This is a genomic window from Streptomyces longisporus (assembly GCF_039532765.1).
Classification (GTDB): domain Bacteria; phylum Actinomycetota; class Actinomycetes; order Streptomycetales; family Streptomycetaceae; genus Streptomyces; species Streptomyces longisporus.
On the sequence record NZ_BAAASG010000007.1, the window covers coordinates 955939 to 1013609 of the forward strand.

Genomic DNA, 57671 nt, shown 5'->3' on the forward strand with positions numbered 1-57671 from the left:
AGGGCCAGCCGTACGGCGGTGGGGTAGACGTCGTTGGTGCTCTGGCCGAGGTTGACGTGGTCGAGCGGATGGATCATCTCGTAGAACCCGCGGGGGTGGCCGAGGTGCTCCAGGGCCCGGTTGGCGATGACCTCGTTGGCGTTCATGTTCGTGGAGGTGCCGGCCCCTCCCTGGATCGGGTCGACGACGAACTGCTCGTGCAGGTGCCCGGCGCGGATCTCCTCGCAGGTGTCGATGATTGCTTCGGCGATGTCCGGCGGCAGCAGCCCCAGGTCGCGGTTGGCTCGGGCGGCCGCCTGCTTGACCGCGGCCAGTGCGGTGATCAGGTCCGGGAACTGGGCGATGGTCGCTCCGGTGATCGCGAAGTTTTCCACGGCCCGCACGGTGTGCACGCCGTAGTAGGCGTCGGCAGGAATCTCCTTGTCTCCGACCAGGTCGTGCTCGATGCGTACGGCCATCTGCTGCTCCTCGTGGTGCGGGCCCCTTGACAGGCCACCGTGTCCGGCCTCAGTGTTGCCGACCAACACGCAGAACGCAATATATTGCATATGGCAGGAGCGGCTCATGGACACAACACACCGTCGTCCCCCTCACGCGGACACGGCACCAGCCCGGCCCTCGGGCTTCCTGCGGCGATGTCTGAACGTGCCGATCGGCATCCAGTCGATCATCGCCGTCGGTCTCGGCGCCCTGCTCGGGTCCCTCGCCCCAGCCGCGGGCGGGCAGATGAAAATTCTCGGAGACGTGTTCCTGAACCTGGTGCAGGTCGTCGTCCTGCCCCTGGTCTTCCCGCTCATCGTGCTGGGCATCGCCCGCATGGAGTCGGTCAAGAAGGTCGGCAGGATCGCCGGAAAGGCCATCCTGTACTTCGAGCTCGTCACCACCGTGATCCTGCTGATCGCGGTGGGTCTGGCCAAGGTCACGGGCATCGGCAAGGGCGCCCCGGTCCACGGCGCCGACGCCAGGGACCTGGACGGTCTGAGCCAGGGCATCGACTTCCACGAACTGGTCCTGCACGCCGTTCCGAAGAACATCTTCGCCGCGTTCGGCGAGGGCAATCTGCTCGGCGCGATCGTCTTCGCTCTCCTCGTCGGCATCGCCATGGCCGCGATCGGGGAGAAGTCCGAGCCCTTCGCCGCCGTCCTGGAGTCGGTCGCCGCAGTGATGTTCAAGGTCGTCGGCTATGTCATCCGCATCGCACCGCTGGGCGTGCTCGGCTTCATCTCCTACGACGTCGCCCACTACGGTTTCGGCAACCTGCGCAGCCTGCTGGGCTTCATCGCGGTGGTCTACGCGGGCCTGGCCATCGTCATCGGCGCTCTCTTCCCGCTCATTGCCGCGATCTACCGCATCCGCTACGTCGAACTGCTCAAGTCCATCGCGGGACTGGCCGGGATCGCCTTCGTCACGCGCAGTTCGGAGGCCGTACTGGCCCCCCTCATGGGCAAGTTGGAGGAGTTCGGCGTCAGCCGCTCCACGACCTCCTTCGTCGTCCCCCTCGGCTACTCCTTCAACACCGACGGCTCCGTTCTCTACCAGGCCGCCGCCCTGGTGTTCCTCGCCAACGCCTACGGCGCCGACACCTCCCTGCCCGCCCTGCTGCTCATGGTCGGCGTGCTGGTGATCCTCTCCAAGGGCATGGCGGGCGTCGCCTCCGCCTCCATCGTGGTCCTCATCGCCGCCGGCAACTCCATCGGCCTGCCCGCCGAAGGCATCGCGCTGCTCCTCGGCGTCGACTTCATCGTCGACATGGCCCGTACCGGTGTGAACGTCATCGGCAACTCCCTTGCCGCCACCGTCGTCGACAGCTCCGAGAAGCGGCGCGCAGCCAAACGGGGCAGTGGCGAAACCCTCCACGCCCAGGCCGAGCCCGAGACCCCGTCCCTGCACAAGGAACCCGCACAGTGAGCGCCCCCACCACGGAGATCATCGGCATCCTCGGCGGCATGGGCCCGGCCGCCACCGCCGACTTCTACGCCAAGCTCGTCGCGACGACCCCCGGCGCAAGCGACCAGGACCATCTGCGCACGGTCATCTGGTCCGACCCCACCATCCCCGACCGCACCCAGGCCTTGCTCGGTGACGGGCCCGACCCCACCCCGTGGCTGCTCGACGGCAGCCGTGTGCTGCGCGAGGCCGGTGCCACGGTCATCGCCATTCCCTGCAACACCGCACACGCGTTCGTCCCTCGCATCGCCGACCATGTCGGCCTGCCCATCGTCCACATGATCGGTGAAGTCGCCCGGCACCTCGGTGCCATGGGCCCGGGCCTCCGCACCGCCGGACTGCTCGCCACCACCGGCACCGTCCGCGCGGGCCTGTACCAGGACTGGCTGGACCGCTTCGGCATCCGCCTGGTCCTGCCCGACGCCGCCGGCCAGGACGAAGAGGTCATGACCGCCATCAGAGCGGTGAAATCCGGCGCCTACGACGACACGACGACCGCTCTGCTGTCCCGCGCCGCACAGCGCCTGATCGAACAGGGCGCGCAGGCGGTGATCGCCGGCTGCACGGAGATTCCGCTGGGGCTTCCCGAGGACGCCGTGGACGTTCCGCTCATCGACCCGGCCGTGATCCTGGCCCGGGCCCTCGTCCAGCGCGTCAGGACGGGCGCCGCCACCGGAGGGGCCGTCTAGGGCGATGTACTGTACGCAATATGTCACTCGACAGCCCCGTTTCCCGCCGCCTCCTCAGCGACGAGGTCTTCCATCGCCTGCGCGACTCCATCGTGCGCGGCGAACTCGCCCCCGGAGAAAAGGTCAAGGACGGTGAGCTCGCCGAGCGCCTCGGCCTCAGCCGCACTCCCGTGCGCGAGGCGCTCGCCCGGCTCGCCGACATCGGCCTAGTCGAGGCCAAGCCCGGCGTCTATACGCGCATCACCACGCTCAACCGCCGTGACGTCGAAAAGACCCTCGCGGTCCTGCGCTCCCTCGACCGGCTCGCCGTCGAGACGGCCGTACCCGTCATGACGAAGCAAAACCTCCAGGCCATGCGCGAGGCCAACCGGGACTTCGAACGGGCCGTCACCGCCAACGACACCGCCGCCGCGCTGGCGGCCGACGACCGCTTCCACGCCGTACCGATCGGAGCGGCCGACAACCCCGTACTGAGCCGGATCGTCGAACAGCTGCACCCGCAGATCCACCGCATCCTGTACCGCAAGTTCTCCACGCTGCTGGGCGGCCGCAACACCATCGAGCACCATGACCAGCTGGTGGAGATCTGCGCCACCGGCGACGCCCGTTCCGCCGCCGAACTGTCCGCGCAGCACTGGTCCGAACTCGGCGGACACATCAACGAACTCTTCGACACCAATCAGTTCGTCGAGCCGACTGCGGGATGAGGGGCCCTCTCTGCGGCTGGGCGACAGGCGGACCCCTGGGGGCGACGTGGCATGGTCTGAACACGTGGTGGTGCGAGACGGCGTCCGGCTTGTCTGCCGGGACTGGGGCGGGCCGGGACAGCCCATCGTGTTGCTGCACGGTCTGGCCGGTCACGCGGGTGAATGGGACGCGCCGGCGCAGAAGTTGAGCGCCGGATATCGGGTCGTCGCGGTCGACCAGCGCGGGCACGGCGCCAGCGAGCGCAACCCGCGGGACGTCTCCCGCGCCGCCTACATCGCCGACGTCATAGCTGTGGCCGATCAGCTGGCGCTGCAGCAGCCCGTCCTGGTCGGCCAGTCGCTGGGCGGGCACACCGCCATGCTCACCGCCGCCGCGCATCCCGCACTCGTCCGCGCGCTCGTGCTCGTCGAGGCCGGCTCCGGCGGTCCGAACCCGAACGGTCCCGTGGACATCGGCGGATGGCTCGATTCATGGCCGACACCGTTTCCCTCCCGCGCAGCGGCGGCCGCCTTCTTCGGCGGCGGACCGGTCGGCGCAGGCTGGGCGGCCGGACTGGAAGAACGCGACGGCGGATGGCGGCCTCGCTTCGACCGGGACGTGATGGTCCGCTCGCTGGCGGAGAACGCCCGGCGTTCCTTCTGGCACGAGTGGACGCAGGTCGCCTGCCCCACCCTGCTCGTCCTGGCCCAATCAAGCTTCATTCCCACAGCGGAAGTCGACGAAATGCTCCGGCAGCGGCCCGCCACCAGGTCCATGAGCATCCCCGGCACCGGCCACGACCTGCACCTGGAACAGCCTGGACTCCTGCACACCGTGCTCTCGGGCTTCCTCGAGGGTCTCGCCTGAGACTCCGACGCGGATCGGCCGGGCACTGCGCAAAACAAGGCCGTGTTCAGAGGGGGGGGACAATCTCGACCTCCCTATATCGCGGCCGACGGCTACCGTGGTGAACATGGATCCTGGCCCCGGCCACCCTCCCCCTGGAGCAGGCCGCGGACGCCTACCGGGCAATGGACGAACGCCGCGCCATCAAGGCCCTGCTGAAGCCCTGACCAGGGACGCGGCTGGGGACGAGTGATGGCTTCTGAGCGCTGCAGGCCGCCGGGCTCGTGGACCCCGGCGGCCTGCCGGGCCACGCCACGAGGTCGTCGAGATCGGCGGCATCCTCGGTGTCCACGCCTTTCCACTGGATGGCGTTTACGTTCGTGACGGGAATGGGCGGCACCGGGTGTGACCGCAGGCCTGTTCGGCGCGGTCACCACCCGCGTGCGGGATCGCCTACGCCGCCCAGGTCCATTCCGAGGATCCGGAGACCCGGCTCGACTCCGGCCGCCGCTACCTGGGGGATGCTGGACGGGACCCGCGTCTGAAGCGGCCGCGGTGCCCAGCGGTCCCGGCGTGACGGCATGGATGATCGCGGTCGGCGCTGCGGCGGGGCTGGCGACGGCGAAGTGCGGGTTCTGCTCGCGGTTCGGTGCTGACGACACAGTCCAGACCCTGGCTGAAGCCCGGTCACCAAGGAGGCTCAGCCCCCAGTGACAAAGCCGCCTCCAGGAGCTGAGTCTTTGTGAGCACTGCCCGAACCCGTGGCCTGCGGCGTCCTACGGTCCGGCCATGGACACGAGCCGCAGCAGAGGAAGAACCGCGAAGGCCCTGCGCAGCACCGTGCTGGCGGTGCTGCTGACCAGTGGGGCGATCACCGTGACCGCCCCGGACGCCCGGGGGGACAGCGCGCGGACCGAGACGCCCGTGAAGTCGACGAGTGCGGTCGCCGGAGTGAGCGAGTCGGTGGTGCGGGTGAGGATTCCGCTGCCGGCGTCCTTCGGTGCCCGTCCCGCGGCGTGCGACTGGCTGTCGTATCTGCGTTACCGCTCCTTGGACGGGCCGCGGACGTCGGCCGACGCCGACCGGATCCTCGTCGCCCAGCCAGGCATCCTGGAGGGGGCGGGAGCCTTCGACAGCGTCGCCCGTGACACCGTGGCGCGCGCCGCGGAGCAGGGGCGGCACATCGAGTTCTGGGCCCTGGACCGGCGCTCCAACTGCCTGGAGGACCGCACCGGCATCGCCTCCGGCGACCAGCACACGGCCGTCGACTACTACTACCGCGGCAAACAGGTCGACGGCCGCACCTTCGCGGGGTTCGTCGGCAACGACCGGCTGGGCTGGGTGGCCAAGCTCGGCATCGAGCAGACCGTGCGGGACCAATACGACCTGCTCGCCGCCGAGCTGCCGGATCAGGGGCTGCGCAAGCGGAAGGTGCTGTGCGGGGGACACTCCCTCGGCGGCGTGATCACCGGCTACTTCGCGGCCGCCGATTTCGACGGCGACCCCGCCACCACGAGCGACGCCGGATACAACCAGTGCGCCGGCTACTTCGCCCTCGACACCACCGTCTCCACCACCCTCGGCGACCTGAGCGGCAGCATGCCGGGGGACACCAACCTGCCCGACGTCGGCCTCGGTTACGGCGCCGTGCAGGCCGACCTCGACAGCGGGGTGCTGCCCCGCTCACTGTCCGCGCCGGTCCTGCTCAATCCCGAGACGATGACACTGCTGGCCATCGCCGGCGTGGGCGCCGTACAGGACCCGGACGGCGAGGCCGACCTGCCCAGCTATCTGCCCGCCAACACCGACATCGAGGCCACCAACCGCTTCCTGTTCTCCAAGGACATCGCCACCTTCCTCACCGGCTCGCCCGCGGTGAAGGACTTCCGGCTCACCAACGCGGCCGTGCTCGGCGCCCTCCTGGACGACAACTCCGTACCGCTGGCGTTCCTGCAGAGCAGCGTGGGCTTCTTCGACGGCGGGCCGATCACCGACAAGAACTTCCCCGCCACCAACGGCAGTTCGCAGCAACCGGGACTGTTCGGCGTCGAGTACAAGGCCATCCCCGAGAAGCCGCACGGCCCGCTCTACACATGGCGCAATTACGACCGTGTCGGCGCCGCCGACGACCCGGGCTACCGATCCGCCGACGGCACGCCGTTCACCAACGCGAGCAAGGAGGTCACCGATATGGGGGAGCTGGCCCGCAGCCTGGCCCAGCAGCCCCTGGACTTCACCGAGCAGTACTTCCCGACCAAACTGGTCACCGACCTCGAACTGGCCACCTCCCCGCAGGTGAAGCAGCTGCTCGTGCACCCCGAAGGGCTCACCGCCAACCCGACGCTCACCGTCCTCGCGGGCGACGGGCTGCTGGCGGGCCGCACCCCGGCCGACCTGCATCCCGTGGTCGCCGACGGCTACCAGCATCTTGACGTGCTCACCGCGGCGCCCGTGCAGAACAACGGGCGGCCCGAGATAGTCTCCAGCAACCTGGCACAGTTCGCGGGGGAGCCCAAGTAGCCCTGCCCGCACGGGAGAAGGGCCCGGGAGGCGATCCTCCCGGGTCCGTCCTGCGCGGCCGTCCGCTCAGATCTTGGCCGCGGCGAAGGCGGCCGCCGCGTCGGCGTCCGAGGTGTAGCCGAGGTGCGCGAGGACGTCGGTGCCGCCGTTCTCGCAGATGGGGTCACCCTTGGCGCAGAAGTCGATGGTGCGGCTCTGGTAGGTGCCGGTGACGCTCTTGCCGAGGGCCCGGATCGGGTTGCCGAACAAGAGCACCGCGGCGACCCTCGGTTCGAGCGCGGCGGGGATGGTGGCGACGATGGGGCTGCCGACCACGGCGCCGTCGCTGCTGATGCCGATGGAGTTGTCGACGACGTTCGCGCCCTGCGAATAGCCGACGAGAACGAAACGCTGGTTCGGGCAGGACGCCGCCTGACTCTTGACGTGATTCACCAGGTCGGCATTTCCCTGCGCGGCCGAGGTGAGGGAAAGGTCGGCCGGATAATTCACCTTGTAGCTGGAGAGGTTCTTGCCCGTCAGTTTCTTTTGCAGGGCGGAATACACCGGGTCGCCGACTATCGCGCCAAGCGTGCCGGGCTCGAACGTGCCGCGAGCCGCGACGACGTCGATGTCCGAGCAGGTGGCGGCCGATGCGACGGATGCCGAGACGGTGGCCACTCCGGCCGCGCCGCCGATCAGCGACAGCGCGGCGAGACACAAGCGAATACGCATGGGGATCCTTTGAGGGTCGGGCGCGTCGCGCGCCTGCGGAAAAGGATGTCCCGAAGGTATTCGCTGTTTCTGACCACGTGTTATGTATGGGAATTCAGAAGTTCTACGGTTTCTTGAGCTGAGGTGAGTCGTTGGGAATTGCCTGCTCTCGGAGTTCCTCGGCGCGCAGCGCCAGGATGAGGTCCAGGCGGGTGCCGGGGTCGTGCAGCGCGTCCCCGAAGAGCTTCTCCAGCTGGCGCAGGCGATAGCGGACCGTCTGCGGGTGGATGTGCAGCCGGGCGGCGACGTCGGGCACGTTGCTGCCGCTGAGCAGCCAGGCCAGCAGTGTCTCCGCGAGCCGGGGCCGCTGCCCCTCGGTGGCCGTGTCCAGCGGTGCGAGGACTCGCGTCTCCAACTGGGCCAGCAGCGGCTCGTCCCCGTGCAGCAGCAGCGTCGAGAGGTGGTCGGCGCACCGCACCGCGCCCTGCCGGGGCAGGATCCCGCGCCCCATCAGCCGCAGCGCCCGTGCGGCCCAACGCAGCGACTGCGCCGCCTCGGTGAGCGGCACCGTCGGGCCGATCGCCGCCGGGCGGCCGCGCAGCGCGAGAGTGAACGCGCGGCCGCCGAAGCGGCCCGAACCGTCCGGATCGGGCAGCAGCATCCGCGGCGGCCGGGACCCCATGTCCACCAGCGCCCCCGCGCCCGCCAGCGGCCACTCCTCCTCACGCCGGTCCGCCGGGGCCGCGAGCGCGACGACCGCGACCTGCCGGGGCACCGACCAGCGGGCGCCGTGCGCGAGATCCTGCACGGCCTCCAACGACACCGGCCCCTCGCCGAGGAGCAGTTCGAGCAGGCGCCTGCGCCGCCGCTCCAGCTCGTCCGTGCTGCGCAGCCGGCCCTCGGCGTAACCGGCGGCGGCCGCCTCGGCCACCTCGTGCACGGTCCGGAACGCCAGCTCGCCCAGCGCCGCAACCACCGCCGAGTCCAGCCCCAGCTCCTCCGCCGTACGGCCCATCAGCCGCCAGGCATGCATCCCTCCGATCCGCAGCGCGGACTGCAGGGCGTCCAGGCTGCGGTCCTCCAGGGCCACTCCGCGCCCGAGTTCGTAGTACGTCGAGGCGATCGCGTCGCTGCGGCCGCGCGGGTCGGCGATGTGGTCGACGAACAGGGTCAGCGCCTGCACCACCCCGGCCCGCAGGTTCCTGGCGTACATGCCGTCCGCGGGACCCGCGTACTCGGGAACCTGTCTGCGCACCTCGTCCTCGACCTGGTCGGCGACCGCCTCCAGTTGGGCTCGCAGCGGACCGGCGAGGTCGGACGGCACCGAGGGGAACGCCGGACCGGCCGGTTCGCCGTGCGGGGTGGGGACGGCCATCGCGGACACTCCTTTCCACCGGAACCGGCTCACCCGCGGAGTGTTTCCCGTGGGGCGAGGGACAAGTCCTGTGTTGCACGGGTGTCCCCCGCGCTCCGTTCCGTGCCCCGACGGCACCGACATCACTCCGGCAGCCCGAGTGCACCGGCGAGCATCGGCCACGACGCGGTGAACTCCGGTTTCCAGTACGCCCAGCTGTGTCCTCCTCCTGCGTAGAAGTGCGTGGTGACCGCGATGCCCAGGCGGGCGAGGGTGTCGGTGAAGCTGTGGGCGGAGGGCCACAGGGCGCTCTCCAAGGCCTCGGGGAGCCAGTCGCCGGTCCCGCCGACCACTCCGCTGCCGTTGGACACGTACAGGGGAGTACCGCGCAAGCCCGCGGCGCGGGCCCGCGGGTTGAAGTCGCGCCAGGTCAGCAGGTTCAGGACCGGATTCCCCCACAGCGAGAGGGGAGCCAGGCTCTCACGGGCCACGATGGCGTCGACGAGGGTGGGCACGCCGGGCGCCATGGTGTCGAGGATGCCGCTGTAGGACGCCGCCGCGGCGAACGCCCCCGGATGGCGGGCCGCGTGCGCCATGGCGCCGTAGCCGCCGGTGGAGACCCCGGCGACCGCCCGCACCCCGGAGGCCCGGTAGTCGCGCCTCAGCATCGCCGGGACCTCGGTGAGCTGGAACGTCTCGTAGTCGGGGCCGCTGAGCCAGTGGGTGGGAATGCCGGTGGGGCCGCCGTCCGGCATCGCCACGATCAGATCCCGGCCCTCGGTGAAGGCCTCGATGTCGGTCTCCCGGGTCCAGGACGTGTAGTCGTCGTGGGCGCCGTGCAGCAGATACAGCACGGGGTACGTGCGGCCGGGCTGGGCGTCGAAGCCGGACGGCAGGATCAGCCGCACCGGGGCACTGCGGCCCAGGGCGGCGGAGGCCACCGACACGTCGAAGGTGCGCGGCCCCAGCTGGGTCGCGGCCCGCGCGGTGCCGGCGGCGGCACCGAACAGGGCGGCCAGGCCGGCGCTCGCCGCGGCCTTGGTGACGGTGCGCCGGGACACTCCGGTGGCGCGGTGGGGACGGGGCATGGCGGCTCCTCGGGATCCGGGTTCAACGGGTCTGCTCGGCGAGCTCCCGTCGCAGCTGGGCGGCGATCTCGTCGACGTGCGGCGGGTCGAGGAGCGACAGATGGTGGCCGCCGACCCGTACGACCGCCAGGCGCGGGCACACCTCGTCCCAGCCGAGCGCCTCGTCGTCCCGCTCATAGGCCGCATCGCGCACGGTGTGCGGAGCGCGGTCGGTGGCCCGGTACAGGACGACGCGCCCGTCGTAGCGTCCCGGCCGGTGGGCCTCGCCGATCCTCAGATCCAGGTAGGAGGAGCGCTGGTGCTCCAGGACGGCGGCGGGCACTTCGGCGGCCTCACGCAGCGCCCGCAGCGCGGTGTCGATGCGCGCGCCGTCGTCGTCCATCGCCACCAGTTCGTCGTACGGCAGCTCAAGGCGGACCCCGTAGGTGTCGGCGACGTGCCGGGCGAAGCCCGTGAAGTGCGCGCGGATCCGGTCGTCCCGCGTCTGCCCGTGGAGCGGCACGGGCCGTACGGAGTCGATGAGTACGACCAGCTCCATCTCCCGCCCGGCGGCGGTGAGCTGCCGTGCGGTCTCCTGCGCGATGAAGCCGCCGAAGGACCAACCACCCAGCAACAAGGGACCGTTGGGTTGCGCGGCGGTGATGGTCTCGGCGTAGCGACTCGCCTTCTCGGTCACCGTAGTGGCCTCTTCGATCCGCTCCAGCCCGTGCACCGGCCGGTCGTTCCCGAGCCGCTCCGCCAGCGCACGGTAGATATCGGTGGTGCCCCCGGCGGCGTGGACGAGGAACAACGGCGGACGGGAGCCGCCGGCCCGCAGAGTACGCAGCGGCGAACCGTCCCCGGCCCGAGGCGTTTGCCGGATGCGCTCGGCGAGTTGCTCGACCGTGGGGGTGCCGAGCAGATCGCGCAGCTGCAGTTCGATGCCGAACTCGCGCTCCAGGGCGGTGCGGATACGGACGGCCATCAGCGAGTCCAGGCCGAGGTCGGTCAGGGCGGTGGCGGGGGTGACACGGCCCGGCGCGTGCCCCGTGACGGCGGCGATGTGATGGCACAGACGTGCGGTGACGGAGGTGTCCTGCGGCACGGCGGGCTGTGCCTCCGGCACCGGGGCGGGAGTGGTCGTTGTCGCCCGCCTGTCCGTCCACCAGTGCCGCACATGCCGCCAGCGCGGCGCGGGCAGATCGATGACGCGACCCGACGGCAACGGCAGGCACAGCCCCGCCGCATACAGAGCGCCCAACTGGCACAGGAACGCGGCGCAGTCGTCGGCCTCGCGGTGCAACGTGCCCAGAGCGATCGCGCCGGGTGCCGTGTCGGTGACGGCCCGGGCCAGCACCGGATGCGGCGAGATCTCCACGAAGGCGGTGTGACCGTCGGCCGCGGCCGCCGCGACGGCCCGGTCCAGACGTACCGGCCGCCGAAGGTTGGCGGCCCAGTGGTCGGCGTCGAAGGTGCAGTCGCCGCGGGGATCGTCGAGGACGGTGGAGTAGACGGGGATGCGCGGCTGTCTGCTCTCGATGCCGGACAGCGAGTCGATCAACTCCGGTAACAGGCCGTCGACTTGGGGTGAATGCCCGGCTCCGACCACCCGCATGGCCCGGGCGGCCCGCCCTTCCTCCTCCAGCCGCCGCACGAGCCGCGCCACCGCAGCCTCCTCGCCGGTGACCACCTTCTGGCCGGGAGAGGAGTGGACGGCGACCTGAACAGCGGGGAAGTCCCTTTGCAGGGCGTCGAGTTCACCGTCGTCGACGTCGACGACCGCCATGGCGCCGCCCCGCAGCCGACCGAGCAGCCGGGCCCGTACGGCGACGACCCGCGCCGCGTCCGGCACGTCGAGGGCGCCCGCACACAGCGCGGCGGCGACCTCGCCCATGGAGTGGCCGATCACGGCGGCGGGTTCCACACCGTAGGAGCGCCACAGCTCGGCGAGCGCGACCTGGAGGCCGAACAGGACCGGCTGGGCGACCTCCAGCAGCTCCAGGCCCTCGCCGGAGACCAGGTGGTCGTACAAGGACAGCCCGCACTCCGGGGCGAGCTGCGCGTCGATCTTCTCCACGGCGGAGACGAACGCGGGCTCCTCGGCCAGCAGCCGGCGCCCCATGCCGGCCCACTGGCTGCCGTACCCGGAGAACACCCACACCGGTCCGCGCCCGACGAGATCGCCCTCGCCGGCCAGGACCCGTACGTGAGGCCGCCCCTGTGCCAACGCGCCCAGTGCGTCGGCGAGTTCACCGCGATCAGCGGCGACGACGGCAGTCCGCACCGGCCCGCGGTCGGCCCGCCCGGCGAGCGTGCGGGCGATGTCGGCCGTTCGTGCGGCACCTGCCGCGGGCGTGCGGAGCCACTCCGCCAGCCGGGAGGCGGTGTCCCGCAGACGCTCGGAGTCGACGTCGGAGAGCAGATGAAGGCGGGCGGCCGGTCCCTCGGCGGGAGGCGATGACTGGACGGCGGACCGCCATTCCTCCAGCACCGCATGGGCGTTGGTGCCGCCGAAGCCGAACCCGGAGACCCCGGCGGTGGCCGTACCGCCGTAGCGCGGCCACGGCTCGGGCTCGGTCACCACCCGCAGCGGTGCCTCGCCCAACGAACTGCCCTCCGCGCAGTGCAGGGACGGCGGAAGAACGTCGTGGTGCAGCGCGAGCACCGTCTTGACCAGCCCGGCGATACCCGCGGCCGACTCCAGATGACCCAGGTTGCCCTTCACCGAGCCCAGCAGCAGCGGCCGGTCGGGGTCACGGCCCGCGCCCAGCACGGCGCCGAGCGCGCCCGCCTCGATCGGGTCGCCCAGCGGGGTGCCGGTGCCGTGCGCCTCGACGTAGTCGACTGCGGCCGGGTCGAGTCCGGCCCGTGCGTAGGCGGTCGCCAACAGGGCTTGCTGGCTTACTGGGTTGGGGGCCAGGAGGCCGTTGGAGCGGCCGTCGGAGTTGACGGCCGTGGCGCGGATGACGGCGAGCACGCGGTCGCCGTCGCGTTCGGCGTCGGACAGCCGCTTCAGCAGCACGGCCGCGCAGCCCTCGCCGCGTCCGATGCCGTCGGCCGCCGCCGAGAACGGCTTGCAGCGCCCGTCCGGCGCCAGCGCCCCGGCCCGGGCGAACGCGACGCCGATGGTGGGGGAGAGCAACACGTTGACGCCCGCGGCGATCGCCATACCGCTCTCGCCCGTGCGCAGACTGACGCATGCGTGGTGCAGGGCCACCAGGGAGGAGGAACACGCGGTGTCGACCGCCATGCTCGGCCCACGGGTGTCCAGCACATACGCCACCCGGCCCGCGGTCACGCTCAGCGCCGCACCGGCGGGGGCCCACGGATCGACGGCGCTCGCGTCAGCGCCGGTGAGCCGGCCGTACTCGGGCGCCGAGACACCGACGAAGACACCGGTGTCACTGCCGGCGAGCGAGGCGGCCGGGACGGCGGCATGGTCGAGCGTTTCCTGTACAACTTCCAGCAGGATCCGCTGCTGAGGGTCCATCACCGCGGCCTCGCGCGGAGTGATCCGGAAGAAGTCGGCGTCGAAGCCCGCGATGTCGTCGAGGTAGCCGCCGTACGAGGGCGCGTCGGCGGGTGGGAAGTGGGTGAAGTCCCGCCACCGGTCCTCAGGCACGCGCCGGATCGCATCGACGCCCTCGCTCAGCAGTCGCCAGTAATCGCCCGGTCCGTGCACGCCACCGGGCAACCGGCACCCGACCCCGACGACGGCGACGGGCTCGCCGAAGTCGCTGGTAGGAGAGGCCAGTTGGGCCACGGCCTCCACCTCGGCGGCGCACAGGCGGGCCACCAGCGCGTCACCGGTCGGCGCCTCCCACAGCAGCGTCGCCGGCAACTCACGCCGGACAAGCCGCGACAACTCCCCGGCCAGGACCACCGCGTCCCGCGAGGCCATACCGAGGTCGGCCAGCGGCCGGTCCATCGGAACGGCCTCGGGGGCGGACCCGTTCCAGGCGGCCACCCGTTCGGCGATGAGTCGGCGCAACGCGCCTTCGTCGACGGCGCTCATCGGGCACGCTCCGCCGCGTATATGCCCGCCACATCGCGCTGAGGGGGCAGGCCTCGCGAGACCTTGCCGCCGCAGGTGCGCGGCACGTTCGGGGCGGGCTCGGTCCGGGCGGCCACCTGTTCTGCGAGTAGGCGCATCGCGCCCGACCTGGCCCACGCCGCTGTCCGTTCCGCGATGGGTGGGCGCGTTGGGTCCGCGCCGCCCGAGGCGTGGGGCGCGATGGGGCCGGCGCCCCGGGCGCGCCTGGTCCGGGCTGCCGCCTGTCGCGTGATGAGTCGGCCTACCGCACCCGCATTGCCGGGGGTGCGGGGCGCGGTCGGGTCGGTCTTGGGGTTCCAGGCCGTTGTCCGCTCCACGATGAGGCGCCGTATCGCGCCCTCGTCGGCCGCCCTCATCGCGCACGCTCCGTCGCGTACGCGCCCTCCAGGTACCGCTGACGGGTCAGCGCCCGCGACACCTTGCCGCTGGACGTGCGGGGTACCAGGCCGGGTGCGACGAGGAGAACCTCGGCCAGTCGTAGTCCGTGTCGGTCGGAGACGGCGGCGCGTACGGCGCGGGTGAGGGCCGGTACGTCGATCTCGGCGAGGCTTGTGGTCCGCACATGCTCGGCCACCACGACCACCTGCTCACCCGCGCCGCCCGGCACACCGAAGGCGGCCAGCCGGTCCCGCCGCACGGCCGGATGCGCGTCCTGGGCCGTGGCCTCCACGTCCTGCGGATAGTGGTTGCGGCCGTCGACGACGATGAGGTCCTTGAGCCGGCCGGTGACGATCAACTGCCCGTCCAGCACCGTCCCCAGGTCGCCCGTGCGGAGCCAGTTGCCGGGCCCGGCGTCCGACTCGGCGCCGAAGACGAGCCGGGTCTGCCGCTCCTGGTTCCAGTAGCCGCGGCCGACGTTCGGGCCCTGCACCCGGATCTCCCCGACCTCCCCCTCGGACATCACGGCCCCGGAGGCGGGATCGACGATGCGCACCCGCTGACCAGCCGGAGTGCCGCAGCCCGCCAGCAGCACCGCCCGGGAGTCCTCGGGCCGCGCGGGCAGGGCCTTCCCGGAGGCGAGGGCGTCACGGTCGAGCGCCAACCGGTACAGCGGGCGACCGGGCTGCGCGGCGCTGACGAAGACCGTCGCCTCGGCCAGCCCATACGACGGGCAGTGGACGTCCGGCGACAGCCCCTGCGCGGCGAAGGCGGCGTGAAAGCGGTCGACGGTGCCCGGGCGGACCGGCTCACTGCCGTTGATCAGCGCAGCGATCCCGTCCAGCCGCAGATCCGCCTTCTGCACGTCGGTGACGGCGGACGCGCAGTAGTCGTAGGCGAAGTTGGGCGCGCCGCTCAGCGCACGCGGATACGCGGCGAGCAGCCGCAGCCAGCGCGCGGGCTCGTGCAGGAACGCGACCGGCTCCATCAGCACCGACAGCAGACCGCGCACCACCGGGGCGGCGACACTCAGGACCAGCCCCATGTCGTGGTACAGGGGCAACCAGCCCACACAGGTCACCGGCTGGGCGTCCGCGCCGTAGGCGGTCAGCGCCTGACGGGCGTTGGCGACGACGTTGGCATGGGTGATCTCCACGCCCGCAGGGGTGCGGGTCGAGCCGGAGGTGTACTGCAGATAGGCGATCTCCGTCGTATCGAGCACGACCGGCTGCCAGTCGCCTGCGGTGGCATCGGGTACCTGGTCGGCGACGACGATCCGCACGGACGTGCCCTCGCAGAAGTCCCGCACCTCGTCCAGGACCCGGCCCGTCGTCACGGCGACCGCCGGACGGGCGTCGGCGAACACGGCCGCCAGCCGGTCGGCGTGCCCCGGCAGGCCGGGCGGATACAGCGGTACGGCGACCAGGCCGGCGGCGAGCGCTGCCAGGAAGGCGGTGACGTACTCCGTGCCCTGCGGGCACAGCAGCGCGACCCGCGCCCCGGGCTCGGCCCCCTCGGCGAGCCGGGCGGCCAGCGCCCGCACCCGCAGGTCGAGGCGCCGCCAGGTCAGCGTGCGGTGGACGCCGCGCGAGTCGGGGCCGGGATGGTCGACGAAGGTGAACGCCCGGCGGTCGGGGGTGGTGTCGGCCCAGTGCCGCACATACTCCGGCAGACTCCGGAACGCGGGTGCGAGCGGGGGGCGGCGGCTGTCCATGGGGCATGGCTCCAAACGTCGCGGGGTACGGCTCTCGGGTCACTGCGGTCGCAGGGGGCAGGTGAACTCGCCGGTCAGAGCGGGATGTTGCCGTGCCGGCGCTCCGGCATGGGGGCCCGCTTGCCGCGCAGCGCGCGCAGGGCACGGCAGACATGGGCGCGGGTGTCGCGCGGGGCGATGACGTCGTCGACGTATCCGCGCTCGGCGGCGAGATAGGGCGTCCCGTGGGTGCTCTCGTACGCGGCGACCAGACGGGCCCGCAGCGCCTCGGGGTCGTCGGCGGCAGCGAGTTCCCGCCGGTGCAGCACGCCCACCGCGCCCTCGGCGCCCATCACGGCGATGCGGGCGGTGGGCCAGGCGAGGTTGATGTCGGCGCCCAGGTGCTTGGAGCCCATGACCGCATACCCGCCGCCGTACGCCTTGCGCACCACCACGGTGACCTTCGGGACGGTCGCCTCGGCGTACGCGTACAGCAGCTTCGCGCCGCGCCGGATGATCCCGGCCTGCTCCTGGCGGACCCCGGAGAGATAGCCCGGCACGTCGGCGAAGGTCAGCAGCGGCACACCGAACGCGTCGCAGAACCGTACGAAACGTGCCGCCTTCTCGGAGGCGTCGATGTCGAGGACCCCGGCGGCATGCAGCGGCTGATTGGCCACGACCCCGACGGACCGGCCCTCGACCCGGGCCAGCGCACAGATGATGTTCGGCGCGAACAGCTCCTGCACTTCGAGGAGTTCACCGTCATCGACGATCGCGCGCAGGATGTCCCGCATGTCGTAGGCCTGCCCCAGCCGATCGGGCACCACCTCGTCCAGCGGGGCCCCGCCGGGCACCTGCCCCGGCGCGTACTCCGGGGGCCGCGCGAGGTTGTTGGGGGGCAGATACGACAGCAGGTCCCGTACGGTGTCGAAGGCGTCCTGCTCGTCGGCGGCGAGGAAGTGTGCGTTGCCGTTCACCGCGTTGCTGGTGCGGGCGCCGCCCAGGTCCTCGGCGCTGGTGCGCTCGCCGGTGACCGCCTCGATGACGTCGGGCCCGGTCACGAACATGTGCGAGGCGCCGTCGACCATCACGGTGAAGTCGGTGATGGCGGGGGAGTAGGCGGCACCGCCGGCGCACGGCCCGAGGACGACCGAGATCTGCGGGATCACCCCGGAGGCGCGCACATTGCGGCGCACCAGCTCGGCGTAGAGGGCGAGCGAGGCGACGCCCTCCTGGATGCGGGCGCCGCCGCCGTCGTTGAGCCCGACGACCGGACAGCCGATCCGCAGGGCGAGATCCATCAGCGCCACGGTCTTCTCACCGAAGGCCTCGCCCATGCTGCCGCCGAAGACCGCCGAGTCCTGCGCGAACACGCACACCGCACGGCCGTCGACCGTGCCGTGCCCGGTCACCACCCCGTCGCCGTACGGACGCCGGGCGCCGTCCCCGGAGGGTCGAGCCCGCACGAACAAGCCGGTCTCGGTGAAGGACCCCGCGTCCAGCAGCCGTTCGATCCGCTCCCGGGCACTGAACTCCCCGCGCCGCCTCGGGCCGCCCGAGGACACGGCCTGCACCCGACGGGCCTCCAGCTCGGCGATGCGCCCGGCGGTACGGTCGGGAACGCACGTCGCCGTCTCCCCGGCACGGGATGTTGTCGCCTCTCGCGTCACAGCCACCTCCGAAGTGGCTTTCGAATATGGCAGCGGCGCAGGGCCGGAACGGGGGAATCACTGTTCTATTTGCGGGAGATGAGTCCCGCGGTGCCGGTGTTGCTCCGAGCGTGACAAGCGGACGGCGAAACCGGGTGGCGACACGGTAAGGAGGGCGAGCCGCAGGCGCGGCAATCAGCCTTCCGACGTGATCAGACGGACGGCGTCCAGCAGGGGCTTGCACGCTCGCGACGCGGGCACGCGGCAGCCGGCGGCTGGGTCACCTGCCGGTGGCAGGCGCCCCTGGCCGGCAGACAGGAATCCGCACCCGGCGACAGCTGCCCTGGAGCGCCACGAGTGCCCCGCATGCGCCCGGCCGTCACACAGCGCACCCTGGTGCCATGGCGGACGCACAGCCCATCGTGATCTACCCGCCCGCCGAGGACGGCGGGCGGAGGGTCCGTGTGGGCGACCATTTCCGCGGGATGGCATACGGGCTGCTGGACATCGTCGAGTTCCTGCAGCTCGCGGGTCTGGAGGACGCCGACGAGGCGTGGGTGCGGGAATCCGGGCTGGTCGAGTGGCGGGGCGGCGGCCCGGACGCGTGGCAGCACTGAGCCGGGAAGCCGCTGCGTACTCAGCGGCCCGGATAATGTGGCTCGGATAACGTGGCTCGGCATGCCCCATGCCGAGATCGAGATCACTGCAGAGCTGGTCCGGGATCTTCTGCGCGACCAGCACCCCGACCTGGCCGATCACCCTTTGAGGTTCGGCGCGTTCGGCTGGGACAACCAGCTGTGGCGGCTCGGTGACGATCTCGCCGTACGGCTGCCCTGGGCGACATCGTCAGCGGACGCGCTGCTGCGCAAAGAGCATGCCTGGCTTCCCGCTCTCGCCCCGGGCCTTCCCCTGCCGGTCCCCGTCCCGCAGCGTCTCGGCGAGCCCTCTGAGCGGTTTCCGCGGCCCTGGATCGTCACCACCTGGGTGCAGGGAACACCGGCCGACCGTGCCCCCGTCACGCGCGGTGAGGAGGCGGCCGACGCCTTGGCCGCCTTCCTGACCGCTCTGCACCGGCCTGCGCCCGAGGGAGCACCTGTCGGCCGCGGCCGCGGGGGCCCGCCGGCCGACTGCGCCGAGGGGTTCGCCCAGCAGCTGGCGTCGGCCACCGAGATGGGGCTGGTCCCCGACCCGGACGCCGTACGCGCAGTTTGGGAGGACGCCGTCGCAGCGCCTGAGTGGAAAGGGCCGGCGCTGTGGCTTCACGCCGATCTGCATCCGGCCAATGTCCTCACCGCGGACGGCACCGTCTGCGGCGTGGTCGACTTCGGCGACCTCTGCGCGGGCGACCCGGCCTGCGACCTCGCCGCGGCGTGGATACTGCTGCCGGACGGCGCCGTCGGCCGCTTCCACGGCGCCTATCAGCCAGGCGCGGACGCAGCGACCCGCCGCCGCGCCCGCGGCTGGGCGGTGCTGAGAGCCCTCAGCGGCATGCTCATCGGAGAGGCCGGCGTTCACGGCCGTCCGGGCGGCAAGACCACCTGGGGCCCGCCCGCCCACGCTTCGTTGCGACGCCTGGTCTAGGCGGAAATCAGGAAAGCACCAGCTCAGAGCCACGTTGCCGAGGCCGTGGGCGGACAACTGAGGGTCTGTCGAGGATGGCGGGTCGTTCCGCGGACGCTCGAACCTGCGCCTCCGTCTGCGGTGCTCAGCAGTCCCTGTGCTCGTCCGGCCGCCACAACCAGCGGAGGGCATCGGGCAGCAGGACGCCGCCGTGGTTGGGGCTGTGGCCGCCGTCGCCCAGGACGAGGCGGAAGTCGTAGCCGGCTTCCGCGAGCGCGGCCGCGACACGCAGGTTGTTGGCGAGCCAGTTGGCCTCGGGTTCGTTCCAGCGCAGGTCTCGATGGCCCGCTTGCATGAAGATGCGCAGCGGTCTGCGAGGGACGCGGGGGATGAGTTCGGGGTACGGGTTGCCGCCCGGCATCTGTGTGAAGCTGGACAAGTACCCGATCACCCGGCGGAATTTGTCCGGGCGAAGCCAGGCCGCGGTAAACGCGCAGTTGCCGCCACTGCTGCCACCACAGATGCCCCACCGGTCCGGGTCCTCGGCGACCGAACAGCGCTTGGTGACCTCCGGGATGATCTCCTCCAGGAGGAAACTGACGTAGCGGTCGTCGAATGCGTCGTACTCGGTGTTGCGGTTCTTGGGCTCCTCGGCGCCGGGGAACACACCGGGGTCGACGAACACGCCGATGGTGACCGGGATGTCGCCGCGCTGGACGAGGTTGTCCAAGACGATTGCGCCACGGACCTCTCCTTCGGGGTCCAGGTACCACCATCCGTCCTGGAACACCATCAGCGACGCCGGCTGTGCGGGGTCGTACCGGGCGGGCACATGGACCCAGAACTTCCGGGACGTGCCCGGGTAGATCGCGCTGTCGTTCCAGTCGAACTCGATCGTCTCGCCGACCGGCACCCCGGGCCGGACAGCCGAGTCGGGGCCGTGAGCGTAGCGGACGTCCCACTGGTCGACCGGAAGCGGCTGGTAGGGCACCTCGAAGGTCACGCAGGCCAACCTAGGAGGGATCGCGAGCCCTCTCAAAGGGTTTACTGGCTATGCGGCGTGACTTCGCGCGAGTAGCGGCGGCGCAGTGCGTGCAGCTGGACCACCTGCTCCTCGACCGACCGCACCTGCTCGGCGCCGACGTACGGCACCGGCAGCCAGACGACGGAGCCGTCACGCAACTGGGCCGCGACACGGAGACTGGTGGTGGAAGCGGTGGTCGGCGGCGGCTACCCGCACCACCTCGAAGCGGGCGATCTGCTCCCACTGCAGCCTGTGCCACCGCAGGACCGTGCGGAACCTCAGGCCGCCCGGCCCTGCCTCCACACGGCGCCCGAGCACCGCGAAAGCGCTCACCACGCTCGCCGCACCGAGAGTTCCGGAGAGGACCCCCACTGGTCGGCGTACGCGACGCCGAGTCCGGCCACGACCCCTGCCACCCCGCCCACCGTCGCACCCAGGCGCCCGCTCAACCCGCCAAGGCCCCATGCCGCGTACTGGCCGAGCAAGCCAAGTGGGACCGGCGTCGATCGGCATGGCCAAGACCGCCGCCGAGCTGCAGCGCCCGCGCGGAGTGGCAGCCGCAGGATTCGGCAGACCGGCCCTGTCCTTTTGGCGCCGCCTTGTTCGTCGTGAGGATGGAGAGACACCGCCAGCGAGGAGGAAGCCATGAAGTACGTGCTGCTGCTGACCCGGGGCGCATGGCAGGAGGAAGGCTCCGAACAGGAGCGCGGTGAGGTGTACGGCCGCATCATGGAGTGGTTCACCAAGCACCGGGCCGACGGCACGATCGTGGAGGCGCAGCAGCTGCGCGAGCCGGACACCGCGACCACCGTGGTGCTGGAGGACGGCCACTCCACACTGATCGACCGTCCGCTGCTGGAGGCCAAGGAGGCGATCGGCGGCTACGCGGTCGTCGAGGTGCCCGATCTGGACGCCGCCCTGGAGCTGGCCGCGAGCTTCCCGATGCCGGACGGGAAGGTGGAGGTGCGCCCTGTCGTCGAGCGCTGACCCGGGCGGCGCGGCCGCGCGTTCGCTGCTGGAGCGGGTCTTCCGCGAGGAGGCGGGCCGGCTGACCGCCAGCCTGGTCCGTCTCCTGGGCGACTTCGACCTCGCCGAGGAGATGGTCGCCGAGGCGGTCGTCGAGGCCCTTGAGCGCTGGCCGAGCGCCGGACCGCCCAAGCGTCCCGGCGCCTGGCTGCTGACCTGCGCCCGCAACAAGGCGCTGGACCGCATTCGCCGAGAGGGCCGCTACCGCGACAAGCTCGCCCAGATCGCCGCACTGCCGGCCACGGCCGAGCGGGAACCCGACGACCGCCTGCGGCTGATCTTCACCTGCTGTCACCCGGCCCTCGATGCCGATGCCCAGGTGGCCCTGACCCTGCGCGCGGTCGCCGGGCTGACCACGGCCGAGATCGCCCGCGCCTTCCTGCTGCCCGAGGCCACCCTCGCCAAGCGCCTGACCCGCGCCAAGCAGAAGATCGCAAAGGCCGGCATCCCCTACCGCAGCCCGGAGCCCGCCGAACGCGCCGCCCGGTTGGAGCAGGTACTGCGCGTGGTCTACCTCGTCTTCAACGAGGGCTGCCTGACCACGGGCGGAGACGTGGGCGTACGACGGGAACTGGTCGACGACGCCGAATGGCTGGCCGGGCTGCTCGTCCAGTGCCTGCCACAGGAGCCCGAACCCCTCGGGCTGCTTGCTCTCATCCGCCTGCATGCCGCCCGATGGCCTGCCCGCCTGGACCGTCACGGCCAGTTGGTGCCGCTCGCCGAGCAGGACCGATCGCTGTGGAACTCGGCCCGCATCCACAGCGCCGTCACCCTGATCGAACGGGCCGCCGCGTTGCGCCGCCCGGGCCCCTACCAGATCGAGGCCGCCATCGCCGCCGTCCACTGCGAGGCCCCCGGCTGGCAGGCGACCGACTGGCCGCAACTGCTCACGCTCTACGACATGCTGCTGGCCGTCGACCCGTCGCCCGTCGTGCGGCTGAACCGGGCCGTCATCGTCCGCCACACCGACGGCCCGGCGAGCGCCCTTGCCCTGGTCGACGAGCTCACCGAGACGTTGGGCCGCTACCACCTCTTCCACGCAACCCGGGCCGCCCTGCTGCGCGACCTCGGCCGTACCGACCAGGCCCGTCAGGCCGACGAACAGGCCCTGAAGCTCACCGCCAACCCTGCCGAACGCTCCCTGCTCGCCACCCGATTGCACCCCACCCATGACATCCACTGACTTCGGGGGGTGCGCAACCGCGGTCAGAACCAGTGCAGGCAGTGCGGCGAGCGCTCGGCGCGGAAAAGGGCGTCGGCGAGGGCGGCCGCGCCCGGGCGGTGGGCCCGGATGTGCCCGGCTCGCACGAGCGTGCTCGGGGCCGTACCGCCGAGGTAGATCGAACCGAGGTCGCTCACGTCCAGGGACAGGTCCGGCTCCCGGTCGGTGGGGACGCATTCGGCCTTGCCGTCCCGCACCGTCAGCAGGTGGCGTCCGTGCTCGCCAAGGAACGGGTCGTCCACGTCGAGAACGAGCTCGCCGTCCATGAACCAGCCGCGCGCGGTCAGCGCACGCGGGACGTCCAGCAGCCGCACCCAGAGCCAGTCCATGGCACTGCCGGCCTCCCCGGCACGGAAGTCCGCAAGCTGCCAGCGCAGCGGACTGTCCGGCGGGACGTGCTTGAACACCACCTGACGGACCAGGTCGTGTCCGAGCACGAAACGGGCCAGGGCGGTGAAGACGGCGTCGTCGGTGGCGATGGTCTCGTCGACCGTCAAGGCGTCGCCCTCGCCGACCGCATAGCTGGCGTACCCGTCCGGGACGCCGTCGGCGTCACGGTGTACGGCCACGTGGCGCGACGCCGGAGCGATGGGGGGCTGCCCCGCGCCCGAGGTCCACCAGCGGTGCGGCCTGGACAGCGCACCTGGCTGCGCGCGGCGGTAGCGGTCGTAGACCTCCTCCAGGATCTCGCCGCACTCGGCACGCCGCAGCAGCTCCACCGAGCCTGTGTCCCGGCCGGTCGCCTCGGCTGTTCCGCGCGCCCGGGGGAGGGCGAGGGCGGCTCGGTGACGTGGCACCGTCAGCCGCTGCGTGTAGGTCGCCGGGCCGTAGCCGAACCTGCGGTAGATCACGGCCTCGGAGGCCAGCAGTACGGAGAGGAACTCCCCTCGCGCCCGCACTTCGGCGAGCTGGTGCCGCATCATCGCGGTGAGCACGCCCTGGCGCCGGTGCGAGGGCAGGACGCCGACGGCGGTCACCCCGGTGGCCGGGACGAGGATCCCACCGGGCAGCGTGAGCTCGAAGGAGTACGCACCGGCGGTGCCGACAGGCCGCCCGTCCGCCGTCACGGCCATCAGATTGCGGTCCATTTCGAGCGCCGCCCACCACACCCCGCCGCCGCCCTCGGCCGGAGTTTCCGGGAAGCGGCCGAACGCGGCATGCATGGTGTCGACGAAGACGTTGAAGTCCTGGTCGGTCGTGGAACGGATCTCCATTGCTGCCGCTGCCTCCCCGGGATACCGGCACCACGACCCGCGGCGCCCCGCCACAGTGCAGCGTTGAGGCGTGTCCGGGTCAAACGAATTACGGCCGGGCCCACGCATGCCGGGCCGCGGTGCGGCACGCCGGTTTGCTGCCGGGCCGCACGGGAACCCCGGAGCGGGGACGATGCAGTCGACGGAGGAGTACTCATGTCCTCGCGCCGCGACGACCCGCACGGACGGGCCCTGCTGACCGACGCGCTGCGGAACAAGGGGGTCGCCTTCACACGGGAGGAACGGGAGCGGCACGGCCTGGTGGGGGCGCTCCCACCGGGTGTGCTCTCGCTGGAGCAGCAGGCCCGCCGGGCCTGGGAGCAGGTGCAGGCCCAGCCGGACGACCTGGCCAAGAACGTCTGCCTGGAGCAGCTGCACGATCGCAACGAGGTGCTCTACCACCGCCTGCTCACCGAGAACCTGACGGAACTGCTGCCCATCGTCTACGACCCCACGGTGGGGCAGGCGATCAAGCGGTACAGCCACGAGTACCGACGTCCTCGCGGGGTGTATCTGTCCATCGACCACCCGCAGGACGTACGGCCCGCGTTCGAGGCGCTCGGCCTCGGTCCGGACGATGTCGACCTGGTGGTGGCCACCGACGCCGAGCAGATTCTCGGCATCGGTGACTGGGGTGTGGGCGGCATGCAGATCTCCGTCGGCAAACTGGCCGTCTACACGGCCGCCGCCGGCCTCCACCCGGGCCGGGCGGTCCCCGTCATGCTCGACGTCGGCACCGACAACCAGGCACTGCTCAACGACCCGCTGTACGTGGGCAACCGGCACAGCCGGGCCCGCGGGAAGGACTACGACGCGTTCGTCGCCGCATACGTCGACACGGTGCGCGACCTGTTCCCGCACGCGCTGCTGCACTGGGAGGACTTCGGCCCCGGCAACGGCCGCAGGCTGCTGGAGACGTACGGCGAGAAGGTGTGCACGTTCAACGACGACATGCAGGGCACCGGCGCCATCACCCTGGCCTGTGTGCTGAACGGGGTGCGCGTGTCCGGGACGCCGATGCGCGAGCAGCGGGTGGTCGTCTTCGGAGCGGGCACCGCGGGGGTGGGCATCGCCGACCAACTGCGCGACGCCATGGTCCGCGACGGCCTGGACGGCGAGGAGGCGGTGGCCCGCGTCTGGTGCGTGGACCGGCAGGGCCTGCTGTTGCGGTCCACCGACGGGTTGCGCGACTACCAGCGGGTCTATGCCCGCCCGGACGAGGAATGGTCCGGCGGCCACGAGCGGCCGATCGGGCTGAAGGAGGTCGTGGAGCGGGTGCACCCGACCGTGCTGGTCGGCACCTCGACCGTGCACGGGGCCTTCAGCGAGGACGTCGTCCGCTCCATGGCCGGGCATGTGGAACGACCGGTGGTGCTGCCCCTGTCCAACCCCACTGACAGGATCGAGGCCTTGCCGGAGGACGTCCTGAGGTGGACCGACGGCAAGGCCCTCGTCGCGGCCGGGGTCCCGGTGGCTCCGGTGGAGCTCGACGGCACCACATACGTGATTGGGCAGGCCAACAACGCCCTGCTCTATCCGGGCCTCGGCCTCGGGGCCGTCGTGGCGCGGGCTTCCCGGATCACGGACGGCATGCTCCAGGCGGCCGCCGAGGCGGTGGCGGGCCTGGCCGAGCTGTCCGGTCCGGGCGCCCCGCTGCTGCCGCAGGTGGAGAACCTGCGCGCCTCGTCGGCGACGGTGGCGGTGGCGGTCGCCCGCCGCGCCGCCGAGGAGGGGGTGGCGCGCGCCCCGCTCGACGATGTCATCCAGCAGGTTCAGGACGCCATGTGGCAGCCGGAGTACGCATGACGGAGCCGCTGGTGACGGTGCTCTGTCCGCGATCCTCGGGGCGGTCGGCACGATGCCGGTGACCGGACGCACTGCGCGGTCTCCGCAACCCGCGCACGTGGCACGGTCACCGGCATGCCGGGATGTCGGAAGGGCGCGGCCCGCCTATGCGGCTTGGACGAGTTCCGCGCGGCCGAACAGCAGCGCGTAGCCGGACGGCAGCTGGCGCAGGATGCGGGTGACGAGCTCGGAGCCGGCGTAGGCGGCGACGGCGGAGAAGACGGATCCGGTGTCCCAGCGGGTGGTGGCCAGGGAGGCGCCGGTGCGGGCGGCGAGGTCCTTGACGAAGGCCCAGCCGGTCAGCGGCTGGGTGTCGGGGATCTGGGCGGTGAGGATGCGTGCGGCTTCGAGGGGGAGGCGGGCGGCGAGGTCGACGCGTTCGTCGCCGGTCAGCTGGCGTCCCAGCCCGGCGAGGACGAGGCGGACGGCTTGCTCGGCCTTCTCGCGGGTCGGATAGGCGCCGTCGTAGCGGACCTTTTCCAGCATCTGTTCGTACGCCCTTCCGTAGGGCTGCTGGGACGGTGCGCTGTGGTCGGACATCACTGCGGTGGTTGCCTTTCTGTCACCGGGGTCGTGGCGACCGGCGCGCGGTCACCGGTGGATGGGTGGTCAGGTGGGCTGAAAGCGGCCGAAGAGCAGGTCGTAGCCCGCGGGAAGCTGGAGCAGGATCTCTTTGAGGAGGTCGTCGCCGGCGGCGTCGGCGGCCGTGGACAGGACGGCGCTGACGTCCCAGGCGGCGGTCTGCTCGGTCGCCCCTTCGATCCAGGCCGCGGTCGCGCGCACGAACCGCTCGGGGGACAGCGGTTCGGCGCTCTGCAGCGGGTTGAGCAGTATCAGTGCGAAGTCCTCCGGCAGACGCGCCGCCAGCCGGGCGCGTACCTCACCGACCAGGTGCGCGCCCAGCAGGGCGAGCACCACGCGGGCCGCGCGGTCGGCTTCCTGCAGGGTGGCGTACTCGCCGCGTTCCTTCACATGGTTGAGGAACGCTTCGCGTCGCACAGTCACGTCGGCCGCCACCCTTCCTCGGTCCTCGGGGAACGGAGGACAGGCCCCGGGGGGAGATCAGGTGCCTGTCCTCCGCCGTGGTTCCGTCTTCGGCTGTCCCGCTCAGCCGGAGATCTCCTTGCGGTCGGATCCGACGCCGATGGTGATCTTGCGGGGCTTGGCGCGCTCGGCGATCGGGATGCGCAGGGTGAGCACGCCTGCCTCGTAGTCGGCCTTGATGTGCTCGGTGTCCAGCGTGTCGGCCAGCACGAGCTGGCGCGAGAAGACGCCGAGCGGCCGTTCCGACAGCTCCATCTGTACGTCGTCGGCCTTCGTCGCGGGCCGGCGCTCGGCCTTGACGGTCAGCATGTTCCGTTCGACGTCGATGTCGATCGCGTCCGCGCTGACACCGGGGAGGTCGAAGGCCACCACGTACTCGTCACCCTCGCGGTAGGCGTCCATCGGCATCGGGGACGGCCGGGACCATGTGCCCGGACCCATCAGCTGCTGCGCCAGCCGATCCAGCTCACGGAAGGGGGCAGTGCGCATCAACATCGGAAAACACCTCCAGGAAGGTCGGGCAGTTGCTGCCAATGCGCCTCACGGAAACCGTTGTAGCATGTCATCCAATGGATGACAAGCGAGGCGTCGTCCAAAGGATGACAGACTGAGGAGGTGCTCATGACCACGGCTGACCAGCCGAAATCGTCCAGCATCGGCGCACCGGGGCCGACGTCGTTCCTCGCCGCCGCGGCGGCTCTGCACGCCATAGACGACGCCCTGCAGGCCGCCCGGCACGAGGACCAAGACACCCCGGACACCCGGGAGGTCGCCCCGGAGAAGGCCCTGGCCTCCCTTCTGCTGCTGCGGCAGGTGCGCGAGCAGCTCGCCGAATGGGAAACCGGCCTGATCGAAACCGCCCGCGAGGCGGGTGCCAGCTGGGCCGACCTCGCCCACCCCCTCGGAGTCTCCAGCCGCCAGGCCGCCGAGCGCCGCTATCTGCGGGGCAGGCCCGGTCCCGCAGGCACCACCGGCGAACAACGCGTCCAGGCCACCCGCGAGCGCCGCGCCCTCGAACGCACCACCGCCGCCTGGGCCCGCCGCAACGCAGCCGACCTGCGCCGTATCGCCGGCCAGATCAGCGCACTCACCGACCTCCCCACCGCGGCCCGCAACCCGCTCAGCCAACTCCACGCGGCCCTCGCCCACGACGACCCCGCCGTTCTCATCGACCCCCTCAACGCCACCCGCCCCCACCTCACCCCGAACCACCCCGAACTCGCCGCCCAGCTCGACGCCCTGACGAACTCCGCCACGAACCCGGCGGCCCCGTGAGCTCGGGCCCGTTGACTGTGGCGAGCACGCCCGCACCGCTGGGCCGCAGCTGAGGCGGCTGCAGGTCCGCCATTGAGGGTCACGCGCCCCGAACTGCACCGGAAGCGAGGTAGCCCAACACGACGACGATCAAGCCAGAGCCCAACGCCGGCACCACCAGCGTTCCCGTGCACGATCGTCCCCCTCGTCGCTGCCCCACGCGGCTTCAGGGGGCTCCTGGTTTCTAGGCGGTGTCCCGAAACCGCAGGCGGGACGAGGCATTGTGGCTATCGTGCCGCTATGACGGATCACATAGCTGGCGCAGAAGGCGCCCCGCTGTCCAGGCCGGACCTACACACGGTGTTGCTGGAGCTTGACCGGGATGTGGCCGCCGATCCCGCCGAGGTCTTCGACCTCTTGGTTACTCAGCTTGCGCCCAGCGACGGGCATACGAAGTTCGCCGTCTATCCACAGTGCCTCACCGCGGTCATGCAGGGCGACTGGTGGTACCGGGGTGAGTATCGAGTGACTGCTGTGCCTGCGGGGGCGAGGGTCTCGTACACGGTGATCAACGTCGCGCAGAAGCAGCACACAGGTGGAAACCTCATCAGCAAGAGCACCGTCGCGGCGGCACCCGATGCCTTCGCACGGCGCCTCGACGCTCTTGAGGACTCGCTGCGTCGCGAGTGACATGATCTTGTCGTGCCTGGTCTGATCACGGCGTCGGAGCCCTCCGGGATAGCCCCGTTTACTGGGCTGAGTCCGCGTCAGTTCGGCAAGCTCATCATCGCATTGCGGCGCGAAGGCGCGGACCCGGTGCGTAAGGGCCGGCCGTGGAGCCTGCCGCTGGAGGACCGGGTCCTGCTGGTCGCCGCATACTGGCGCACCAACCTGACGCTGCGGCAGCTGGCCCCGCTGTTTGGGGGATCGAAGTCGGCTGCCGACCGCATCATCGACCGCCTCGGCCCTTCGCTCGCGCTCCAGCAGCGCCAACGGTTCCGGAAGGACACCGTGCTGATCGTGGACGGCACCTTGGTCCCAACCCGCGACCACGCCGTCGCCGAGCAGTCGAAAAACTACCGGTACTCCACCAACCACCAGGTCGTCATTGACGCCGACACCCGCCAGGTCGTCGCCGTCGGCCGACCGCTGCCCGGCAACCGCAACGACTGCAAGGCATGGGAACTGTCCGGGGCGAAAGCCGCCGTCGGTACGACCCCCGTCATCGCGGACGGCGGCTACCGGGGCACCGGCCTGGTCATCCCGCACCGCCGAGAGAAAGGCCACGGCGAACTACCGGCCTGGAAAGAAGAACACAACGCCTCCCATCGCAAAGTCCGCGCCAGCATCGAGCACGCCTTCGCCCGCATGAAGACCTGGAAGATCCTTCGCGACTGCCGCCTCAAGGGCGACGGTGTCCACCACGCCATGCTCGGTATCGCCCGCCTGCACAACCTCGCCCTCGCCGGGTAACCGAGAAGGCGTGCAGGTCAGCCAGCACGTCGTAGATCATTTACGGGACAAGACTTAGGCGGAGACGGGGAAGTCCTTGCGCTTGATCTTGGCGCGGCGGCCGTCCGGGTGGTGGAAGACGATGCCCTCGGCCAGGGCGCCGGGGACGAAGCGGCTCTCCAGTTCGGCGAGGAAGTCACGGAGGCCGACGTAGTCGCGCGGCACGCCCTGGTAGACCGGCACCTTCAGATTGAACGGCACGCACCGATGGTCGTCCAGCCGCAGGGGGTTGCCCTGGATGCGGGGGCCGAGCGCTTCGCAGGAGTGCTCGCCGTCCGGCCACGACGTGACGTCCGTGTTGCGGGCGGCGGCGAGGACCCACTTGTCCTCCGCGGCGCCCTCGACGGTGTCGACGTACCAGCCGTCTTTGATGCCCTGGCTCTTCTGCAGCTTGCTCGGGTTGCGCCGCTTCTCCACCCGTACCAGCCGGCCGGCCCGGACGGTGAGGCGGACGTTGGTTCCGTCGAGCTTCTCCGTCGGAGTCCCCTCGCCGTCGAACACCCATGCGCACTCCACCCGCGGCCGGTTGACGACCCGGAAGTCACCGTCCCGCTCGAACAGCGTGGGGATCTTCTCCATGACCTGTATGCCCTTCCTGACGTGGCCGATCAGTTCCTCGTGGGTGATGGCACCGCACGCCAGGCCGCCGGCCAGTGCGCGCACCAGGTCCGCGACCGAGACCTCGGCCTCGACGGCAACCCTCTTCAGCGCCTTCTTCTCCTCGGGTGAGATCCAGGCGACCAGCCGGGACCAGCCTTCGGGCGGCGTCCATCGCGCAAGCCGCTCCGGATCCTTCCGCGGTCGACCGCGTCCTTTGCGCTCCTCCATGGGCGGGACCCTAGGGCGGCATTTAATGGTGTGTCAATTGGCATAACAGAAAATGGCAGACCGGACCTCCGGGCGGCTTAGGCCTGTCAGACCGGCCAGAACGAGGCCACGACGACCGGGGACCTTCGCCCGGGTGAAGCGCGCATCGTCCGCGGCGAGGTCATGACGTTCCTTCAGCGGCGCGAACTCCGCCTCCGACGCCCGGCGGACGTGGATCCCCTTCTCGTGGCTTAGTTCCTGCTCAGCGTCCGGGTCACCCCGGCCACCACCGCGGTCGTCAGGACCCAGCCGATCGCGATCAGTGCGTACGCCAGTCCCTGCACACCGCCCTGCGCCCAGTGCCAGTGGTCGCGTTGGCCGAGGCCGCCGATCGGCACCAGCAGGTCGAGGGTGTAGACGACCGGGTTGAACGGCGTGCCCTCGTCCTTCGTGTTCGCCACAGGGGTGTGCGCCGCGAACACGAGCGAGCCGATCAGTGTGAGCAGGGCCAGCCAGATCCCGGCGATCCACGGGCGGTACCCGTATCCGACCGTGGAGTCGAGGAGCCAGCCCCAGGCCCTGCCCGCGGGGCCCAGCGTCGCCCGGCGGCGCCGTTCCCGCACGAGCAGCACCCGCCGTGCCTCGTCCTCGTGCCCGCATCTGCGGTAGTGGGAGGCGAGTTGCTCGTACGGCTGCGGGACGTAGACGGGCTGGTGACGCAGCCACGCCAGCCGGTTCTCCACGTCCTCACGCCGGGTGGGCGCGGTTTCGCCGAGCCAGCCGTACGTCAGCCCGTCCAGGCCCAGCGTCTTCGGCCAGGTCGACGGGTGGTCCTGGATACGGTCCGCATGCGCGGTGCGCAGGTTCACGCCGCCCGCGGGCCGGTACCGGAACCGCAGGTCGAGTGCCCCGGCCTGCATCCCCACGCACATCAACGACGTACCGGAGCCCAGCAGTTCGGCATCGTCGAAGGTCAGCAGGTCCTCTATCCGCACGCTGCGCAGCCGTATCCTGCCGTCGGTCGTGAACCCCCGTGACAGCCGTACGGTCGAGGCCCTGAGCATGTCCCCGTGGAAGGCGAACGCGTCCGGCGAGCCCACCGTGATCCGCGCCCCGCGCATCCACAGCCCGCCGGGCAACTCGGCCCCGGGGAAGCTGACTTCGCCTTCGGCGACGAAGCCGTCCTCGCAGAACACCCCGCCGCGCATCACCAGGCCACCGGCATCCACCGCCATCCGCCCCGGCGCGATCAGCCGGGCCCCGTCGAGCCGGAGCGCTCCCGCGATGTCCGCGTGCACGAGTTCGAGGGCGTGCTGCCCGTCCCCGCCGATGGTCGAGCGGCGCAGGTCGAGTCGCCCGCCGAACCGTGCCGTGGGTGCCCGGAAGCCGGGAAGCGTGCAGTCGACGACGCTCACCCCGAGCGTCGTCGCCCCCTCCATGCTGACGGCCTCGTCGAACTGGCATGCCTCGAACCGCAGGGACCGCCTGATCTCCGCCCCGCCCAGGAGCAACGCCCCGGTGATGCGGGCACCGCGCAGAATGTACGGCTCGGCGCCCGCCGCCCCGTCGAGGATGTCCCGCCTGACACGTTCCGCGTCGACCGTCCGGTCGGGCTCAGACGACACGGGCGGTGACGGACTCGGTCAGGGCGCCGGCCCCGTGCTCGGACCACGCGAGCGGGACGGCTCTGTCGTACGGTCGGCTTGCGGTGTTCATCACGCTCCAGGCGGTCCATCCGGCAGGGGGTGCACTCTCTGCTGGAGACAGTGCCTGGGACCGCAGCATTCCACACCTGTGCGGAACCGGTCGGCGGTCACTGTCCCGGCGCGAGGACGTACGTGTTGAGGCTGCCCACCGTGGTCAGCGGGCTCGGGGAGCCGAGGTCGTAGCGGTCCACCGCAAGGTAGTTGGGCTTCTTGCGGGCGGCGGGTGTGCAGAAGTTCTGGGCGCGGTTGAGGAGTTTGCCGTTGTCCGTCTGCGCGGTGGAGCCGATGGTGTAGTCGCGGAAGTGGTTCATCACGAACAGCGGGTGGAAGGCGGACGAGTCCGTGCTGAGCGGGCGGGTGTCCCAGCGGCTGTAGCAGGACCAGTCCGAGGCACCGATTCCGCCGCCCATGGACCAGTAGTTCTCCACGGTCCACTCGCGCTGGTACATCACCCCGAAGGTGTTGCGGGTGTTCCAGCCGCTCGCGGTGTCGCTCGCCCGGGTCCGGTCGCTGAAGATCAGCAGCTGCTTGCCGCGTGCGGCCAGGTCGGCCATGGTCGGCCAGCCCTTGGTGGCCACTCCCTCCTGGTCGGGCCGGTACAGCACGTCCGAGAGTCCGCTGACGGAGGCGAGGGAGGCCTTCAGCACGTCGGAGGAGACGTAGTCCTCCAGGAAGACGGTGGCGAACTGGCCCGGGTGGGCCTTGAGGAAGTCGACGAGGCGCTGCAGGTCGGTGGCGAGCGGGACGGGGCTGCTGACGCCGTCGCAGCTGTTGTGGCAGAGCACGGCCTGCCCGTTGACGGTGTAGTCGTCGAGCATGAAGCCGCGTACGCCGTCGGCCAGTTGCCTGCTGATGCCGTAGTTCTGGTTCGGGAACCAGCTGACCGGCCACGTGGCGAAGTTGCCGTCGACGCCGTTGGCGAAGGCGTTGTGCGCGGTCAGGAAGGTGACCTGGTCCAGGGTGCGGGTGTCGGCGGAGGGCATCGCCGTGGTGGCGTAGGTGACCGGGGTGAGGTACCAGCGGGCGAGGTCGCCGGCCGAGCCGAGTTGTACGGCGCCGGCGTCGGAGGCGGAGCCGGTGAGGTACTGCGAGGTGTCGGGGGCGGTGATCGTGTACGTGCTGTCGGCGCCGGAGGTGATCGACCAGGTCGTGCCGTCGGCGCCGCAGCCGGCGGTGACCGCGGAGGTGCCGCTGCGGCCGAGACAGGTGCCGGACTCGTCCGCGTTCTGCAGCTGGTAGCCGCCGCCGACCGCGACCGGGGTCCACTGCTGGTGGTCCTCGTTGCCCTTGGGATTGTGTGCGGCGACGGTGCCGCCGACGTCGGCGGCGTTGCGGCCGGTGGTGTAGTTCTGCAGATAGACCGAGGAGGTGGGGACCGCCGCCGAGGCCGTGCCGGGCAAGAGGGCGGGGGTGGACAGGGCGAGGGCGGCGGAACAGCACAGGACGCGCAGGGGGCGCAGGCGCACGGGGGGTTCCCTTCACTCCGGCACGGGCGTGCCGACGATGACCGAGACATGACATATCCGGTGACACGTGCGTTGCGCCAGAGGCTGCGGGGCGAATTACTGTCGGCATGGGGGCCATTGACAACCTGTCCCCCCGCTCGCCGCCTGCCATGTTTTACAGTGACTCTCACCTGACCTGGCACTTTAGGGACCTGCGAGGACACACGAGCCATGCCGACCGAAACGTTTGAGTTCCAAGTAGAGGCCCGTCAGCTGCTCCAGCTGATGATCCACTCGGTCTACTCGAACAAGGACGTCTTCCTGCGGGAACTCGTCTCCAACGCCTCCGACGCGCTCGACAAGCTGCGTCTGGACGCGCTGCGGGACGACAGCCTCGACGTCGACACCTCCGACCTGCACATCGAGATCGAGCTCGACCCCGACGCCCGTACGCTCACCGTGCGGGACAACGGCATCGGGATGTCGTACGACGAGGTCGGCAACCTCATCGGCACCATCGCCAACTCCGGGACGGCCGCCTTCCTCAAGGAGCTGAAGGAGGCCCAGGACGCCGCCGGGGCCGAGGGGCTCATCGGGCAGTTCGGCGTCGGCTTCTACTCCGGTTTCATGGTGGCCGACGAGATGACCCTGGTGACCCGGCGCGCCGGTGAGGCCGCCGGCACCCGCTGGTCCTCGCGCGGCGAGGGCACCTACACCCTGGAGCGCGTCGACGACGCACCGCAGGGCACCGCCGTCACCCTCCACCTCAAGCCGGCCGACGCCGAGAACCAGCTGCACGACTACACCTCCACCTGGAAGATCAAGGAGATCGTCAAGCGGTACTCGGACTTCATCACCTGGCCGATCCGGCTGGTCCCGCAGCCGGGCGGCGACGGCGAGGACACGCCCGAGCCCGAGACGCTGAACTCGATGAAGGCGCTGTGGGCCCGCTCGCGCGACGAGGTCTCCGACGACGAGTACCACGAGCTGTACAAGCACGTCAGCCACGACTGGCGCGACCCCCTGGAGACCATCCGCCTGCAGGCCGAGGGCACCTTCGAGTACCAGGCCCTGCTCTTCCTGCCCGCACACGCCCCGCACGACCTGTTCACCCGGGACTTCCGGCGCGGCCTCCAGCTCTACGTCAAGCGTGTGCTGATCATGGACGACTGCGAGGCGCTGCTGCCGCCGTACCTCCGCTTCGTCAAGGGCGTCGTCGACGCGCAGGACCTCTCGCTCAACGTCTCCCGCGAGATCCTCCAGCAGGACCGGCACATCAGGATGATCCAGCGCCGGCTGACGAAGAAGGTCCTGTCGTCGGTCAAGGAGATGAAGGCCAACGACCCCGACAAGTACACGGCGTTCTGGCGGGAGTTCGGCGCCGTGCTCAAGGAGGGGCTGTTCGGCGACCCCGACAACCGTGATGCCCTGCTCGCGGTCGCGTCCTTCGCCAGCACGCACTCCGAGGACGAGGCGACCACCCTCCAGCAGTACGTGGAGCGGATGAAGGACGGCCAGAACGACATCTACTACATGACCGGCGAGTCCCGGCAGAGCCTTGAGAACTCCCCGCACATGGAGGCGTTCCGGGCGCGCGGCGTCGAGGTCCTGCTGCTCACCGACCCCGTCGACGAGGTGTGGGTCGACGCGGTGGGCGAGTTCGAGGGCAAGGCGCTGCGGTCCGTCGCCAAGGGCGAGATCGACCTCGACGTCCAGGGCGACGAAAAGGCCGAGGCCGAGCGGGAGAAGCAGAGCGAGGCCTACGCCGGTCTGCTGGGCTGGCTCAAGGAGCAACTGGCCGAGGACGTGAAGGACGTCCGCCTGTCGACGCGTCTGACCGTCTCCCCGGCCTGTGTCGTCTCCGACGCCCACGATCTGACTCCGGCGCTGGAGAACATGTACCGGGCCATGGGCCAGGAGGTCCCGACCACCAAGCGGATCCTCGAGCTCAATGCCGCCCATCCGCTGGTGGAGAGCCTGAACCAGGCGTACCAGGAGCGCGAGGACCGCACTGAACTCGTGGAGACGGCCGAGCTGTTGCACGGTCTTGCCGTCCTCGCGGAGGGCGGCCAGCCCAAGGAGCCCGCGCGTTTCGTGAAGCTGGTGGCGGAGCGCCTGGAGCGCGGCCTGCACTGACGGGGGCCTCCCGCGAAGGCACTCGGCACGGCCGGCCCGTGCCGAGTGCCTGCAGACCGAGCGGGGAAATGCGAGCCGGGTTCGATGGAAACTTTCGTTGCGAGCGGCGGAGAAATTACCATCAAGATGTGTCCGGGGTCACAGGATCGTCGGTAGAGAATGCGAGAATGACGCGGACCCGTATGACGCTGTTCAACCGGTTTTCGCGTCAGGCCCGCGTCGGGCGTGAGCGGTTCCATGATCGGGAAGGCCGCCTTGGCGAACAACGCAACAGAGGGACCGGCGGATCGGCAGCACGAGGAACGTGACACGCCCAAGTCGGTCACGATCGCGTACATCGCAGAGTCGGCGGGGGTGTCGGTGCCGACCGTGTCCAAGGTGCTCAACGGAAAGCCGGGTGTGTCCGCGGACACGCGAGCCCGCGTCGAGGAACTGATCAACCGCTACGGCTACCGCAAGCCCGCCCGAGCGGGCCGAAGCAATGTCGTCGAGCTCGTCTTCCGCGAACTCCAGGACATGTGGGCGGTCGAGATCATCCGGGGTGTGGAGCGGGTGGCGCGCCGCCACCGCGTCGGCGTCATGGTCTCCGAGTTCGGCCTGCACGACAGCGCGGCGCCCGCCTGGGACGCCACGGTCACCCGGCGCCCGAACTGTGTGCTGTCGGTGGCGCAGCTCTCCGAGGCCGAACGCGAGCAACTGACCGCGAAGGGCATCCCGTTCGTCGTCTTCGACCCGATCATGGAGCTGCCGGACGACGTCCCGTACGTGGGTGCCACGAACTGGTCCGGCGGCCGCGCCGCGACCCGCCACCTCGCGGAACTCGGCCACCGGCGCATCGCGATGATCAGCGGCCCCGAGGGCCAGCTGTGCTGCTCCGCCCGACTGGACGGGTACCGCTCGGCGATGCACGCCGCGGGCCTGCCGGTCGATCCGGAGATCGTCGTGCATGCCGGCCTCACCCGCGACGACGGCTACGAGGCGGCGCGCGCCCTGCTGGCCCTGCCCGAACGCCCGACGGCGATCTTCGCCGCCAACGACCTCCAGGCCCTCGGTGTCTACCAGGCGGCGCGCGAGGCCGGCCTGCGCATCCCGGACGACCTGAGCGTGGTCGGCTTCGACGACCTGCCGGTGGTGGCCTGGGTGGATCCGCCACTGACCACCGTCCACCAGCCCCTGACCGAGATGGCGGTGGCGGCGACCGAGCTGGCACTCACCCTCGGCCGCGGTGAGCAGGCGCCCCAGGCAGGCCTGGAGATCGCGACGACCCTGACGGTCCGGGGGAGTACCGCTCCGATGAAGTAAGACCCGCGGGAGTTCCGAAACTTTCGCATCTGTGCAACGACACTTGCCAAGTGCGTCCAGCTCTTGGACGGTGGTGCGCGTCTCCCGTCCACCCGGCCGCTCGTCATCCCGCTGGAGGGCACATGCGCAGGCTGGTTCAAAGACGCCGCACCCGCCTGTGAGCGTCCTGCTCATCAACAAGGACCCCGCGAATGCCGCCACGGTCACCCCGACCGTGTACTCGTACCTGAAGAACGCCACCTCGATCGGCTCCGACACCGCCGGCAGCGCCACCCGCCAGACCGTGCCGGCCTAGTCGATCGTGGTCGTACAAACTCCACCGCAAGGGCTGAGCCGTCGCATGCCGACCCAGTGAACGCAGCCAGTGAATCGCAGCCAGTGAACCAGTGAAAGGACTCGATCAGGGTGTCGAGCAGGCCCGAGACGGGCACCACCACCATCAACAACCCGGTCATTCCCGGCTTTCACCCGGATCCGAGCATCTGCCGGGTGGGCGAGGACTACTACCTCGCCTGCTCCAGCTTCGAGTACTTCCCCGGCGTACCCCTCTTCCACAGCCGGGACCTGGTGCACTGGACCCAGATCGGAAACGCGCTGGATCGGCCCGGCCAACTGCGCCTGCCGCCGGACTCGCGCTCCTCGGGTGGAATCTACGCACCCACCCTGCGCCACCACGAAGGCCGCTTCTGGCTGATCGTCACCAATGTCAGTGCCGACGGCAACCTGCTGGTCACGGCCACCGACCCGGCGGGCCCCTGGTCGGATCCCGTATTGCTGCCCGGGGTGCACGGCATCGACCCGGACCTCGCCTGGGACGAGGACGGCACCTGCTGGTGCACCGTCGCCGGGGTCTCGCAGGTCCGCCTCGACCCGTACACCGGGGAGACCTTCGGGCCCGCGCGCAAACTCTGGTCCGGGATGCCCGGCGCCAAGGCCCCCGAGGCGCCGCACCTGTACCGGATCGGCGACTACTGGTACCTGCTCATCGCCGAGGGCGGCACCGAGCGCTGCCACGGCGTCTCGATCGCCCGTGCCCGCACACCCGACGGCCCCTTCGAGCCGTGCCCGGACAACCCGATCCTCACCCACCGCGGCACCGACCACCCCATCCAGAACACCGGCCACGCCGACCTGGTCCAGGCACCCGACGGCTCCTGGTGGATGGTGCTCCTCGGAGTACGGCCGGGCGGCGGCACCCCGGGCTGGCACGTGCTGGGCCGCGAGACGTTCCTAGCACCGGTGACCTGGGTGGAGGACTGGCCGGTCGTCGGTGAACTGTCCCTTGAGGCGCCCGTACCCCCGTGGCCGCTGCAGCCGGGCCCCATCACGCCGGTCCGCGACGAGTTCGACTCGAACGAACTGGCCCCGCACTGGGTCTCGTTGCGCCATCGCCCCGCGGAGGACTGCACCACCAAGGAACGGCCCGGATGGCTGACCCTGCGCGCCCGCGGAGCCTCCCTCGACGACACCGACGTGACGTTCGTCGGCCGACGGCAGCAGCATCAGTCCTGCCGGGTGCGGACCCTGCTCGACGTGGGGGAGGGGCGCGGCGGCCTGGCCGTACGCCTCGACGAGCAGCACCACTACGACATCGAGGTGGCGTCCGGCGAGGTCCAAGTACGGGCCCGCATCGGCCCGTTGAGCACGGTCGTGGTGTCCCGGCCGGTACCGCCCGGACCTGTGGTCCTCCGTATCGAGGTGATCGCCGTCGAGACGCTGAACGACGCGCGCACCGGCCCCGACACCGTCTCGATCGGCGTGGAGGAACCGGACGGCAGCTTCGCCGAACTCGCCTCACTCGACGGCAAATACCTGTCCACGGAGGTCGCGGGCGGCTTCACCGGCCGCGTCTTCGGAATGTTCGCCTCAACCGGCTCCGTCCACTTCGACTGGTTCGACTACGAGCCGCTCGACCGCTGAAGGCGGGCCCTGCCCGGCCGGGGGAGGGGGCGGTCGAAAAAGTTGGGGCCGCCGGCGGGCAGCCAGGTGACGAACGGTGGGGCTGGACCGTCGGTTTGTCGCGGTCGGCGATCCGCTCCAGCAGCAGGCGGGCGGCGTTGGCACCGATCGCGCGGCCCGCCTGGTCGACCGCCTACGCGATAGACCCGGCCCACGGACACTGCAGCATCGAACGGTCGCCCCGTCCTGCCCTACCTCCGCCTCGCGGCCAACAGCTCTTTGATCGCCAAGGGGGTCGATGTCGGCCTGCCGTACAAGGCTTCCGCGCCGAATCTCGGTGCCTTCGAATCCTCCTGCAGCACCGGCGCGGGCTCGTCTCGTCCCTGATCTTCCGTGGTTCAGAAGGTGAGGACGTCAAAAAAGCAAAGGCAAGGAGAGATCTCTCCTTGCCTCTCTCAACTTATAGCGCACTGGGGGGCTTGCCGCAAGGCCCCGGTCACCGTGCAGAATCGTCGGCCGGTGCCACAACCTGCGGAAACGGGGAGCAAGTAGTGACCGAGCAGTACGTGCTGGACCTGCAAGACGTGGACGAGACGGGGGTCGCGGTCGTCGGCGGCAAGGGCGCGCATCTGGGCGGGCTGTCGCGGATCGAAGGCATCCGCGTACCGGATGGATTCTGTGTGACGACCCACGCCTTCCGCCGGATCATGGCGCAGGCACCGTCGATCGACGACCGGCTCGATGAGCTGTCGCGCACCAACCCGGACGACCGGGAGGCGATCCGCACGCTCAGCGCTCAGATCCGCCGGACCATTGAAGAGATGGCCGTCCCGTCCGATCTCGCGGCAGCGATCACCCGTGCGCTCGGTCGGCTCGGCGAGCAGGCCGCGTACGCCGTCCGGTCCAGTGCGACGGCGGAGGATCTGCCGACGGCCTCGTTCGCCGGCCAGCAGGACACCTACCTCAACGTGATGGGGCCGACGGCGGTCCTGCAGCACGTCACTCGGTGCTGGGCCTCGCTGTTCACCGAGCGGGCCGTGACCTACCGTCAGCGCAACGGCATCGATCCCCGCACGGTCCTCATGGCTGTGGTGGTGCAGAAGATGGTCTTCCCGGACGCGGCCGGCATCCTGTTCACGGCCGACCCGGTCACGGGCAACCGGAAGGTCGCCACCGTCGACGCCGGCTTCGGCCTCGGAGAGGCCCTGGTCTCCGGCCTGGTGAACCCGGACGTCTACAAGGTGCGAGGCGGCGAAGTCGTCACCAGGACGATCGCCGCAAAACAGCGTGCCGTTCAGGCCCTGCCGGCCGGCGGAACGCAGGAAGTCGCGATCGACTCACAGCGCCAGGAGCAGCCGGCGCTGACTGATGCGCAGGTCGTGCAACTCGTGCGGCTCGGGCGGCGGATCGAGGCGCACTTCGGGCGCCCGCAGGACATCGAATGGTGCCTGGACGACGACGGCTTCCAGATCGTTCAGAGCAGGCCGATCACCACGCTGTTCCCGGTCCCCGAGCGAGATGACCAGGAGAATCACGTCTATCTCTCCGTCGGCCATCAGCAGATGATGACCGACCCCATGAAGCCCCTGGGTATCTCCGTGTGGCAGCTGACGGCCATGGCACCGATGCTCGAGGCCGGCGGGAGGCTGTTCGTCGACGCCACCCGCCGCCTTGCCTCGCCCGCGAGCCGCGCGGCCCTGCTGGAGCTTGTCGGCAGAGGTGATCCGCTGATCAGGGACGCCCTGGAAACCGTCCTGGAGCGCGGCGATTTCATTCCGTCGCTCCCGGATACGGGTCCCGTCGGGCCGGCTGCCGGCGGTGCGTCCGCCCCGACCGAGGCCGATCCGGCGATCGTCGGCGAACTGATCGAGCGCAGCCGGGCGTCCATCGCCGCCCTGGAGCGCGACATCCGTACCAGGTCCGGACCGGCACTGTTCGAGTTCCTGCTGGAGGCCTTCGAGGAGCACAAACGAGTCCTCAGTGATCCTCTGAACATGCAGGCGATCATGGCCGGGATGGAGGCCACGTGGTGGCTCAACGACAAGCTGGAGGAATGGCTGGGCGAGAAGAACGCAGCCGACACGCTCACGGTGTCCGCCCCCGACAACGTCACCTCGGAGATGGGACTGGCACTGCTCGACGTCGCCGACGTGATCCGCCCGCATCCGGAGGTGGTGGCGTTCCTGCAGGGCGTCGAGGACGACGGCTTCCTGGACGACCTGGGGAAGCTCGCGGGCGGGGCCGAAGCGCGTGATGCCATCGAGGCCTACCTCGACCGGTACGGCATGCGCTGCGTCGGCGAGATCGACATCACGAGGCCGCGTTGGCGCGAGCGCCCCGGCACGCTGGTGCCCGTGATCCTCGACAACGTCAGGAACTTCGAACCGGGAGCCGCCGAGCGGCGCTTCGAGCAGGGACGACAGAAGGCGCGGCAGAAGGAACAGGAGGTGCTGTCACGCCTGCGGGCCCAGCCGGGCGGGGACCGGAAGGCCGAGGAGACCAAGCGGATGATCGACCAGGTCCGAGCCTTCATCGGGTACCGGGAGTACCCGAAGTACGGCATCATCAGCCGCTACTTCGTCTACAAACAGGCCCTGCTGGCGGAGGCCGACCGGCTCGTGCAGGCAGGTGTGCTCCCTGAGCAGGAGGACGTCTTCTACCTCACGTTCCAGGAACTCCACGACGTCGTGCGTTCGCACCAGGTGGATCACCGGCTCATCCAGCAGCGCAAGGACGCGTTCCGGACCTACCAGGCGCTCACACCGCCCCGGGTGCTCACCTCGGACGGCGAGGCCCTCACCGGGGCCTACCGGCGCGACGACGTGCCGGCCGGCGCCCTGATCGGACTGCCGGTGTCCGTCGGGACGGTCGAGGGAAGGGCACGCGTCATCCTGGACATGGCGCAGGCCGAACTCGAAGCGGGTGACATCCTCGTCACGCCCTTCACCGACCCCAGCTGGTCACCGCTGTTCGTCGGCATCGCGGGCCTGGTGACGGAGGTGGGCGGCCTGATGACCCATGGCGCAGTGATCGCCCGAGAGTACGGCTTGCCGGCCGTCGTCGGCGTGGAGCAGGCCACCCGCCTGATCCGGGACGGTCAGCGGATCCGCGTGCACGGAACCGACGGGTACATCGAGATCCTGCCCTGATGCCCCCTCAGCCGGTGTGAAGGATCCGAAAGCGATCGGGCTGCCCCGGATCCCGGTCGACGACCTGGATCGGGGGCTCGGCCCATTGCCACACGCCGATGCCCGGCACGCGCGAGAACCGGATCAGCCCGCGGGTGCCTTCGACTGCGACGCGCGGCCAGGATTCGGCGATGCGCGGCCGGTCCACGCCGTGCGAGCGCAGCACTTCGGCGAGGACGGCGATCGTGTCGTAGCCCTCGAAGGCGACGAAGGAGGGCGCCTCGGGCAGCCGTTCGCGAAGGGCCTTCTCGACCCGTGCACCGAGAGGGCTCAGCCGCTCGGGCAGATAGCGCAGAAAAGGCATCGCGGCGCCGTCGTCGCCCAGCAGCGTCGCCCATTCCGTGAACTCCGGTTGCCCGGCCGGAGCACCCATCATGATCCCGGCGAGGCGCCGGTCGCGGCGGACGGACCGGACGATCGGCACGGCCGGCTCCGGGTGGCCGACCAGAAGCAGCAGGGCCGTCGCGCGATGGTCGACGAGTTCGTCGCACACGTCCGCCGGGGTGCGCGCGCTCATGTCGAGCTCGATGACGGTGCCGCCGCGTGCAGCGAGGTACTCGCGCAGAATGCGGGTCCCGGTGGCCCAGTAGACACTTCGCTGGGTCGCCACGGCGATACGACTGTGGCCCGCGCCGAGGAGGAAGTCCGCGTAAGTCCGCCAGCCGCAGGACTGCGGCGGGGAAAGCCGCGCGACCCATTGCGTCGGCTGTTCGGTGAGCGCGTCGAGAACCGCTGACGAGCAGAGGTACGGCAGACCGAGGGCGTCGGCCCTGGCCGCAGCGGCGCGAGCGACGACGCCGTCCTGGTCCAGGAGGCGTCGATCGTCGCCGGAATGCGGATGCTTTTCGACTACGCCGGCCTGGTCGTCGAACCGTCGGCCGCGCTCGGCATCGCGGCCGTCCTCGAAGACCGTGACCGCTTCGCCGGCCGCCACGTGGTCACCATCGTGTGCGGCAGCAACGTCGACGTGGACGCCTATCACCGCTGGATCGGTACGGCGCCCGGCCGCGGGAGTTGATGCGGTGTCTGCCGGGCCGTACGACCCGGCAGACGTGCCCCGTCACACCCGCTCGGGATGTCGGACGACCGTGGTGCCAATACGTCGGAACATGCGGAAGGTCCTGCTGGATAGGAAGATCACCGCAGCCCGGGGAGCGGTCCCTGGCATCGGCGACCCCGACCGGCCCGCATTCAACGAGCCGGTCGAATGGTTGCCTTGGGCTCTTGTGGTAGTGATCGGACCACATCGGCCCCTCGGGGGGAGGTGATCGCGGGTCGGCCAATTCCCGTGCTTTTCGGCACCGTTGCCCGCTCGCCCGCCCAACACCCCGGCCAGGCTCAGGAGATGCCCGGCTCAGGGCTTTGTGTCACGCACTTCAGGCCGTGCCGGCACCGCCCTGCTGCACGGCCGCGACCAGGGTGTCCAGCTGTCCGCGGACTCGGGCGGCGGTGACGTGGTCGAAGTAGTCGCGGGAGCTGATGATCTCGCCGTCGCGTACCCGGAGGACGAAGATGCCGGGCAGCGCGAACGCCTCTCCGGTCTCTTCGACCGTTCCCTGGTACTCGAACTCGGCGACGATGACCTCGGGGTCGGTCGTCTCATGGATCGTGATGTTGGCGGCCCGGCGGTGCAGCCGGGGGCCGTCCTCGGTCGGCTTGAAGTGTTCGCGCAGTTCCTCGCGGGTGCGCAGCGCGGCAGCGCGGAGCGGGTCGAAGGGGTGCACGACATGGGTCTGCTCCGCGTACAGGTCGGGCAGGTTCTTCCAGTTGCCCTCCGCGACACCGTTCACGAGTGCGAGGAAGACCTCTCGTGGGCTGAGGACTTGGGGCATGGCACTCTCCTGTCGTCTGAGCCGGCGTGCGGTGGCATCGAAGTACTATCCGAAGTGCGGACTCCGATTATACGGAGTCGCGACTTCGGACAGCGGCGGATGAGTGAAAGCACGATGACCACCACGGACAGCCCACAGAACGGCGGCAGACGGCCGCAACGCGCCGATGCGCGCACCAACCGCGAGCGGATCCTGACCGTCGCCGAGGAGGTCTTCGGCAAGGGCGGCGAGTCTGCGTCCACCGAGGAGGTGGCCCGCCTGGCCAACGTCGGTATCGCCACGGTGTTCCGTCACTTCCCCACCAAAGCGGCACTCCTGGAAGCCGTCCTCGTACAGCGCTTCGACCGCCTGCGGGCGCAGGCCGAAGCGTTGTTGCACGCCACGGACTCCGGTACGGCGTTCTTCGACTTCTTCCGCCTCCTCGTCGCCGACGCGACCGGCAAGATCGCCATCGGCGAGGCCCTCCAGCAAGCCGGAGGGAACGACAGCGGCGACGCCGCCCGGGCATCGGACGGACTGCGCCGAGCCGTCGGTGCGCTGCTTCAGCAGGCCCAACGCGCCGGAGCCGTCCGGGACGACGCCGAACTGCCCGAGGTGTACGCCCTGCTCGTCGCCACCTCACGAGCCTCCGCACACGGCCGCCTCGAGGAAGAGGTACGGGACCGGATGCTGGCCATCGTCTTCGACGGCCTCGCCCCGCGCCGAGCCTCGCGGCGCAGGTGAGTGCGGGGGCACCCGGTGGTCCCAGCCGTTCAGACCTCCACGGGCTCCAGCGGAATCGTCGGGTACATCTCCGGTTCCTGGTCCGGGGCCAGAGCCGTGGGGCCGTAGATCCAGTCCATGTGTTCCTGAGGTACAACGGCAACCACGTACGCACCCACTACGGAAGGTCCCGAGCCCATGACCGGAACACGCCCCGTCCGCTGGGGTGTCCTCGCCACCGGTGGCATCGCCCATGCCTTCGCCGAGGATCTGCGCCTGATCCCCGACGATGCCGAACTGGTCGCCGTGGGCTCCCGCAGCACCGACGCCGCTCTCGGATTCGCCGACCGGCACGGCATAGCCCGGGCCCACGGCAGCTGGCAGGACCTGGCCGTGGATCCCGAGGTGGACGTCGTGTACATCGCCACCCCGCACTCGGCCCATCGCGCGGCGGCGGCGCTCTGCCTGGAGGCCGGGAAGGCGGTGCTGTGCGAGAAGCCGCTCACCCTCAACCTGGCCCAGGCGCAGGACCTGGTGACCATCGCCCGCAAGCGGAACGTCTTCCTGATGGAGGCGATGTGGACCTACGTCAACCCCGCCGTGCTGCGCATGCGGGAGCTGATCGCCGACGGTGCCATAGGTGAAGTCCGCTCCGTTCACGCCGACTTCGGCATCGACGTGCCCTACGACGCCACACATCGCCTGCACGACCCGGCCCAGGGCGGCGGCGCCGTGCTCGACCTCGGCGTCTACCCCGTCTCCTTCGCGCACCTGCTGCTGGGCGCCCCCGACGCCGTCTCGGCCTGGGCGCACCTGAACCAGGGGGGAGTCGACGACAACACCGGCATCCTGCTCGGCTACGACAGCGGAGCCGTCGCCGTGCTCTCCTGCTCCCTGGGCACCGAGACCGCACAGCACGCCTCGGTCAACGGCACCCTGGGCCGCATCGAGTTCGCCCGCGACTTCTTCCACGCGGGCGGCTTCGCCCTGCACCGCCAGGGCCACGACCCCGAGGAGATCCGCCTGCCGGACTCCCCGGGCAACGGCTACACCCACGAGGCACTGGAGGTGGCCCGCTGCCTGCGCGCCGGCCTCACCGAGTCGCCGTACGTCCCGCTGGACGGCACGCTCGCGGTCATGGCCACCCTGGACGCCGTACGCACGAGCATCGGAGTCCGATACCCGGGCGAGTGAGTCACCCCATCAGGCGGTATTTCAGGTGGGTCGCGAGCGGCTCGGCGCCGTCGCCTCCCGGGTTGTCGACGGCGATGTCGGTGCCGGACATGCAGCCGTCGAAAATGCGTTGAGCGGGGTGATCTTCGAGGGTAGTGTCCGGAACACCGTGACGCCGCGCGAGAAGTCGAGGAGGTGAGACCCATGAACGTTGCAGCTGTGTGGGTGCTCCCCCTCTTCGTCACGGGCGGGCGATCGATGTAGGTGTCGCCGGGAGCGCCTCGACAACAAGGCACTCCCGAAAGGCAACACCTATGCACTCTTTGCAGTTCACCGCCGAGTCGTCGTCGAACGGCATGGTCGAGCGCGACTTCACTCTGGGCGAGGTCCCCGGCGTCCTCTGGTCGCCGGCCTCCGGCGCCGAGCGTGCGCCCCTGGTTCTGATGGGGCACGGCGGCGGCAATCACAAGAAGCACCAGGCGATGGCGGGCCGCGCGCAGCTCCTGGTGACCGGCTGCGGCTTCCATGTCGCGGTCATCGACGCGCCCGGTCACGGCGACCGGCCGCGCACGAGGCACGACGAGCAGGAGATCGCCGTCATGCAGCGGGCGATGGCGGCGGGCGAGCCGGTCGGCCCGGTCGTCGTCCGCTACAACGCCCACCTGGCCGAGCGGGCCGTACCGGAGTGGCAGGCCACCCTGGACGCCCTGCAGGAACTGCCGGAGATCGGCACCGGCGGTCCGGTCGGCTACTGGGGGCTGAACATGGGCACCGCGATCGGCGTGCCGCTGACGGCGGTCGAACCCAGGATCACCGCCGCGGTCTTCGGCCTCCACTGGCCCGACGTTCTTGCCGAGAAGGCGAAGCAGATCACCATCCCGATCGAGTTCGACATGCAGTGGGACGACGAGCACATCCCGCGCGAGGCCGGTCTGGCGCTGTTCGAAGCCTTCGCCTCGGCGGAGAAGACCCTGCACGTCAACGCGGGCAGGCACAAGCAACTGCCCCGGTTCGAGGCCGACAGCGGGGTCCGCTTCTTCGCCCGCCATCTGCGCCGGGTGGCCACGTCACCGGCCTGACGTGACCCGTCCGAAGGGATGACGGCGTCCGGCCATGCGCCGGGCGTCGACGGCGGCACACCCCTCGTACCCTGATCCCGTGTCCACCTCCCGCCTCCACCGCGTCGCCGTCCTGGTCCTCGAAGGTGCGAAGCCCCTCGATGTCGGCATTCCCGCGCAGGTGTTCACGACCCGCGCGAGCATGCCGTACGAGGTGCGGGTGTGCGGGGCGGCACCCGGTCTTGTGACCGGCGGCGACGGGCTGGCGTACCACGTCGCCGACGGGCTCGACGCGCTTGCGTGGGCCGACATCGTGTTCGTGCCGGGCTACCGGTTCCCGGACCGCGAGGACCCGCCGCCGGCCGTCGTCGACGCGCTGATCGCCGCCCATGAGCGGGGCGCGCGCCTCGCCGCCATCTCCACCGGTGCCTTCGCGCTCGCGGCGACCGGCCTGCTCGACGGCAAACGCGCCACGACGCACTGGCACTACACGCGGGCCCTCGCGGAGAAGCATCCGCTGGTCCAGGTCGACGAGAACGTCCTGTTCGTCGACGAGGGCAGCGTCCTCACCTCGGCCGGCGCCGCCTCCGGCATCGACCTGTGCCTGCACATCCTGCGCGGCGACCTCGGCGTGGCCGCCTCCAACCACGCGGCCCGGCGCCTGGTCGCAGCCCCCTACCGCAGCGGCGGCCAGGCGCAGTACGTGCCGCGCAGCGTGCCCGAACCGCTCGGCGAGCGCTTCGCCGCCACCCGCGAGTGGGCCCTGCACCGGCTCGACGAACCCCTCAGCCTCGACACCCTCGCCCAGCACGCCGCGGTCTCACCGCGCACCTTCTCGCGGCGCTTCGCCGAGGACACCGGATACACGCCCATGCAGTGGGTCATGCGCGCCCGCATCGACCTGGCCCGTGAGCTGCTCGAACGCTCCGAGCGCAGTGTCGAGCAGATCGCGAACGACGTGGGTCTGGGCACCGGCGCCAATCTCCGCATGCACTTCCAGCGCATCCTCGGGACCACGCCGAGCGAGTACCGGCGCACCTTCACCCGCGGCGAATAGGCGCCCCCCGGGCGCCCTGGCGCGATCCTTTCGAACCATGGCGCTCACGCCACGGCCGCCCACGGACCCTGCACGCGAGGGTGGTGGTGAACCCAGACGAGCCGCAGAGACACCAAGGGGTATTCATGACTCGCGTCGCCATCAACGGATTCGGCCGCATCGGACGCAATGTGCTGCGCGCCCTGCTGGAACGCGACAGCACCATCGAGATCGTCGCCGTCAACGACCTCACCGAGCCCGCCACCCTCGCCCGGCTGCTCGCCTACGACTCCACGGCCGGGCGGCTCGGCCGCCCCGTGACCGTCGACGGCGACACCCTCGTCGTCGACGGCCGGCGCATCAAGGTCCTCGCCGAACGCGACCCGGCACAGCTGCCCTGGGCCGAACTCGGCGTGGATGTCGCCCTGGAGTCCACCGGCCGCTTCACCTCGGCCAAGGCCGCCCGCGCCCACCTTGACGCCGGCGCGAAGAAGGTCCTGGTCAGCGCACCCTCGGACGGGGCCGACGTCACCCTCGCCTACGGCGTCAACACCGACGCGTACGACCCCGAGCTGCACACCATCGTCTCGAACGCCTCCTGCACGACCAACGCGCTCGCCCCGCTCGCCGCGGTCCTCGACGAACTCGCCGGCATCGAGCACGGCTTCATGACCACCGTGCACGCCTACACCCAGGAGCAGAACCTCCAGGACGGCCCGCACCGCGACGCCCGGCGCGCCCGCGCCGCCGGCATCAACATCGTGCCCACCACGACGGGCGCCGCCAAGGCGATCGGCCTCGTGCTGCCCGGCCTCGACGGCAAGCTGTCGGGCGACTCGATCCGCGTGCCCGTCCCGGTGGGCTCGATCGTCGAGCTCAACACCACGGTCGCCCGCGACGTCACCCGCGACGACGTGCTGGCCGCCTACCGTGCCGCTGCCGAGGGCCCGTTGGCCGGCGTCCTCGAGTACTCCGACGACCCGCTGGTGTCGTCGGACATCACCGGCAACCCGGCCTCCTCGATCTTCGACTCGGCCCTCACCCGCGTCGACGGCCGCCACATCAAGGTGGTCGCCTGGTACGATAACGAGTGGGGCTTCTCCAACCGGGTGATCGACACGCTGGAGCTCCTCGCCGCCGGCTGACCGGCCCACGGTCTGCGGTCGCCAAGCAGTGCATGGTCCGCCTCGGCCTTCGCCGACCTGAAGCCCACGACATCTTTGAGGGCCGGTCGTCGCGACCGGCCCTCAAAGGGCTGTCTCAGGGCTTCCGCGCCACCCCGCAGAATTGCGTCACATCGACGATCTCACCGACCTCGGGCTGTTCCGCGCGCCAGCGCGAGCAGGACACCACGCCCGGCTCCAGCAGGTCCAGACCGTCGAAGAAGCGCAGCAGCTGCTCACGGCTGCGGAGTTTCATCGGCGCCGAGCCCTGCTCGTTCCAGCCGGCCACGGCCGCCGTCATGGCCTCGGTGTGGACCTCGGCGGTGGGATGGGCGAGCGCCAGATAGCTGCCGGAGGGCAGGGCGGCGACGAGCCGGTCGACGATCTCGTACGCCTGCTCGTCGTCGCTCACGAACTGCATGATGCCCAGCAGCATGAGCGCCACCGGCTGCTTGAAGTCCAGCGTCCGGGCGGCGCCTTCGAGGATCGGGCCGGGTGCGTGGACGTCGCCGTCCAGATAGTCCGTGACGCCCTCGGGGCTGCTGGTGAGCAGCGCCTGGGCGTGCACCAGGACCAGGGGGTCGTTGTCGACGTAGACGATCCGCGTCTCGGGGGCCAGCCGCTGGGCGACCTCGTGCGTGTTGTCCGCTGTGGGCAGGCCGGTGCCCAGGTCGAGGAACTGGCGGATGCCCGCCTCACCGACCAGATGACGCACCGCACGGCCGAGGAACGCCCGGTCGGCCCGGGCGGAGTCGACGATCTCCGGGAAGTACTCCAGCACCTGGTCGCCCATGGCGCGGTCGGGGGCGTAGTTGTCCTTGCCGCCCAGCCAGTAGTTCCACACCCGCGCCGAGTGCGGGGTGGTCAGGTCCAGCCGCGCCAGCACGGCCTCACGGTCGACGGCCGGTTCCTCGGTCATGACACGCTCCTCGTCCTGGACCGGCGGCCCCCTCGACCACCGCCCCCTCGCGCCTGTGGGCAAGCGACAACGTAGCGGGCGGTGCAAGTTCAGGCCACCGATTCCCGGATCTGACAACTGCCGCTCAGCTCTCAGAAGTACCGTGCCTCCGCAGGGCAGCCGGACGCCCCGTCCAGCAGGCCGTCGTCGTCCCGCCCGCGCAGCCAGCGGTCGAAGAAGGCGGCCACGTAGGCCCGTTGGGTGGTGATCGCGTGCCGCGGGGCGATGGTGCCGATGTTCTCGACCAGGGTCTTGCGGGGCAGGCCGAGCCCCCGGGCGATCTGCGGGATCATGGCTTCGGCGTCGGTGTACGTGGCGTGCTGCGCGCCCCGCAGGCTCAGGCCCCGGTGCCAACCGGGGCTGTTCCGCCACAGGGCTCGCCAGGACGGCACCGTGCCAAGGTCGTTGCCGTCCTTGCCGATCAGCAGGAAGGGGCGGTCGAGACCCTCGGCGGCGACGGTGGACAGGTTGCCCGGGGTGCTGTCTTCCTGGACGTACGCGAGGACACCGTCCAGGTCGGCCGCTGCTGCGATGCGCGGGTCGTCGTGCATGGTCTGCAGGGCGGTGAAGCCTCCTGCCGACTGGCCGAACATGCCGATGCGGCCGAAGTCCAGTCTGCCGTGCAGGACTTGGGGCAGCGCGCTCGGCAGTGCGTCGAGGAGGAAGCGGGTGTCGGCCACCCGTACGTCCATGGTCTTCCGCAACAGGGCGGTGATGCGCTGCTGGTCCGGGTACGCCTTGGCGAACTCTTCGGGCAGAACCGAGCGTTCGACGCGGCCGCCGGGGAACTCGACGGCGCCGGCGTCATAGGTGTGATCGAGGGTCACCACAGCGTATCCCCGGGAGGCGAGGTCGTCGCAGAGCGTGGTGCCCAGGGAGCGCGGGTCCCCGGCACCGGGGGAGTAGCAGACGACCGGGAACGGGCCACCGTCCCGGGCGACCGGGGCGCCTTGGTGGGCGTGCGTGCGGGTGGCGGCCCAGTCGACGCGACTGCTCGGCACATCGATGAAGCTGTTCAGGGCCGCGAACCCGGCGGCCTCGCCGGAAAGCATCTGTGGGGCGGACGGAAACCCGTCGGCGGTCCGGGCCGGATAGCGGATGCCGACCATGAGCTCCCGGTACGGCTGCGACGCGACCCAGGGATCGGCACGCGAGGCATCGACGAGCCGCAGCGAGACCGCCCCCACCGGGTTCGGCCCGCTGGGTGCGGGCAAGGTCAGCCGCACCGGCCCGGCCGTGCGCGGCTCGGCGGCCGCCGCTCGGGCCGGGACGGCGGACGCTGCGAGTGCCGCAATGGCCGACAGGATGGCGGCGCGACGGGTCGGCATGTTTCAACTCCCTTGTCTGTACGGGTGAGATGACCACGTCCAGACTTGTGGAGCGACCCGGTCGCCGACCATCCGGCAGGCCGGTCGATGCGCATGGGGGTTATCCCACAGACCCTTCTCACGTCTCACCCGGAGTGTGCCCGTGCCCGTGCTCGTGTTCCGCGGCGTCGGGGGAGCCGCCCATCATCCGCAGCATGGCCGGGCCGCCGGTGCGCCAGAACCGTACGAGCAGGGTCGCGGCCAGCAGCAGGAAGACGAGGTTGAGCCAGGTCGTGTAGTTCCAGGTGATCCCTTCCTGGGGGATGGTGGCATCGGCCTGGTCGGGGATCAGGCCGAGCCCGCCGAACGCGAACTCGACGACGTATCCGGCGACGGCCATCGCGGCGAAGAAGGTGCCCAGGAGGAAGACGGCCGTCCGGGCGCCGTAGTACTTCCGGTAGATGTTGAGGATGGGGAGGATCAGCAGGTCGGCGTAGATGAAGGCGATCACCCCGCCGAAGCTGATGCCGCCCTTCCACAGCACCACGGCCAGCGGCACGTTGCCGATCGAGCAGACGAACGTGGCGACGGCCACCAGCGGCCCGACCAGTGGGCCGATCAGTTTGGCGGCGAAGGGATGGTCCGTCAGGAAGAACGTGCGCCAGAAGTCGTCCGGCACCCAGGCCGCGATCGCCCCCGCGATCAGCAGCCCCGCCACCAGGTCCCGCAGGATCGCCGCCCACTCCATGACGAAGATGTGCGACACGGACGTGAAGCCGGCCCGGGAGAACAGCCGACGGGTGAAGCCGCCCTCCGCCCGTACCGACATGTCCATGGCCGCGTGGCCCTCCATCGAGCCCGCGATCCCGCGCTGCGCCTGCTCCCGCGCCCGGTTCAGCAGCCGCTCGCGCAGGAACAGGCGGAACAGCACGGCGAGTACGACGATCATGATCGGCCCGCCGACGAACTCGGCGGCGGTGAACTGCCAGCCCATGAGCAATGCGAGAATGACGCCGAGCTCGACCACCAGATTGGTGGAGGCGATCTCGAACGCCATCGCCGCCGTGAAGTTCGCGCCCTTGCGGAACAGCGAACGGGCCAGGGCCACGGCCGCGTACGAGCATGACGACGAGGCCGCCCCCAGCCCGGCCGCCAGGGTGAGCGTGCGCGGGCGGTCGTCACCCAGCAGCCGGGCGACGGTCGACCGGCGCACCACCGCCTGCACCACCGCCGACAAGGCGAAACCCAGGATGAGCGCCCAGGTGACCTCCCAGGTCATGGATCCGGCGATGGACAGGGCGTGGCCGATCGCTTCCACAGGGCACCTACTTCTGCTTCCGGCGGGTACGGGTGGGTTCGCTGCGATGTGCTGCTGTGCCGTCCTGCGTGTCCAGCGAAGCAGGTCGGTCACATACCGTCCATCGACGGCATCGGCCCCCGCAGCCCCGGTAGCAGCCAGTCCTGGAACGGGGCGAGCACGGCGAGCACGAGGAAGGCGACCCCCATGGCCCGCGCGAGCAGCGGACCGCGGATCCACAGTTTCTCGACGAAGATCACCACGGCCAGCCCGGCCATCGCCGCCACGTTCATCACGCCGAGCGGGATCAGGACGACCATCAGTCCCGCGCAGCAGCCGACGCAGTAGGTGCCGTGATGGACGCCCACCCGAAGATCTCGGGCCGGCCGGCGGAACCCGGCGTAGTGCACCAGGTGGCTCAGGGGGTCGCGGCAGTGCCGCAGACAGACGTGCTTGAGGGGGCCGAGCTGATACAGGCCCGCGAGCAGGAAGGCCGTCGCGCCGATCCAGCGTCCGGCGGTCGGACGGTCGTCCACCAGAGCGCCGGTGAGGGCCAGGGCCCCGTAGGCGAGCAGCCCGAAAGCGGTCCACACCAGCAGATACCCGCCGACGAACTCGACGGTGCGCACGGTCCGCGTCCAGCCGGAGGACTGCCGGCCGATGCCCCGCACCCAGGTGATGGCCACCGGTGCCATGGACGGCAGCATCATGGCCGCCGTCATCGTCACCCACAGCAGCAGGAACAGCGGCAACGCCATTCCCATCGTGCCGGGCTCGACCCCCATGTCCCGGGCCTGCCCGATGGTCAGTGCCCAGGCGGGAACCGCGATCAGGACGACCAGAAGCCAGGCGAGCGCCAGCTCCCGCGCCGGCAGCAGGCCCCCACCCGTTCCGGTCGGCGCGGGCGACCGGGCGGAGGCGGGGGCGGAAGTCCGGATGTGACGCATCGGCGTGCTCTCCTGCAGACACTCCCAGGAGAGCACGCCGCCGTAAGGGCCGCCAGCGCGGCGAAACCTCGGGGCAGACCGCCTCTTGCAACTTCCATAGCGGCACCATAAGTTACCTGTCGGTAGCAAAGGTGCCCGTGACGGCGAGAACCGTTTCCACCCCGACTGGATATCCGCCGTCGACGCCGCGCTGGACGAGGTGGAGAAGGCGCACGGGCCTCGCGCGCTGGTGACCGCCGCGACGGGCAAGTTCTACTCCAACGGGCTCGACCTGGACTGGCTGTTCGCACACGCCGACCAGCACCTGGACTACGTCGTCTCCGTGCACGCCCTCTTCGCGCGGCTGCTGGCCCTGCCGGTGGTCACCGTGGCCGCGCTGCAGGGGCACACCTTCGCCGCCGGAGCCATGTTCTCGCTGGCCCACGACTTCCGGGTGATGCGCGCAGAGCGCGGCTTCTGGTGCCTGCCCGAGGCCGACATCGACATCCCCTTCACGCCCGGCATGTCCGCCCTCATCCAGTCCCGCCTGACGCCGCGGACCGCGCACGAGGCCATGGTCACCGCCCGCCGCTACGGCGGGCACGACGCCCTGGCCGCGGGCATCGTCGACCACGCCGTCGACGAGGACGCCGTACGGACGACGGCCGTCGCCCTCGCGCAGCCCCTGGCCGCCAAGGCGGGCGACACGCTCGCCACCATCAGGGCCCGTATGTACGCACCTGCCCTCGCCGCCCTGCGCGACACGGTCAACCCCCTGGGGTGACCGCGTGCACTCAGCCGCCTCCGCCCGTGGGTGGAGGCCTCTCCATCGACCCGTGGGTGGTGGTGATCCGCTGGGTGCGCGGAGCACGCTTGAGGCATGGGTTCTCTCCACTCGGCGCTCGTCACTCTCACCGGTGTCTGCGTCCTGGTCTTCGTCGCGGCCTGGATCGTGGGCGCCGTCTACTTCGGCGTGCAGAGCCGGACCGGCCTGCGCGGTTGGGTGCACGGGCTTCGACACACGTTGCCTCGCCGGCTGCTGCTGACAGCGGGCGCCCTCGCCCTCTCCATGCTGGTCCGTCACTCGCGTGGCTTCTGGCACCATCTGCAGTTCTGGCAGCCCGAACTCGCCCTCCTGGGCGCTCTGCTGGCCGTCGCCTCCACCGCGCTGCTGCTGTGGGCCCGCTGGGTTCTGGGCACGATGTGGGCCGGCGTCCCCATGGTGCGGGACCATCACGAGCTGCGCACCGACGGCCCCTACCGGCTGGTCCGCCACCCCATCTACACCGGCCTGCTCGGCCTGATCGCCGGCTCCATGCTCGCCTGTGGCTTCGGCGTCTGGATCGCCTTGATGGTGGTCTCCATACCGTGGTTGCTGCGCCGGGTCCGGATCGAGGACGCCCTCATGGCCGGCCGGTTCGGCACGTCTTACGACGCCTACCGCGCTCGAGTCCCGGCGCTGATCCCTCATCTACGCCGATGACGGTTCTCGCCGGCGGATGGCGTGCTCGGTGCGGGCCCTGTCGTGCGCCTGCCGTGCCGGTCGTCACGGCGGGGCATCGCTGACGATGGCGAGCCGGTCCACCAGCAGTTCCACCCGCTGCTCGGTGTCCCCCGGCGGCAGCCGCCCCTCACGGGTCAGGGTGGCAAGGCCGTGCAGGGCCGCCCAGAACGTCTCGGTGTACAGCCCCGGGTCGACGCCGTCCCCGGCGACCCCGCCCAGGGTCTCCAGCAGGGCGGCGAAGGCGTCTTTCAGCGGCTCGGGAGTGTCCTCCTGCGCGTACGCGAGGCCGCCGTCGAGCTGGAACAAGGCGTCGTAGACCGCCGGGTTGCGCTCGGCGAAGGCCAGGTAGGCGTGGGCCAGTGCGGCGACCCGCGCGCGCGGGCCCTTCGCGGCGGAGGTAGCGGCCCGCACCGCCGCGGCCAGCTCGGCGGCGCCCTCGAGGGCGACGGCGCCGATGATCTCGCGCTTGCCGCGGAAGTGGCTGTAGAGGACGGGCTGGCTGTATTCGATGCGCTCGGCGAGCCGGCGGGTGGTGACCGCGTCCCAGCCCTGCTGCTCTGCGAGTTCGCGGGCTGTCGCCACGATGAGGCGCTCGCGCTCCGCCCGTTCGCGCTGCTTGCGTTCCTGTACCGACATGATTCGAATCCTAGCACCGCTAGACAACCGAGCGGCAGTAGTACTAGCGTTGCCTCATCAGCTAGCAACGCTAGATTTCAGGAGGAGTCATCATGCTCGCCGCACTCGAGGTCTTCACCACCGTGGTCGTCGGCGTGATGGTGGGGGTGGAGTTCTCCGTCGCCTTCGTCATCAACCGGATCCTCGACGCCCTCCCGGAGGACAGCGGCCAGCTCGGCCATGCCCACGGGGGCCGGATGCTCGGCGCCGTCATGCCGTTCTGGTACATCGGCTCACTCGTCCTCGCCGGCATCTGGGCTGTCGCCAGGTGGCACCACCACGGGACCGGCCTCGTCGTCACCGCCGGTGCACTGCTCATCCTCAGCGTGATCATGTCGATTCTGCTGCTCGTCCCGATCAACAACCGGAACAAGACGTGGACCCCCGACAACCGGCCCGCCGACTGGAAGCAGCAGCTGAACCGCTGGAACCGCTACCACTACGTCCGCGTCGCCGTGCTCATCGCCGCCTTCGCCCTGCTGGTCGCCGCCCTCGCCTGACCCCGCGGGCTCACCCGCCGCAGGCTCCACGAAGCGCACCAAGCCGACGAAGACTCGCAAGCCGACGAAGACTCGCAAGGGGGAGAACAATGTCACTGAAGAAGATCAACACTGTCCTGGCCGCCGCCTTCATCCTCTTCATCCTCTGGTTCGGAGGGGAGTTCATCCTGAGCCCGGAGACGACGGCGCCGACCTTCGGCCTGCCGAGCTGGCCGTCCGGCGACGGCGGCGGATTCCTGATCATCAAGGGAATCCGCGACGTCGTCATGGCCCTGGTCCTGGCCATCCTGCTCGTCACGGGCCAGCGTCGGGCGCTGGGTTGGGTACTGATGGTGGAAGCCCTCGCCGCATACGGCGACATGGCCACCGTGCTGGCCCACCACGGCTCCGTGGCCACCGCGCTCGGCGTCCACGCCCTGACCGCGACACTCATGGTGGTCAACGGCCTGCTGATCATGCGCGAGACCCGCAAGGTGGCGGCCGCTCCGGCAACGACCGCCCCGCGACCCGCCTGACGCCATCTTGGTGCGTGGGCGGCGGCCTGGGCCCGTATCTGCGACGTACTTCCTCGCAGCGGACGCCCAGGCCTTGCCCATTCCGCTCGGGATCACAGCGGAAGCGGCATGAGGGCGCAGCGCACCGGCTCTGCGTGCGCCGGGTCGAGGGCGTTGAGCACCAGCTGGTGCACATTCGGGTCGTACGAGCCGCCCAGGTGGCCGGTCAGGTCCAGCGGGCAGACGTTCTGCAGCAGGATGTTGTGCACGGTCGCACCGGGCCCGGCGGTGAGGAACTGGTTGGTGTACGGGGTGACGACGACGTCGGTCCTGGTGACGATGTTGGTGTAGGTGACGCCGGGTTCGGTGTCGCCCTTGGCGTAGAGCTGCTGCAGCACCGGGGAGCCGATCGTCTGGTCCTTGGCCGCCGGGCTGTCGAGGCCGAACGGCTTGCCGGCCTGCCCCGCCACGTCCAGGACTGCATCCAGCAGGTGGATCGTGCCGGTTGCGGTGGTGCCGTGACTGCTGGGGTTGATCCCCACCAGCTGGTGCACCTTCGCGGCGCCCTTGTCGAAGCGCAGATACCACTGGGGCATCAGTCCGCCGCCCTGCGAGTGGCCCACCAGGTCGACCTTCTTGGCGCCCGTGGCGGCCCGCACCTTGTCGACGTAGCGGGCCAGTTGCGCCGCCGAGGCGGGGATCGGGCCGGTCGCCTTGAGCAGGGCGTGGGGTTTGGTCTCACCGTAGTTGAGGGCGAAGACGCAGTAGCCGGCTCTCTTCAGCACCGGGGCGAGCCCGCTCCAGTTGTCGAAGGCGTTCTCGAAGGTGCCGTGCACCAGTACCACCGGATAGGGGTGCGCGGCCGAGGGCTTGCAGGAGAAGTCGTTGGCGCCGGCGGGGGAGCGGTCGGGGTCCGGCACCGAGGCGAGCAGGGCCGCGCCGAAACTCACCGCCCCAAGGCCGCCCGATGTGAGGGCGATTGGCGCAGGCGGGGCCTCGACGGTGGCGAGCCGTGGGACGGGAGGTGCGGCGAAAGCGGCGGGGACGGCGGCGGTCAGGCAGGCCGCCGCGGCCAGGGCAACGCCTGCGGCCTTGAGAACTCGGCGCATCGTGGTGCGCACCTCCTGGTGACGGAGCGTCAGCTGGCTGGGGTCGGGCCCAGCTTCGACAGCCGTCCGCGTCGCACTCGTGCACGGCGCGCCAGGTCCACCCGTTCGGCGCACGCGCGGTCAGCCGGGCGGGCGGATGC

Annotated in this window: 50 protein-coding genes and 2 pseudogenes (1 of these 52 running past the window's edge); 28 read left to right on the forward strand and 24 right to left on the reverse strand. The window is 70.6% G+C overall.

The genetic code is table 11. The features are described 5' to 3' along the window. Positions 1–458 carry the start of an aspartate ammonia-lyase gene (locus ABD355_RS15710; RefSeq protein WP_344400902.1) on the reverse strand. It extends 958 nt beyond the left edge of the window, so 458 of the gene's 1416 nt are visible here — the first part of the coding sequence; it begins with the start codon at positions 456–458; its stop codon lies off the left edge, out of view. Between the two features lie 106 nt (positions 459–564). Here ABD355_RS15710 and ABD355_RS15715 point away from each other — a divergent pair, with 106 nt between their 5' ends. The 5 genes from ABD355_RS15715 to ABD355_RS15735 all read left to right on the forward strand — a co-directional run bounded on the left by ABD355_RS15715 (position 565) and on the right by ABD355_RS15735 (position 6689). Then, positions 565–1908 carry a dicarboxylate/amino acid:cation symporter gene (locus tag ABD355_RS15715; protein WP_344400903.1) on the forward strand — a complete coding sequence of 448 codons (1344 nt, stop codon included), beginning with the start codon at positions 565–567 and terminating at the stop codon, positions 1906–1908. Beyond that, complete coding sequence (gene cuyB, locus ABD355_RS15720) at positions 1905–2636, forward strand: cysteate racemase (protein WP_344400904.1); 732 nt, start codon at positions 1905–1907, stop codon at positions 2634–2636. Before ABD355_RS15715 ends, cuyB begins: the two co-directional genes overlap by 4 nt. A 20-nt stretch (positions 2637–2656) precedes the next feature. Continuing rightward, positions 2657–3343, forward strand: a complete 687-nt coding sequence (locus ABD355_RS15725; protein ID WP_344400905.1) for a GntR family transcriptional regulator — start codon at positions 2657–2659, stop codon at positions 3341–3343. A gap of 67 nt (positions 3344–3410) precedes the next feature. Continuing rightward, positions 3411–4190, forward strand: coding sequence for an alpha/beta fold hydrolase (locus ABD355_RS15730; RefSeq protein WP_344401225.1), 780 nt, complete (start codon positions 3411–3413; stop codon positions 4188–4190). Between the two features lie 768 nt (positions 4191–4958). Further along, the gene (locus ABD355_RS15735; protein ID WP_344400906.1) at positions 4959–6689 is read left to right on the forward strand and encodes a hypothetical protein; all 1731 of its coding nucleotides are present in this window, start codon (positions 4959–4961) and stop codon (positions 6687–6689) included. Positions 6690–6755: 66 nt separating this feature from the next. On the opposite strand, the gene ABD355_RS15740 is transcribed toward ABD355_RS15735, so the two are convergent. From ABD355_RS15740 to ABD355_RS15765, 6 genes are all read right to left on the reverse strand, one after another. Next, positions 6756–7400, reverse strand: a complete 645-nt coding sequence (locus ABD355_RS15740; protein WP_344400907.1) for a cutinase family protein — start codon at positions 7398–7400, stop codon at positions 6756–6758. Between the two features lie 103 nt (positions 7401–7503). Further along, positions 7504–8754 carry a PucR-like N-terminal domain-containing protein gene (locus ABD355_RS15745; protein ID WP_344400908.1) on the reverse strand — a complete coding sequence of 417 codons (1251 nt, stop codon included), beginning with the start codon at positions 8752–8754 and terminating at the stop codon, positions 7504–7506. Positions 8755–8876: 122 nt separating this feature from the next. Next, positions 8877–9821, reverse strand: a complete 945-nt coding sequence (locus tag ABD355_RS15750; RefSeq protein ID WP_344400909.1) for an alpha/beta hydrolase — start codon at positions 9819–9821, stop codon at positions 8877–8879. Positions 9822–9843: 22 nt separating this feature from the next. After that, a complete protein-coding gene (locus tag ABD355_RS15755) occupies positions 9844–13815 on the reverse strand; it encodes a beta-ketoacyl synthase N-terminal-like domain-containing protein (protein ID WP_344400910.1) in 3972 nt (1323 codons plus the stop codon). A 391-nt stretch (positions 13816–14206) separates the two neighbouring features. Next, entirely contained in the window at positions 14207–15946 is a 1740-nt protein-coding gene (locus tag ABD355_RS15760; RefSeq protein WP_344400911.1) for a fatty acyl-AMP ligase, read from the reverse strand. A 74-nt stretch (positions 15947–16020) separates the two neighbouring features. After that, positions 16021–17595 (reverse strand): acyl-CoA carboxylase subunit beta, encoded by a 1575-nt coding sequence (locus ABD355_RS15765; RefSeq protein ID WP_425585753.1) that lies wholly within the window; start codon positions 17593–17595, stop codon positions 16021–16023. Between the two features lie 380 nt (positions 17596–17975). Between ABD355_RS15765 and ABD355_RS15770 the strand changes: the two genes are divergently transcribed. Further along, positions 17976–18191 (forward strand): hypothetical protein, encoded by a 216-nt coding sequence (locus ABD355_RS15770; protein WP_344400913.1) that lies wholly within the window; start codon positions 17976–17978, stop codon positions 18189–18191. 61 nt (positions 18192–18252) lie between these two features. Further along, a complete protein-coding gene (locus tag ABD355_RS15775; protein WP_344400914.1) occupies positions 18253–19155 on the forward strand; it encodes an aminoglycoside phosphotransferase family protein in 903 nt (300 codons plus the stop codon). A gap of 124 nt (positions 19156–19279) precedes the next feature. Here the strand turns inward: ABD355_RS15775 and ABD355_RS15780 are convergent, their stop codons facing one another. Next, entirely contained in the window at positions 19280–20137 is an 858-nt protein-coding gene (locus ABD355_RS15780) for an alpha/beta hydrolase (RefSeq protein WP_344400915.1), read from the reverse strand. 41 nt (positions 20138–20178) lie between these two features. Further along, positions 20179–20316: a hypothetical protein gene (locus tag ABD355_RS15785; protein WP_344400916.1), complete on the reverse strand. Its 138-nt coding sequence runs from the start codon at positions 20314–20316 to the stop codon at positions 20179–20181. 487 nt (positions 20317–20803) lie between these two features. Here ABD355_RS15785 and ABD355_RS15790 point away from each other — a divergent pair, with 487 nt between their 5' ends. Together ABD355_RS15790 and ABD355_RS15795 are read left to right on the forward strand one after the other, a co-directional pair. Then, positions 20804–21145 carry a YciI family protein gene (locus ABD355_RS15790; RefSeq protein WP_344400918.1) on the forward strand — a complete coding sequence of 114 codons (342 nt, stop codon included), beginning with the start codon at positions 20804–20806 and terminating at the stop codon, positions 21143–21145. Beyond that, positions 21129–22367 carry an RNA polymerase sigma factor gene (locus ABD355_RS15795; RefSeq protein WP_425585754.1) on the forward strand — a complete coding sequence of 413 codons (1239 nt, stop codon included), beginning with the start codon at positions 21129–21131 and terminating at the stop codon, positions 22365–22367. Before ABD355_RS15790 ends, ABD355_RS15795 begins: the two co-directional genes overlap by 17 nt. 23 nt (positions 22368–22390) lie before the next feature. On the opposite strand, the gene ABD355_RS15800 is transcribed toward ABD355_RS15795, so the two are convergent. Then, positions 22391–23620 (reverse strand): GNAT family N-acetyltransferase, encoded by a 1230-nt coding sequence (locus ABD355_RS15800; RefSeq protein WP_344400920.1) that lies wholly within the window; start codon positions 23618–23620, stop codon positions 22391–22393. Positions 23621–23815: 195 nt separating this feature from the next. On the opposite strand from ABD355_RS15800, the gene ABD355_RS15805 reads away from it, so the two are divergent. Beyond that, on the forward strand, positions 23816–25465 hold the full coding sequence (locus ABD355_RS15805) for an NAD-dependent malic enzyme (protein WP_344400921.1): 1650 nt from the start codon (positions 23816–23818) through the stop codon (positions 25463–25465). Between the two features lie 144 nt (positions 25466–25609). On the opposite strand, the gene ABD355_RS15810 is transcribed toward ABD355_RS15805, so the two are convergent. The 3 genes from ABD355_RS15810 to ABD355_RS15820 all read right to left on the reverse strand — a co-directional run bounded on the left by ABD355_RS15810 (position 25610) and on the right by ABD355_RS15820 (position 27043). Continuing rightward, positions 25610–26044, reverse strand: a complete 435-nt coding sequence (locus tag ABD355_RS15810; RefSeq protein ID WP_425585743.1) for a DUF2267 domain-containing protein — start codon at positions 26042–26044, stop codon at positions 25610–25612. A 69-nt stretch (positions 26045–26113) separates the two neighbouring features. Beyond that, positions 26114–26509 carry a DUF2267 domain-containing protein gene (locus ABD355_RS15815; protein ID WP_344400923.1) on the reverse strand — a complete coding sequence of 132 codons (396 nt, stop codon included), beginning with the start codon at positions 26507–26509 and terminating at the stop codon, positions 26114–26116. 102 nt (positions 26510–26611) lie between these two features. After that, positions 26612–27043 (reverse strand): Hsp20/alpha crystallin family protein, encoded by a 432-nt coding sequence (locus ABD355_RS15820; RefSeq protein ID WP_344400924.1) that lies wholly within the window; start codon positions 27041–27043, stop codon positions 26612–26614. Between the two features lie 126 nt (positions 27044–27169). On the opposite strand from ABD355_RS15820, the gene ABD355_RS15825 reads away from it, so the two are divergent. From ABD355_RS15825 to ABD355_RS15835, 3 genes are all read left to right on the forward strand, one after another. Further along, on the forward strand, positions 27170–27823 hold the full coding sequence (locus ABD355_RS15825) for a type III effector protein (RefSeq protein ID WP_344400925.1): 654 nt from the start codon (positions 27170–27172) through the stop codon (positions 27821–27823). A gap of 279 nt (positions 27824–28102) precedes the next feature. Then, positions 28103–28492, forward strand: coding sequence for a hypothetical protein (locus ABD355_RS15830; protein ID WP_344400926.1), 390 nt, complete (start codon positions 28103–28105; stop codon positions 28490–28492). A 12-nt stretch (positions 28493–28504) separates the two neighbouring features. Beyond that, positions 28505–29275, forward strand: a complete 771-nt coding sequence (locus tag ABD355_RS15835; RefSeq protein ID WP_344400927.1) for a transposase — start codon at positions 28505–28507, stop codon at positions 29273–29275. 54 nt (positions 29276–29329) lie between these two features. On the opposite strand, the gene ABD355_RS15840 is transcribed toward ABD355_RS15835, so the two are convergent. The 3 genes from ABD355_RS15840 to ABD355_RS15850 form a co-directional block, all read right to left on the reverse strand. Continuing rightward, positions 29330–30142, reverse strand: a complete 813-nt coding sequence (locus ABD355_RS15840; RefSeq protein WP_344400928.1) for a hypothetical protein — start codon at positions 30140–30142, stop codon at positions 29330–29332. 230 nt (positions 30143–30372) lie between these two features. Beyond that, entirely contained in the window at positions 30373–31746 is a 1374-nt protein-coding gene (locus ABD355_RS15845) for an oxidoreductase (protein ID WP_344400929.1), read from the reverse strand. Between the two features lie 188 nt (positions 31747–31934). Then, the gene (locus ABD355_RS15850; protein WP_425585755.1) at positions 31935–33287 is read right to left on the reverse strand and encodes a phosphoinositide-specific phospholipase C-related protein; all 1353 of its coding nucleotides are present in this window, start codon (positions 33285–33287) and stop codon (positions 31935–31937) included. A 216-nt stretch (positions 33288–33503) separates the two neighbouring features. On the opposite strand from ABD355_RS15850, the gene htpG reads away from it, so the two are divergent. The 5 genes from htpG (at position 33504) to rph (ending at position 41758) form a co-directional block, all read left to right on the forward strand. Beyond that, on the forward strand, positions 33504–35408 hold the full coding sequence (gene htpG / locus ABD355_RS15855) for a molecular chaperone HtpG (RefSeq protein ID WP_344400930.1): 1905 nt from the start codon (positions 33504–33506) through the stop codon (positions 35406–35408). Between the two features lie 237 nt (positions 35409–35645). Beyond that, a complete protein-coding gene (locus ABD355_RS15860) occupies positions 35646–36710 on the forward strand; it encodes a LacI family DNA-binding transcriptional regulator (RefSeq protein ID WP_344400932.1) in 1065 nt (354 codons plus the stop codon). Between the two features lie 157 nt (positions 36711–36867). After that, positions 36868–37005 (forward strand): hypothetical protein, encoded by a 138-nt coding sequence (locus ABD355_RS15865; protein ID WP_344400933.1) that lies wholly within the window; start codon positions 36868–36870, stop codon positions 37003–37005. Positions 37006–37115: 110 nt separating this feature from the next. Next, on the forward strand, positions 37116–38630 hold the full coding sequence (locus tag ABD355_RS15870) for a glycoside hydrolase family 43 protein (protein WP_344400934.1): 1515 nt from the start codon (positions 37116–37118) through the stop codon (positions 38628–38630). A gap of 530 nt (positions 38631–39160) precedes the next feature. Further along, positions 39161–41758 (forward strand): rifamycin-inactivating phosphotransferase, encoded by a 2598-nt coding sequence (gene rph / locus ABD355_RS15875; protein ID WP_344401228.1) that lies wholly within the window; start codon positions 39161–39163, stop codon positions 41756–41758. 7 nt (positions 41759–41765) lie between these two features. On the opposite strand, the pseudogene ABD355_RS15880 reads toward rph, so the two are convergent. Next, a pseudogene (locus tag ABD355_RS15880) lies at positions 41766–42596 on the reverse strand (ABC transporter substrate-binding protein); the annotation flags it as partial. 33 nt (positions 42597–42629) lie between these two features. Between ABD355_RS15880 and ABD355_RS15885 the strand changes: the two are divergent. Continuing rightward, positions 42630–42815, forward strand: coding sequence for a hypothetical protein (locus tag ABD355_RS15885; RefSeq protein ID WP_425585744.1), 186 nt, complete (start codon positions 42630–42632; stop codon positions 42813–42815). A 358-nt stretch (positions 42816–43173) separates the two neighbouring features. Here the strand turns inward: ABD355_RS15885 and ABD355_RS15890 are convergent, their stop codons facing one another. After that, positions 43174–43629, reverse strand: coding sequence for a nuclear transport factor 2 family protein (locus ABD355_RS15890; RefSeq protein WP_344400935.1), 456 nt, complete (start codon positions 43627–43629; stop codon positions 43174–43176). A 114-nt stretch (positions 43630–43743) separates the two neighbouring features. Between ABD355_RS15890 and ABD355_RS15895 the strand changes: the two genes are divergently transcribed. The 5 genes from ABD355_RS15895 to gap all read left to right on the forward strand — a co-directional run bounded on the left by ABD355_RS15895 (position 43744) and on the right by gap (position 48743). Next, positions 43744–44352 carry a TetR/AcrR family transcriptional regulator gene (locus ABD355_RS15895; RefSeq protein WP_344400937.1) on the forward strand — a complete coding sequence of 203 codons (609 nt, stop codon included), beginning with the start codon at positions 43744–43746 and terminating at the stop codon, positions 44350–44352. Positions 44353–44529: 177 nt separating this feature from the next. After that, complete coding sequence (locus tag ABD355_RS15900; protein WP_344400938.1) at positions 44530–45525, forward strand: Gfo/Idh/MocA family protein; 996 nt, start codon at positions 44530–44532, stop codon at positions 45523–45525. Between the two features lie 293 nt (positions 45526–45818). After that, the gene (locus ABD355_RS15905; RefSeq protein WP_344400939.1) at positions 45819–46583 is read left to right on the forward strand and encodes an alpha/beta hydrolase family protein; all 765 of its coding nucleotides are present in this window, start codon (positions 45819–45821) and stop codon (positions 46581–46583) included. Positions 46584–46662: 79 nt separating this feature from the next. After that, entirely contained in the window at positions 46663–47619 is a 957-nt protein-coding gene (locus tag ABD355_RS15910) for a GlxA family transcriptional regulator (RefSeq protein WP_344400940.1), read from the forward strand. Between the two features lie 125 nt (positions 47620–47744). Next, positions 47745–48743, forward strand: a complete 999-nt coding sequence (gap, locus tag ABD355_RS15915; RefSeq protein WP_344400941.1) for a type I glyceraldehyde-3-phosphate dehydrogenase — start codon at positions 47745–47747, stop codon at positions 48741–48743. A 115-nt stretch (positions 48744–48858) separates the two neighbouring features. Here gap and ABD355_RS15920 read toward each other — a convergent pair whose 3' ends face one another. The 4 genes from ABD355_RS15920 to ABD355_RS15935 form a co-directional block, all read right to left on the reverse strand. Then, the gene (locus tag ABD355_RS15920) at positions 48859–49680 is read right to left on the reverse strand and encodes an SAM-dependent methyltransferase (RefSeq protein WP_344400943.1); all 822 of its coding nucleotides are present in this window, start codon (positions 49678–49680) and stop codon (positions 48859–48861) included. A gap of 131 nt (positions 49681–49811) precedes the next feature. After that, entirely contained in the window at positions 49812–51047 is a 1236-nt protein-coding gene (locus ABD355_RS15925) for an alpha/beta hydrolase family protein (RefSeq protein WP_344400944.1), read from the reverse strand. Positions 51048–51165: 118 nt separating this feature from the next. After that, positions 51166–52344: a permease gene (locus ABD355_RS15930; protein ID WP_344400945.1), complete on the reverse strand. Its 1179-nt coding sequence runs from the start codon at positions 52342–52344 to the stop codon at positions 51166–51168. 89 nt (positions 52345–52433) lie between these two features. Beyond that, entirely contained in the window at positions 52434–53270 is an 837-nt protein-coding gene (locus tag ABD355_RS15935) for a DUF2182 domain-containing protein (protein WP_344400947.1), read from the reverse strand. 139 nt (positions 53271–53409) lie between these two features. Here ABD355_RS15935 and ABD355_RS15940 point away from each other — a divergent pair. Beyond that, positions 53410–54033 (forward strand): annotated as a pseudogene (locus ABD355_RS15940) (enoyl-CoA hydratase-related protein); the annotation flags it as partial. A 96-nt stretch (positions 54034–54129) separates the two neighbouring features. Continuing rightward, the gene (locus ABD355_RS15945) at positions 54130–54732 is read left to right on the forward strand and encodes a methyltransferase family protein (RefSeq protein ID WP_344400948.1); all 603 of its coding nucleotides are present in this window, start codon (positions 54130–54132) and stop codon (positions 54730–54732) included. 63 nt (positions 54733–54795) lie between these two features. Here ABD355_RS15945 and ABD355_RS15950 read toward each other — a convergent pair whose 3' ends face one another. Then, positions 54796–55389 (reverse strand): TetR/AcrR family transcriptional regulator, encoded by a 594-nt coding sequence (locus ABD355_RS15950; protein WP_344400949.1) that lies wholly within the window; start codon positions 55387–55389, stop codon positions 54796–54798. Positions 55390–55481: 92 nt separating this feature from the next. Here ABD355_RS15950 and ABD355_RS15955 point away from each other — a divergent pair, with 92 nt between their 5' ends. Beyond that, positions 55482–55928 (forward strand): anthrone oxygenase family protein, encoded by a 447-nt coding sequence (locus ABD355_RS15955; RefSeq protein WP_344400950.1) that lies wholly within the window; start codon positions 55482–55484, stop codon positions 55926–55928. Between the two features lie 89 nt (positions 55929–56017). Further along, positions 56018–56443 (forward strand): DUF4267 domain-containing protein, encoded by a 426-nt coding sequence (locus ABD355_RS15960; protein ID WP_344400951.1) that lies wholly within the window; start codon positions 56018–56020, stop codon positions 56441–56443. 92 nt (positions 56444–56535) lie between these two features. On the opposite strand, the gene ABD355_RS15965 is transcribed toward ABD355_RS15960, so the two are convergent. Continuing rightward, positions 56536–57531 carry an esterase/lipase family protein gene (locus tag ABD355_RS15965; RefSeq protein WP_344400952.1) on the reverse strand — a complete coding sequence of 332 codons (996 nt, stop codon included), beginning with the start codon at positions 57529–57531 and terminating at the stop codon, positions 56536–56538. Between the last annotated feature and the right edge of the window lie 140 nt (positions 57532–57671).

Coding starts and splice junctions, on each gene's coding strand:
- ABD355_RS15715 (WP_344400903.1), top strand. CDS start 565: ATGGACACAACACACCGTCGTCCCCCTCACGCGGACACGGCACCAGCC.
- ABD355_RS15725 (WP_344400905.1), top strand. CDS start 2,657: ATGTCACTCGACAGCCCCGTTTCCCGCCGCCTCCTCAGCGACGAGGTC.
- ABD355_RS15735 (WP_344400906.1), top strand. CDS start 4,959: ATGGACACGAGCCGCAGCAGAGGAAGAACCGCGAAGGCCCTGCGCAGC.
- ABD355_RS15740 (WP_344400907.1), bottom strand. CDS start 7,400: ATGCGTATTCGCTTGTGTCTCGCCGCGCTGTCGCTGATCGGCGGCGCG.
- ABD355_RS15745 (WP_344400908.1), bottom strand. CDS start 8,754: ATGGCCGTCCCCACCCCGCACGGCGAACCGGCCGGTCCGGCGTTCCCC.
- ABD355_RS15750 (WP_344400909.1), bottom strand. CDS start 9,821: ATGCCCCGTCCCCACCGCGCCACCGGAGTGTCCCGGCGCACCGTCACC.
- ABD355_RS15755 (WP_344400910.1), bottom strand. CDS start 13,815: ATGAGCGCCGTCGACGAAGGCGCGTTGCGCCGACTCATCGCCGAACGG.
- ABD355_RS15760 (WP_344400911.1), bottom strand. CDS start 15,946: ATGGACAGCCGCCGCCCCCCGCTCGCACCCGCGTTCCGGAGTCTGCCG.
- ABD355_RS15770 (WP_344400913.1), top strand. CDS start 17,976: ATGGCGGACGCACAGCCCATCGTGATCTACCCGCCCGCCGAGGACGGC.
- ABD355_RS15775 (WP_344400914.1), top strand. CDS start 18,253: ATGCCCCATGCCGAGATCGAGATCACTGCAGAGCTGGTCCGGGATCTT.
- ABD355_RS15790 (WP_344400918.1), top strand. CDS start 20,804: ATGAAGTACGTGCTGCTGCTGACCCGGGGCGCATGGCAGGAGGAAGGC.
- ABD355_RS15800 (WP_344400920.1), bottom strand. CDS start 23,620: ATGGAGATCCGTTCCACGACCGACCAGGACTTCAACGTCTTCGTCGAC.
- ABD355_RS15805 (WP_344400921.1), top strand. CDS start 23,816: ATGTCCTCGCGCCGCGACGACCCGCACGGACGGGCCCTGCTGACCGAC.
- ABD355_RS15810 (WP_425585743.1), bottom strand. CDS start 26,044: ATGTCCGACCACAGCGCACCGTCCCAGCAGCCCTACGGAAGGGCGTAC.
- ABD355_RS15820 (WP_344400924.1), bottom strand. CDS start 27,043: ATGTTGATGCGCACTGCCCCCTTCCGTGAGCTGGATCGGCTGGCGCAG.
- ABD355_RS15825 (WP_344400925.1), top strand. CDS start 27,170: ATGACCACGGCTGACCAGCCGAAATCGTCCAGCATCGGCGCACCGGGG.
- ABD355_RS15830 (WP_344400926.1), top strand. CDS start 28,103: ATGACGGATCACATAGCTGGCGCAGAAGGCGCCCCGCTGTCCAGGCCG.
- ABD355_RS15840 (WP_344400928.1), bottom strand. CDS start 30,142: ATGGAGGAGCGCAAAGGACGCGGTCGACCGCGGAAGGATCCGGAGCGG.
- htpG (WP_344400930.1), top strand. CDS start 33,504: ATGCCGACCGAAACGTTTGAGTTCCAAGTAGAGGCCCGTCAGCTGCTC.
- ABD355_RS15860 (WP_344400932.1), top strand. CDS start 35,646: ATGATCGGGAAGGCCGCCTTGGCGAACAACGCAACAGAGGGACCGGCG.
- ABD355_RS15885 (WP_425585744.1), top strand. CDS start 42,630: ATGCGGATGCTTTTCGACTACGCCGGCCTGGTCGTCGAACCGTCGGCC.
- ABD355_RS15890 (WP_344400935.1), bottom strand. CDS start 43,629: ATGCCCCAAGTCCTCAGCCCACGAGAGGTCTTCCTCGCACTCGTGAAC.
- ABD355_RS15895 (WP_344400937.1), top strand. CDS start 43,744: ATGACCACCACGGACAGCCCACAGAACGGCGGCAGACGGCCGCAACGC.
- ABD355_RS15900 (WP_344400938.1), top strand. CDS start 44,530: ATGACCGGAACACGCCCCGTCCGCTGGGGTGTCCTCGCCACCGGTGGC.
- ABD355_RS15905 (WP_344400939.1), top strand. CDS start 45,819: ATGCACTCTTTGCAGTTCACCGCCGAGTCGTCGTCGAACGGCATGGTC.
- gap (WP_344400941.1), top strand. CDS start 47,745: ATGACTCGCGTCGCCATCAACGGATTCGGCCGCATCGGACGCAATGTG.
- ABD355_RS15920 (WP_344400943.1), bottom strand. CDS start 49,680: ATGACCGAGGAACCGGCCGTCGACCGTGAGGCCGTGCTGGCGCGGCTG.
- ABD355_RS15925 (WP_344400944.1), bottom strand. CDS start 51,047: ATGCCGACCCGTCGCGCCGCCATCCTGTCGGCCATTGCGGCACTCGCA.
- ABD355_RS15935 (WP_344400947.1), bottom strand. CDS start 53,270: ATGCGTCACATCCGGACTTCCGCCCCCGCCTCCGCCCGGTCGCCCGCG.
- ABD355_RS15945 (WP_344400948.1), top strand. CDS start 54,130: ATGGGTTCTCTCCACTCGGCGCTCGTCACTCTCACCGGTGTCTGCGTC.
- ABD355_RS15950 (WP_344400949.1), bottom strand. CDS start 55,389: ATGTCGGTACAGGAACGCAAGCAGCGCGAACGGGCGGAGCGCGAGCGC.
- ABD355_RS15955 (WP_344400950.1), top strand. CDS start 55,482: ATGCTCGCCGCACTCGAGGTCTTCACCACCGTGGTCGTCGGCGTGATG.
- ABD355_RS15960 (WP_344400951.1), top strand. CDS start 56,018: ATGTCACTGAAGAAGATCAACACTGTCCTGGCCGCCGCCTTCATCCTC.
- ABD355_RS15965 (WP_344400952.1), bottom strand. CDS start 57,531: ATGCGCCGAGTTCTCAAGGCCGCAGGCGTTGCCCTGGCCGCGGCGGCC.